The sequence below is a fragment of the Streptomyces sp. NPDC058371 genome (assembly GCF_042723265.1).
Classification (GTDB): Bacteria; Actinomycetota; Actinomycetes; order Streptomycetales; family Streptomycetaceae; genus Streptomyces.
In genome coordinates this window covers 272,663-317,582 of the sequence record NZ_JBHXJC010000010.1, presented here as the reverse complement: position 1 = coordinate 317,582, position 44,920 = coordinate 272,663, and the positions used below count along the sequence as shown (strand labels likewise).

The window sequence follows — 44,920 nt, the reverse complement described above, 5'->3', positions numbered from 1 at the left end:
GGACCCTGTGGGAGAGTAGGACGCCGCCGAACAAATTTTGAAGAAAACCCCCGTACCGGGATTCCTGGTACGGGGGTTTTCTGCATTTCCGGGGGCCTCTTGAGAAGAGGTCCCCTTTTTCTTTGCGCTTATAGGTTTCTTGCAGGTTCCTACAGGCGGCCCGCGGCCTTCAGGGCCAGATATGCGTCAGCCAGAGCGGGTGCGAGTTCGTCCGGGGTGGCGTCGACGACGGTGACTCCGTGCCGGCGCAGTTGTTCTGCCGTGCGATGACGTTCCGTCTGGGCCTGGGCCGCGGCTGCCGCCTCGTACACCGCCTCTGCTCGTCCGCGGGCGGTTGCCATGCGGGCGATGTACGGATCGGCCACCGAGGCCACCAGGACCGTATGGCGCTGGGTGAGGCCTGGCAGCACGGGGAGCAGGCCCTCCTCGATGGGGGCCGCGTCGAGGCTGGTCAGCAGGACGATCAGGGAGCGGCGCGGGGCCGTACGGAGTGCTGTTGCGGTGAGGCCACGTGCGTCGGTTTCGATGAGCTCCGGCTCCAGTGTGGCCATGGCGTTGACCAGGGACGGGAGGACATCGCCTGCGGCTCGGCCCTGGACCAGGGCGCGGACCCGGCGGTCGTAGGCGAGGAGGTCCACGCGGTCGCCGGCCCGGGAGGCGAGGGCGGCCAGGAGCAGGGCCGCGTCCATGGAGGCGTCGAGGCGGGGGGCGTCACCGACGCGTCCGGCCGATGTGCGGCCCGTGTCGAGCACCAGGAGGATGTGGCGGTCGCGTTCGGGCCGCCAGGTGCGGACGGCCACCGTGGCCCGGCGGGCCGTCGCGCGCCAGTCGATGGAGCGGGTGTCGTCTCCGGGGACGTACTCGCGGAGGCTGTCGAACTCGGTGCCCTCGCCGCGGGTCAGCACGCTGGTGCGGCCGTCGAGTTCGCGCAGGCGGGCCAGTTTCGACGGGAGGTGCTTGCGGCTGGTGAAGGGCGGCAGGACGCGGACCGTCCACGGGACTCTGTGGCTGCCCTGGCGGGAGAACAGGCCGAGGGGGCCGTACGAGCGGAGCGTGACGAGGTCGGCCTGGCGGTCGCCGCGGCGGGTGGGGCGCAGCCGGGTGGTGAGACGTCGGCGCTCGCCGGCGGGGACGGTCAGGCGGTGACGGGATGCGGCGACCTCGGTACCCGGTTCCCAGCTGCTCGGGGGCCAGGCGTCGCGGAGGCGGGCGCGCAGGGGGCGGCCGGACGGGTTGGTGACCGTCAGGGTGACCTCCGCGGTCTCGCCGAGGCGTACCGAGGTGTCGCCGGAGCGGGTCAGGCCCAGCCGGCGTACGGGGGCTGCCAGAGCGACGTCGCAGGCGCAGGCCAGGGCCAGGGGGGCGTTCACCGCGAGGATGCCCGTCCAGCTCGGCTCCCAGATGCCTACGGGGAGGGAGCCGAGGGCCGCCAGGAGGGCGGCGCGTCCGGTGAGCGCCATCAGCGGGGGACGGGGACGTGGGCGAGGATCGCGTTGATGACCGAGTCGGCCGTGACGCCTTCCATTTCGGCTTCCGGGCGGAGCTGGATCCGGTGGCGGAGGGTGGGAAGGGCGAGGGCCTTCACGTCGTCCGGGATGACGTAGTCGCGGCCGGTCAGCCAGGCCCAGGCGCGGGCGGTGGCGAGGAGCGCGGTCGCACCGCGCGGGGAGACGCCGAGGTTGAGGGACGGCGATTCGCGGGTGGCACGGCAGATGTCGACTACGTAGCCGGTGATTTCGGGGGAGACGGCCGTCTTGGCGACGGCTGTGCGGGCGGCTTCGAGGTCGGCGGGGCCGGCCACCGGTCGGATGCCCGCGGCGCGGAGGTCGCGCGGGTTGAAGCCCTCGGTGTGGCGCGTGAGGACGTTGATCTCGTCCTCGCGGGATGGCAGAGGGATCGTCAGTTTGAGGAGGAAGCGGTCCAGTTGGGCCTCGGGGAGGGGGTACGTGCCCTCGTACTCGACCGGGTTCTGGGTCGCGGCGACCAGGAACGGCTCGGGGAGGGGGCGAGGGGTGCCGTCCACCGTGACCTGGCGTTCCTCCATGGCTTCGAGGAGGGACGACTGGGTCTTGGGCGGGGTGCGGTTGATCTCGTCGGCCAGGAGCAGGTTCGTGAAGACCGGGCCCGGCTGGAAGGAGAACTCGGCGGTGCGCGAGTCGAAGACGAGGGATCCGGTCACGTCGCTGGGCATCAGGTCCGGGGTGAACTGGATGCGCTTGGTGTCGAGTTCGAGCGCGGATGCGAGGGCGCGGACGAGCAACGTCTTGGCCACTCCGGGGACGCCTTCGAGGAGAACGTGTCCGCGGCAGAGGAGGGCGACGACAAGACCGGTCACGGCGGGGTCCTGGCCGACCACGGCTTTGGCGATCTCGGTGCGCAGGGACTCCAGGGAGGAGCGGGCGGTGCCCGGATCCCCGGCGTACCCGGCGTTGTCAGTGGTCGGGTCCATCATGAACGGCGTACCTCTCTTTCGAGGGCGTCGAGTTGGTCGGCAAGTGCGATGAGGGCCGCGTCGTCGCTGGGCGGCGGGCCGAAGAGGAGTGAGCGCAGGGTCTGTCCGTCGCCCTGGAGGTGGGCGGACAGGGCAGGGAGCAGGGCCTCGGGCGCGTGCGCCTGGGCGGGGGCCACGCCGACGAGGGGGGCGAGGCGGGTGCGGGTGGTGGAGCGCAGGGCGTTGGCCGCGCGGTCGCGGGCGTCGGCCTTGCGGTAGAGGCGGGCGCGGCCTTCGACGGTCTCGGAGGCGCGGATCGCCACGGGGAGACGTTCGAGTACGAGGGGGCCGAGTCGGCGTGCCCGCCAGAGGGCGGCGAGGGCTGCCGCGATGAAGAGCTGCAGCGTGCCCCAGAGCCAGCCCGAGGGGAGCAGGTCGAAGAGGCTCCGGTCGCCCGTGTCGGTGGCGGAGGTGTCGGAGAGCGAGGGGAGGTACCAGACCAAATGGGGGCGGGAACCGAGCAGTTGAAGGGCGAGCGACGCGTTGCCCTGCTCGTCGAGACGGTCGTTGAAGAGGATGTCGGGGGCGCCGAGCAGGACCGTGTCGCCGTCCCCGGAGGCGGCCGGGACGCGCAGCAGGGTCGGCAGGCCGTCGCTGGGGTAGCAGGCGTCGGCCCCGGGGTCCGCGGTGGAGTAGCGGATGCCGCCGGTGTCCGCCGTGCCCGCGCGCCGGGCGGCCGGCAGCTCGCAGTCGGGGGACAGCGTCGAGTCGAAGCCGGTCGCGAGATCGGCGGTGACTCCAGGGGCGAGGGTGCCGACGGAGGCCGACTCGGGGGCGATCAGGATCGTACGGCCGGCGGAGTTCTCGGTCGCCGTGTGCAGAAGGGACTGCTGACGCGGGGTCAGCAGTTCGGGGGCGGCGATCAGGAGTGTGGTGTCGGGGCCGGCCGCGGCGCGGGCGTCTTCCGCGGTGGTGACCACGCGCGTGGACACCCCCCGGTCGTCGAGGAGTTCGGCGACGGCGCGGCTGCCGTAGGGGTCGGCGGAGCGCGGGTCGAGCAGGCCGTGCCGGGAGCTGGAGCGGACGGCGGCGATCGCGATGCCGGCCGCCAGGAGGATCACGAACGCGAGAAGGACGCCCCGCGAGCGGGTCCACACGTGGCGGGCGGTGGGCGAGGCCGTGGTGGACGGAAGCGTGGCCTCGGTGGTCATTCGGCGGCTCCCTGGCCGGCGTTGTGGGCCGTGCTGTGGGCGCTGCTCGCGAGGACCGGCTTGCTGCGCTCCAGGTCGCGGTCGAGTGCTGTGAGCCCGCGGTACGTTGCTTCGCCGGCTGATCGTCCGCCGTATGTCACGTCGTCGAAGTCCCGGGCCGCGGCGCGCAGTCGGTCCGCGTGGGCGGGCAGGGTGCGGCCCGCTTCGGCGGCCGCCTCGTCGGCGGTGCGGCCCGGCCGGGGGTCGAGGAGGGCGCGTTCCTCCAGGGAACGGACGACGGCACGCATGCGTTCCTGGACGGCTTGGTTCCAGTGGCCTTGGGCGGCGTGTGCCTCGGCGGCCGCACGGTGTTCGGCGGCGCTGCGGGGGCGGTCGTCGAAGAGCGCGGCGGACGACACGGGGGCGCGGCGCGGGGTGCCGAGGCGCCACCACAGCGCCCCGACGACGGCCAGCACCGCGAGCACGATGACCACCAGGCCGAGCAGGCCTCCGGGGGTGCCGGTGGAGGCGGCGCCGAGGAGCCTGTCGACCCAGTCCCAGAAGGCGTTGAGGGCGCGCTCGAACAGGCTTCGGTCGTTCTCGTGGTACATCCGCTTGGACAGCTCGCGCCGGGCGGCCTCCCGCGCGGGGTCGCGCGGGGTCGTCACCGGTGGTGCGTCGCCGGAGCGTGCCAGTGACAGGGCTCCTGAGAGCCCGGTGTGCGACAGCGCGAGTACGGCTGTGTCGGCCGAGCGCGACAGCCACTGCGCCGTCGTTTCGCCGGCCTGTGGCAGCACCGCCGCCGCTGTTGTGAGAACTCCCCCCGAGGGACTCACCGCATCAGCTCCCCGGGGTGGTGCCTGGGCCGGCGGTGCCGTAGCCCTGGAGGCCGGCGGCGCGGGCCAGGTCGAGGTCGAGGGCCTCGCGGCGGATGCGCTGGTCGATGTAGAGCAGCACGGTGACGCCGGCGTTGATCGGGAAGGTGAGCATGGACCCGATCACCGAGCCGATCCCGCTGATGATGAGGAACGTCCAGCCGAGGCCGCCGGTGCCGTTGACGAATCCGGACACGCCGTCGCCGCTGAACAGTCCGGCGAGCACGGCGAACGGGATCACGATGATCATCGCGATGATGTTGGCGATGACGGTGGCCAGGAGCTGGATTCCGAAGATGCGCCACCAGGAGCCGCGGACCAGCTTCACGGAGCGGCTCAGGGACTTCGGGATGCTCTGCTTCTCCAGCATCAGGGCGGGCGAGGCGAGCGAGAAGCGGATCATCAGCCAGATCGCGACTACGCTCGCCCCGAGGCCGCCCAGGACCGCCAGGGCGGCACCCGCGCCGGCCGAGCCGGCGACGGCGACCAGGATGCCGGGCACGACACCCACGGCGACGATCACGACGCCGATGAGCAGCAGCAGGAAAATCAGGCCGAACAGCCGCGGCAGCCGGGGACGGGCGTCGCGCCAGGCCTCGGCGGTGGTCACGGACTTGCCGAGCACCGCACGGCTGGTCACGGTCGTGAGCAGGGCCGTGGCGAAGACGGTGCCGACCAGGGTGACCAGGGCGACGACCCCGGACTCGATCATGGAGTCGCCCAGGGCGCGGCCGAGTTCGGAGGCGCTGGCGCTCGGGTCGTTGAGGACGTTCGCACTGCCTGTGTTGTCCAGGACCAGGCCCCGGAGCAGCACGACGATGATCTCCGTGACGACGGCGACGGTCAGCGAGATGCCGAGGACCGTGCGCCAGTACGTGCGCATGGTGGAGACCGCGCCGTCGAGGATCTCGCCGACGCCGAGCGGACGGAGTGGGATGACACCGGGCTTGGCCGCGGGCGGCGGGCCTCCCCAGCCGCCGGGGGCGCGGTATCCACCCGGCGCTCCGGAGCCGGGAGGGCCGTAGCCAGGGCCTCCGTGGCCGCCGGGGCCCGCGGGGGAACGACCGCCCCAGCCGGGGCCGGGGGGCGGCGGTGCCGGGGCCTGTGGGGGGCTCTGGGGCGTGGGCGCCGTCCACTGGCCGGCCGGGGGTTGTTCCTTGGACCACTTCGACGTGGAGTCGCTCGGGTCCGTGCCGCTCTGGTCCGTGGGCTGTGCAGGGCCGGTGGTGTCCGGCTCCTGCCCGTCGGAGGGGGCAGATCCGGGCGAGGCCCAGCCCGGAGTGTCGTTCATCGTCGCTCCTTCACGGTGCCCGTCCGCGGGCGCGGCGGCAGGTTGGCAGCCATCGTGCCACGGTGCGTGCGGCGGGGGACCAGGGTCGTGTGGGCTGCACACCTTCAATTGTCTGCCTGGTAAGGGGCAGACTGGGCGGATGGCTGATCAGTACGCGCAATCCGGCGAAGACAACCGGCCGACGGAGATACCGGCGATCCGCTGGGAGGAACCACCAGAGGGCCCCGTCGTGGTCCTTCTCGACCAGACGAGGTTGCCGGCCGAGGAAGTCGAGCTGGTGTGCACGGACGCTCCCGCGCTGGTGGAGGCGATCCGCTCGCTGGCGGTGCGCGGGGCACCGCTGCTCGGCATCGCCGGGGCGTACGGCGTCGCGCTCGCCGCCGTACGCGGCTTCGACGTGGACGAGGCGGCCCAGGCACTGGCCGGTGCCCGGCCCACCGCCGTGAATCTCGGCGTGGGGGTGGGCAGGGCCCGGGCCGCGTACCGGTCCGCGCTCGCCGGCGGCGGTGATCAGCGCCGGGCCGCGGGGGCCGCGCTCACCGCGGCGCGGGCGCTGCATCGGGAGGACGCCGAGGCCAGCGCGCGGATGGCCGGGCACGGTCTGGCGCTGCTCGACGAGCTGGTGCCGGGCGGCGGGCACCGGATCCTGACCCACTGCAACACCGGAGCGCTGGTGTCCGGCGGGGAGGGCACGGCGTTCGCGGTGGCCCTTGCCGCGCACCGGTTGGGACAGCTGCGCAGGCTCTGGGTGGACGAGACGCGGCCGCTGCTGCAGGGTGCGAGGCTGACCGCGTATGAGGCGGCGCGCAACGGAATGGCGTACACCTTGCTCACGGACAACGCGGCGGGTTCGCTGTTCGCGGCCGGCGAGGTGGACGCGGTGCTGATCGGGGCCGACCGGATCGCGGCTGACGGTTCGGTGGCGAACAAGGTGGGGAGCTATCCGCTCGCCGTGCTGGCCCGGTATCACCATGTGCCGTTCATCGTGGTGGCGCCGCTGACGACGGTGGACCTGGACACCCCGGACGGGGCGTCCATCGAGGTCGAGCAGCGCAGTGGACATGAAGTGACAGAGATCACAGCACCCCAGGTGCCGGTGGCGGGAGCGGAAGCGGGAGGCGGGATACCGGTGGCACCCCTGGGGACCCAGGCGTACAACCCGGCGTTCGATGTGACGCCGCCCGAGTTGGTGACGGCGATCGTCACCGAAGAGGGCGCCGTGTCGCCCGTCACGGCCCAGGCGCTAGCCGAGCTGTGTGCCAGGTCACGCCAGGTAACGATTAGCTAATGGGATGATGTCGTTTATGAAGGGACGAGTCCTTGTCGTCGATGACGACACCGCACTGGCCGAGATGCTCGGCATTGTGTTGCGTGGTGAAGGTTTTGAGCCGTCTTTCGTAGCCGACGGCGACAAGGCGCTGGCCGCTTTCCGTGAGGCCAAGCCCGATCTGGTGCTCCTGGACCTGATGCTGCCCGGACGGGACGGCATCGAGGTGTGCCGCCTGATCAGGGCGGAGTCCGGGGTGCCGATCGTGATGCTCACGGCGAAGAGCGACACCGTCGATGTCGTGGTCGGCCTCGAGTCGGGCGCCGATGACTACATCGTGAAGCCGTTCAAGCCAAAGGAGCTGGTGGCACGGATCAGGGCGCGGCTGCGCCGTTCGGAGGAGCCGGCGCCGGAGCAGCTCACCATCGGTGACCTGGTCATCGACGTGGCCGGTCACTCTGTGAAGCGGGAAGGGCAGTCGATCGCCCTGACGCCGCTGGAGTTCGACCTGCTGGTGGCGCTGGCCCGCAAGCCGTGGCAGGTGTTCACGCGTGAGGTGCTCCTGGAGCAGGTCTGGGGCTACCGGCACGCGGCGGACACCCGCCTTGTCAATGTCCATGTCCAGAGGCTGCGCTCCAAGGTCGAGAAGGACCCGGAGCGGCCGGAGATCGTGGTGACCGTCCGTGGTGTCGGTTACAAGGCCGGACCGAGCTGACATGTCCAGGGACAGTGCCGCTTCGGCGCCCGGACAGCCGGGGCCCCGTGCGGGGCGGCCTGTCGGGCAGAAGGTGACGGACTCCCTCTGGGCGAGGTTCGTCCAGGGCGGGCTGCCCCGGGGCGGAGTCCAGGGAAGCCCGGTCTTCCGGCTGTTCATGCGCTGGGTGCGCCGTCCGCTGCTGCCGATGATGCGGCTGTGGCGGCGCAACATCCAGCTCAAGATCGTCGTCACGACACTGCTGATGTCGCTCGGAGTGGTGCTGCTGCTGGGCTTCGTCGTCATCGGGCAGGTGCGCAACGGCCTGCTGGACGCCAAGGTGAAGGCGTCGCAGAGCCAGGCGACCGGTGGGTTCTCGGTGGCCAAGCAGAAGGCGGACACGGCCGCGGCCTCGAGCGGCGACGGCGGGTCCGGCGAGGGGGGCCGTTCCTCGCAGAACGTCAGCCCCCAGTGGATGAGCGACCTCGTGGAGTCGCTGTCCAGCGGTGGGCAGGGTGCCTTCGACGTGGTGACCCTCAGTGCCTCCGCCGCGGTGGGTGACGAGAGCGGCGGGCGCGGCCCGCGGTCCTCGGGCAACGTCGACCCGGCGGCGAGCGTGCCGGAGGATCTGCGGCGTCGCGTCGACACCAGCATGGTCGCGGCCCAGAGCTATACGCGTGTCGTCTACACGGACGAGAAGGAGTCCCAGCCGGCGCTGGTCATCGGCAAGCAGGTCAACGACCCCAAGGGAAACCCGTACCAGCTGTACTACCTCTTCCCGCTCACGCAGGAGGAGAAGTCGCTGAGCCTGGTCAAGGGGACGCTCGCCACGGCGGGGCTGTTCGTCGTGGTGCTGCTCGGGGCGATCGCCTGGCTCGTGGTGCGCCAGGTGGTCACGCCGGTGCGGATGGCCGCGGGGGTTGCCGAGCGACTGTCCGCCGGGCGCCTCCAGGAACGTATGAAGGTCACCGGCGAGGACGACATCGCGCGGCTCGGCGAGGCCTTCAACAAGATGGCGCAGAACCTGCAGTTGAAGATCCAGCAGCTGGAGGACCTGTCGCGGATGCAGCGGCGGTTCGTGTCCGACGTGTCGCACGAGCTGCGTACGCCGCTGACGACCGTCCGGATGGCCGCCGACGTCATCCATGACGCGCGCGTGGACTTCGATCCGGTGACCGCGCGGTCGGCGGAGCTGCTCGCCGACCAGCTGGACCGGTTCGAGTCGCTGCTCGCGGACCTGCTGGAGATCAGCAGGTTCGACGCGGGTGCGGCGGCGCTGGAGGCGGAGCCGATAGACCTGCGTGAGGTCGTACGGCGAGTGGTCAGCGGGGCGGAGCCCCTCGCGGAGCGGAAGGGCACGCACATACGTGTCGTCGGCGACCAGCAGCCGGTGGTCGCCGAGGCGGACCCCCGGCGAGTGGAGCGGGTGCTGCGCAATCTCGTCGTCAACGCCGTGGAGCACGGCGACGGCAAGGACGTGGTGGTCAAGCTCGCCTCGGCGGGCGGAGCGGTCGCCATTGCCGTACGCGACTTCGGTGTGGGGCTCAAGCCCGGCGAGGCGACCCGGGTGTTCAGCCGCTTCTGGCGGGCGGACCCGGCACGCGCGCGTACCACCGGTGGTACGGGACTCGGGCTGTCCATCGCCCTGGAGGATGCGCGGCTGCACGGCGGCTGGCTCCAGGCGTGGGGCGAGCCGGGCGGTGGTTCGCAGTTCCGGCTGACGCTGCCGCGGACGGCCGACGAGCCGCTGCGGGGCTCGCCGATACCCCTGGAGCCCAGGGACTCACGGCGTAATCGTGGACTTAATGCCGCCGGTCTGCCGCCGGGCGGCGGCGGCAAGCTCGCCACCGTGCCCGTGCAGTCGCAGGTCGACACCGGGTCGCCGATGGCGAACCGGACGACCGGCGTGACTCCCACGGCAGACCCGACAGCACTGCCCGGCAACGGCGCGCGCGTGGTACCGCGCCCCGCGCAGGCCGCCCGGCGACAGGAGAACAGGCCGGCCGCCGCGAGCGGAGGGCAGAGCGCCCAGGGGCCGCCCCTGAGCGGCAGCGGGCCGGACGAGGTCAAGGAAGGGAAGGCATTTCGTGGGCGCTGAGGGGGGTCGCCGCCGGCGCCCGCTGCGCATCGGCGTGTACGTCGGCTGCGGGGCCGTACTGCTGGCCGGATGCGCCTCGATGCCGGACAGCGGGGATCTGCGCGGCGTCGAGTCCACGCCGCGCCAGGACGCTCAGGTGCGGGTCTTCGCGATGCCGCCGCGGGACAACGCGCGGCCCGAGGAGATCGTGCAGGGCTTCCTGGAGGCGCTGACCAGTGACGACCCGCAGTACGAGACGGCGCGCAAGTACCTGACCGAGGACGCCGGACAGAAGTGGAAGCCGTCGTCCTCCACGACCGTGCTCGCCGACGGGCCGAGCACCGTGGCGGACCGCACCGGCGCCCGGGAGGGCAGCGACGACTACGCGTACACGCTGACCGGCGCCAAGGTCGCCACCGTGGACGCGCAGCACGCGTACGCGCCCGACAGCGGGAGGTACACCAAGACGGTGTACCTCACGCAGCAGAAGGACCGGCAGTGGCGCATCGACGGGCTGCCGCAGGGCGTCGTGATGGGCAAGTCCGACTTCCAGCGCAACTACCTGTCCGTCAACAAGTACTACTTCGCCTCGACCGTGCCCACGGGCTCGGGCGGCCGGCCGGGAGCCGTCGCCGATCCGATCTACGTGCGCAAGGAGGTCGACCCGATGACCGAGACGGTCCAGGCGCTCCTCAAGGGGCCCACGCGCTGGCTCGACCCGGTGGTGAGGTCGAGCTTCCCCACGCACACGGCACTGAAGAAGGGCGTCAGTTCACTGGCGCCGGACGATCAGAACGAGCTGACGGTCCCGCTGAACGCGAAGGCCGACCACGTCGGTCAGACCCAGTGCACCAAGATGGCGGCCCAACTCCTCTTCACACTCAAGGACCTGACCCCCACCGGGGTCGACGAGGTGAAACTGCAGCGGTCCGACGGCTCGCAGCTGTGCGTGCTCGGCGAGGACCAGGCGGAGAGCGTCGCCTCGCGCGGCACCGGGAAACGGCCCGAGTCCCAGTACTTCCTCGACGGCAAGCACCGGCTCGTACGGCTGCCCTCCGCCGGCAGCGGCAAGGCCCCCGAGCCGGTGCCCGGTGCGCTGGGCGAGGGCGACAAGGCGCTGCGGGCCGCCGCGGTCTCGCGCGACGAGGCCGGCGCGGCCGGGGTCTCCCTCGACGGGCGTTCGCTGTACGTGGGGTCGCTGGTGTCGGGCGGTTCGCTCGGCGAAGCGGTGCTGCACAGCGACGGCAGGACGGAGGACGACCGCCTGACGACACCCAGTTGGGACGGGTCGGGCGACCTGTGGGTGGCCGACCGCAACCCGAAGGACCCGCGGCTGCTCCTGCTGGAGAAGGGCGCCGGCGAGCCGGTCGTGGTGAGGACACCGCAGCTCGACGGACGCGTACAGGCGGTGCGGGTGGCCGCCGACGGGGTGCGGGTCGCGCTGGTCGTGGAGAAGGGCGGTAAGACGTCCCTGCAGGTCGGACGCATCGAGCGCGAGGACAAGGGTGGTGAGCGGACCGGCGTCTCCGTCCTCGAACTGCGCTCGGTGACCCCGCAGCTGGAGGAGGTCACGGCCATGTCGTGGGCCGCGGACAGCCAGCTCGTGGTCGTCGGACGCGAATCCGGCGGGGTGCAGCAGATGCGGTACGTCCAGGTCGACGGCTCCACTCCGCTGCGTACACCGCCCTCGGCGCTGACGGGTGTGAAGGACATCGCCGCGTCGGAGGACGAGCGGCTGCCGCTGGTGGCGTACTCGGTGGACGGGATTGTGCGGCTGTCGTCGGGATCGCAGTGGCAGAAGGTGGTCAAGGACGGGACGGCGCCGGTCTATCCCGGATAGGCCGGTCCGGGCAGGACCGAGGACCGGGACGGCTTCTGCGAATGCCGTGCCGGTCCTTCGGTGTGTGGTGCCGGTCCTTCGGTGTGCGGTGGCGGTCCTGCGTATGTCGGGCGGCTCGTTTCGGAATCGCGTGCCGTGCCGGCTCCGTTCGGATTCCCTGTGTGTCTCGCTTCGGAATCCGGTGCCGGCTCGCTTCGGCGTGCGGTCGAAACTCCGGTGACAGCGCGGGGAGTTGTCCACAGGGAGTTATCCACAGGGGTGGTCGGGGCGGCGCCGGTCTTGGCACAGTGGTGGTCATGCGGGGGTGGTGGCAGGACCTCACCGACCTGGTGCTCCCGGCTGAGTGCGGAGGCTGCGGGAGGCCTCGTACGGTGCTCTGTCCCGAGTGCCGTGCGGCTCTTCACGGGTCCGCGCCGTGCCGGGTGCGGCCGGAGCCGGAGCCGGCGGGACTGCCGGTGGTGCACGCGGCGGCTCCGTACGAGGACGAGGTACGGGCGGTGCTCCTCGCCCACAAGGAGCGGGGCGCGCTGGCGCTGACGGGCCCACTCGGAGCGGCTCTGGCAGGAGCCGTACGGGCGGGGCTTGCAGGATCTGTACAGGCGGGGACGGCAGGACCCGTATGGGCAGGGCCGGACGAGCGGCCGGAGTGCCGGGCTGCCGGGCCTGTGGGTGCGCTGGAGGGCGTCGCGCGGGCTTCGCGGGGCCCTGTGGCCGCTGGGCCTTCCGGGGCCGCCAGAGGGCCTGTGGTGCTCGTTCCCGTGCCGTCCGCGCGGGGGGCGGTGCGGGCCCGTGGGCATGATCCCGCGCGGCGGATCGCGCTCGCGGCGGCGGGGGAGCTGCGGCGCACCGGGACCGCGGCCCGGGTGCTCGGCGCGCTGCGGCAGCGGCGGGCGGTGGCCGATCAGTCGGGGCTCAATTCCCGGCAGCGGATGGCGAATCTCGCCGGCGCGCTGGAGGTGGCCGCCGGGGGAGCGGGGCTGCTGGCCGGCGCCGGTCGGGTCGTGCTCGTCGACGACCTGATGACCACGGGTGCCTCGCTGGCCGAGGCGGCGCGTGCGGTGCGGGCGGCCTTGACGGAAGCCGCGGAAGCCGTGGAAGGCGCGGAAGCCGCGGTGGGCGCACGCGTGTACGGCTCAGGAACACGGGAAGCAACGGGAGTACGGATCGGAGAGGCGGCGGCGGGGGTGGCGGACATGGCGGCGGACCGAACACACGCGGACCGGCGTGCGACCGATGCGGTCACCGCCCGAGTCGGGATCTGCGCGGCTGTGGTCGCGGCGTCACCTGACGCTTTCGAAATAAACCGGAACTGACAGGAAACTTGCATCGTTGCAGGTAATGAGACGGTCAATTCACCTGAACGGAGGTACGCCGCAGTAGAGGGTGACGACATCCGTCCGGGCGAGATATGTTCGGTTGTGAGGCAATGGCGCAGGCCGCACCTCGCAGATCCGAATGCCATGTCGCGGGTTTTCTGCAATCACCCGCGACGGTTGGGGTGGAGATCTTGCCCGCGGGGGAGGAGGAGGTGACAGTCACCGAGTCCGAGGTTCCGGGGCTCACCGGAGCCTGGTGCAAAAGGGAGACGCTCCGCGGTTGAGCGGAGCGATCCGGGAACGGAGTTCTGCGTGGACATCGTCGTCAAGGGCCGCAAGACCGAGGTGCCCGAGCGGTTCCGCAAGCACGTGGCCGAGAAGCTGAAGCTGGAGAAGATCCAGAAGCTCGATGGCAAGGTGATCAGCCTCGACGTCGAGGTGTCCAAGGAGCCCAACCCCCGGCAGGCCGACCGTTGTGACCGAGTGGAGATCACCCTCCGCTCCCGCGGTCCGGTGATCCGGGCGGAGGCAGCGGCAAGCGATCCGTATGCGGCACTCGACCTGGCGGCGGACAAGCTCGAAGCCCGGCTGCGCAAGCAGCACGACAAGCGTCACACCCGCCGTGGCGCCGGCCGGCTCTCGGCGGCCGAGGTCGCCGACAGCGTCCCGGACGCAGCGACGCTGAACAGCAACGGCAGTGTCGTCCACGAGGACCAGTCGGACGGCGTGCCGACCAAGAAGATCGGTTCGCTCGAGGTGGTGGGCGAAGGCCCCCTCGTCGTCCGCGAGAAGACCCACGTGGCTGCCCCGATGACGCTCGACCAGGCTCTCTACGAGATGGAGCTGGTCGGGCACGACTTCTATCTTTTCGTCGACTCCGAGACCAAGGAACCGAGTGTCGTCTACCGGCGGCACGCGTACGACTACGGCGTCATCCACCTCAACACGGACCCCATGGTCGCCCAGGCAGCGTCGGCCGCGCCGGGCGGTGCGCTCGGCGGCTGACCTCCGCCGGTGACAGCTGAATCGGTGCCCCTGGTGTGCGCGTGCGCCCCCAGGGGCACCGGTGTGCGACCGCTTAGGACCCCGCTCTGTCACCGCACTGTCGTCCAGGCATGAAATCATGGCCGCAACGGCCCCAACCGGGAGGCCGTTGCCTTGGGTTGGCGATGGCACAGGAACGCAGGCCACGGCCTTCAGGGGGAGGAACGATGGCGGACAGCTTCGGACCGATGCGTGATGACGATGCCGACGACGGCGTCGCCGGCATGGGCCCGGACGCGGCCCCTCCACGCAAGGAGCCCATCCGGGTCCTCGTCGTGGACGACCACGCCCTCTTCCGCCGCGGCCTGGAGATCGTGCTCGCGGCCGAGGAGGACATCCAGGTCGTCGGTGAGGCGGGTGACGGCGCCGAGGCGGTCGACAAGGCCGCCGACCTGCTGCCCGACATCGTGCTGATGGACGTCCGGATGCCCAAGCGCGGTGGCATCGAGGCGTGCACCTCCATCAAGGAGGTGGCGCCCAGCGCGAAGATCATCATGCTGACGATCAGCGACGAGGAGGCCGACCTCTACGACGCGATCAAGGCGGGTGCGACCGGCTATCTCCTCAAGGAGATCTCGACGGACGAGGTGGCCACCGCCATTCGCGCGGTGGCGGACGGCCAGTCGCAGATCAGCCCCTCCATGGCGTCGAAGCTGCTCACCGAGTTCAAGTCGATGATCCAGCGCACGGACGAGCGCCGGCTGGTGCCCGCGCCCCGGCTCACGGAGCGCGAGCTCGAGGTCCTCAAGCTCGTCGCCACGGGGATGAACAACCGGGACATCGCCAAGGAGCTGTTCATCTCCGAGAACACCGTGAAGAACCACGTGCGCAACATCCTGGAGAAGCTGCAGCTGCACTCCAGGATGGAAGCGGTCGTGTACGCGATGCGGGAGAAGATTCTCGAGATCCGCTAGGCGGCGGATCGGCTCGCACTTTCGGCGAGGAGTGCGTCGTCCGCGCCGGGGTCACGCCAGGGCGCGGGTCAGCTCTCTGGCGAGCGGGTCGCGCAGCTCCGGGGAGTCCACCCGCTCCACACGCACGTTCGTGCAGTCCACCCAGCTCGCGGCCTCCAACAGGGCCTGGGCGACCGCGGGGACGGACTTGGGGCCGTCCAGGGTGACCTGCTTGGCGACCAGGGTGCGGCCCTCGCGAGCGGGGTCCACCCGGCCGACGAGCCGGCCGCCGGCGAGGACCGGCATCGCGAAGTAGCCGTACACCCGCTTCGGCTTGGGCGTGTACGCCTCCAGGCGGTGGGTGAAACCGAAGATCCGCTCCGTGCGCGCCCGTTCCCAGATGAGGGAGTCGAACGGCGACAGCAGTGTCGTACGGTGCCGGCCGCGCGGAGCCGTCGCCAGCGCCGCCGGGTCGGCCCAGGCGGGCTTGGCCCAGCCCTCCACGGCCACCGGGACCAGGCCCGAGTCCGCGATCACCGCGTCGACCTGCTCGCCCTTGAGGCGGTGGTAGTCGGCGATGTCCGCGCGCGTGCCGACGCCCAGGGACTGGCCCGCGAGGCGGACCAGGCGGCGCAGGCACTCGGTGTCGTCCAGCTCGTCGTGGAGCAGGTGCTGGGGGAGGGCGCGTTCGGCGAGGTCGTACACCCGCTTCCAGCCGCGGCGCTCCGTGCACACCACCTCGCCGTACATCAGGGCGCGCTCCACGGCGACCTTCGTGCCCGACCAGTCCCACCACTCGCTGGTCTTCTTCGCGCCGCCCAACTCCGTGGCCGTGAGCGGGCCTTCGGTGCGGAGCTGCTTGATGACCTGGTCGTACGTGCCGTCCGGCAGGGCGTGGTTCCAGTGCGGGCGGGCGCGGTAGGCGCGGCGGCGGAAGGCGAAGTGGGGCCACTCCTCGACGGGGAGGATGCAGGCCGCGTGCGACCAGTACTCGAAGGCGTGGGGTGCGCCGTCCGCACCTGGCGTCCAGTACGCCTGGTCCACCGTCTTGCGGCCCACCGCGCCCAGGCGGGCGTACGGGATGAGCTCGTGGGAGCGGGCCAGGACCGAGATGGTGTCGAGCTGGACCGCGCCCAGGTGCCGCAGGACGCCTCGTACTCCGCCCTTGCGGTCGGGAGCACCCAGGAATCCCTGGGCTCGCAGGGCGATGCGGCGGGCCTCGTCGGTGGTGAGGTCTGCGGTGGGACGCGGGGGACTCGTCATGCCCGCACGATAGGCGGTGCCACTGACACAGGGGGTTGACCTGGGGGTACGTCTGCTTTCGGAGCCCGGAGCCCGGAGCCCGGAGCCCGGAGCCCGGAGCCCGGAGCCCGGAGCCCGGAGCCCGGAGCCCGCAGGCCCGGAGCCCGCAGGCCCGGAGCCCGCAGGCCCGGAGGCCCGGGGCCTGGTCCCGGGGCCCTCCGGAGGCGCACCCCGCTTCCGGGGCCCGGCGTTGGTGCCGGCGTGGTGGGTTTCGCCCCCTCCGCCCCTGCCCGTCCCGTACCTGGGGGCTCCGCCCCCAGACCCCCGTATCGCGCTGGCGCGCTCGTCCTCAAACGCCGGCCGGGCTGAGACTTGCCCCCGCTGCCCCGTTGGCGCGCTCGTCCTCAAGCGCCCGACGCGCTGAGATCGCTCATCCGCCCGACGGGCTGGGAGTCGGGCCCGGTAGGTATGGGGACGTTGACGGCAAACCGAGGTCGGATGGGAGCAAGGAGGCGATCCAGGAGTCGCGGCGTACGCCCTTGTTGTTGAGGGCGGAGCGGAGGGTGCCTTCGAGGGTGAAGCCGGCGCGTTCGGCTACCGCGCGGGAGCCTGTGTTGCCGACCTCGGCGCGCCATTCGACGCGGTCGATGCCGCGGTCGGTGAAGGCCCAGCGGGAGGCGGCGAGTACGGCTTCGGTGATGTAGCCGTGGCCCCGGTGTTCCTTGGTCGCCCAGAAGCCCACCTCGGCGACGCCCAGGGAACGCATCATGAGGCTGAGCATGCCGACGAGCTCTCCGGAGGGGACGAAGACGCCGAAGGTGAACAGCGAACCGTCGGCCCAGCCGTCCGGTGCCAGCTGCCCGACGAACCCCTCGGCGTGCTCCCGCAGATAGGGCGACGGGATCGTCGTCCAGCGCTGGATGTCGGGGTCCTGGGCGGCGTCGTAGACGGCGCCGGCGTCGCGCGGGCCCACGGCGCGCAGGAGGAGACGGTCGGTGGTGAGCGTGACGGGTTGCATCGGCCGATTCTGCTCGGGCCCGGGTGAAGGTGCCACGATTTTCGGCCCGAGCCCGGTCGAGGGGTCCGCGAGGCCCACGAAAATCCGAACTGTGCGTGAGGCTGCGATCACAGTTCGCTTATTTCGTGGCCCGACGCGGCACCATCCGCCACCCCCGCCCGTTGTCCTGGTAGCTGTCACGAGAGCAGGCCTCCCGGCGCGGTGGGGTCCTCGCATACGATGGCCGTTGCTCAGTTGCATCAAGGAAAACCGACCGTCCTAGGCCCGACCGGCAAGGAGACAAACCCCCGTGTCCGTCCTCTCGAAGATCATGCGTGCAGGCGAAGGCAAGATCCTGCGCAAGCTGCACCGCATTGCGGACCAGGTCGCCTCCATCGAAGAGGACTTCGCCGACCTCTCCGACGCCGAGCTGCGGGCCCTCACCGATGAGTACAAGCAGCGGTACACCGACGGCGAAAGCCTCGACGACCTGCTGCCCGAAGCGTTCGCCACCGTCCGTGAGGCCGCCAAGCGCGTCCTTGGCCAGCGCCACTACGACGTGCAGATGATGGGCGGCGCCGCGCTCCACCTCGGCTACGTAGCCGAGATGAAGACGGGTGAGGGCAAGACGCTCGTCGGCACCCTGCCCGCGTATCTGAACGCCCTCTCCGGAGGCGGCGTTCACCTCATCACGGTCAACGACTACCTGGCCGAGCGCGACTCCGAGATGATGGGCCGCGTCCACAAGTTCCTGGGTCTGAGCGTCGGCTGCATCCTCGCCAACATGACGCCGGCCCAGCGCCGCGAGCAGTACGCGTGCGACATCACCTACGGCACGAACAACGAGTTCGGCTTCGACTACCTGCGCGACAACATGGCGTGGGCGCAGGACGAACTGGTGCAGCGCGGCCACAACTACGCGATCGTCGACGAGGTCGACTCGATCCTCGTCGACGAGGCCCGTACGCCGCTGATCATCTCCGGCCCGGCCGACCAGGCCACCAAGTGGTACGGCGACTTCGCCAAGCTGGTCACCCGCCTGAAGAAGGGCGAGGCGGGCAACTCCCTCAAGGGCATCGAGGAGACCGGGGACTACGAGGTCGACGAGAAGAAGCGCACCGTCGCCATCCACGAGCCCGGTGTCTCCAAGGTCGAGGACTGGCTGGGCATCGACAACCTCTACGAGTCGGTCAACACCCCTCTGGTGGGCTACCTGAACAACGCCATCAAGGCGAAGGAGCTCTTCAAGAAGGACAAGGACTACGTCGTCATCGACGGCGAAGTCATGATCGTCGACGAGCACACCGGCCGTATCCTCGCCGGCCGCCGGTACAACGAGGGCATGCACCAGGCGATCGAGGCGAAGGAAGGGGTGGACATCAAGGACGAGAACCAGACGCTCGCGACGATCACCCTGCAGAACTTCTTCCGCCTCTACAAGCGCCACGACCAGGACGGCAAGGAACTGCCCGGCCTCTCCGGCATGACCGGTACGGCGATGACCGAGGCCGCCGAGTTCCACCAGATCTACAAGCTCGGCGTGGTCCCGATCCCGACCAACCGGCCGATGGTCCGCAAGGACCAGTCCGACCTGATCTACCGCACCGAGGTCGCGAAGTTCGAGGCGGTCGTCGACGACATCGCCGAGAAGCACGAGAAGGGCCAGCCGATCCTGGTCGGCACCACCTCGGTCGAGAAGTCCGAGTACCTCTCGCAGCAGCTCAGCAAGCGCGGCATCCAGCACGAGGTGCTGAACGCCAAGCAGCACGACCGTGAGGCGCCGATCATCGCCCAGGCCGGCCGCAAGGGCGCAGTGACCGTCGCCACGAACATGGCCGGCCGCGGTACGGACATCAAGCTCGGCGGCAACCCCGACGATCTCGCCGAGGCGGACCTGCGTCAGCGCGGCCTCGACCCCGAGGAGCACATCGAGGAGTGGGCCGCCGCGCTGCCCGCCGCCCTGGAGCGGGCCGAGAAGGCGGTCAAGTCCGAGTTCGAGGAGGTCAAGGACCTCGGCGGGCTCTACGTCCTCGGCACCGAGCGGCACGAGTCGCGCCGTATCGACAACCAGCTGCGCGGCCGCAGCGGCCGTCAGGGCGACCCGGGCGAGTCCCGTTTCTACCTCTCCCTCGGCGACGACCTGATGCGCCTCTTCAAGGCACAGATGGTCGAGCGCGTCATGTCGATGGCGAACGTCCCCGACGACGTGCCGATCGAGAACAAGATGGTCACGCGCGCGATCGCGTCCGCCCAGTCGCAGGTCGAGCAGCAGAACTTCGAGACGCGTAAGAACGTCCTGAAGTACGACGAGGTCCTCAACCGGCAGCGTGAGGTCATCTACGGCGAGCGCCGCCGCGTCCTGGAGGGCGAGGACCTGCAGGAGCAGATCCAGCACTTCATGGACGACACGATCGACGCCTACATCGAGGCCGAGACCGCCGAGGGCTTCGCCGAGGAGTGGGACCTGGACCGGCTGTGGGGCGCCTTCAAGCAGCTCTACCCGGTGAAGGTCACCGTCGAGGAGCTGGAGGAGGCGGCCGGCGACCGTGCCGGTCTGACCGCCGAGTTCATCTCCGAGTCCATCAAGGACGACATCCACGACCAGTACGCGTCGCGTGAGGAGCAGCTCGGCTCCGAGATCATGCGTGAGCTGGAGCGCCGGGTCGTGCTGTCCGTCCTGGACCGCAAGTGGCGTGAGCACCTCTACGAGATGGACTATCTCCAGGAGGGCATCGGCCTGCGCGCCATGGCGCAGAAGGACCCGCTGGTCGAGTACCAGCGCGAGGGCTTCGACATGTTCACCGCCATGATGGACGGCATCAAGGAGGAGTCCGTCGGCTACCTGTTCAACCTGGAGGTCCAGGTCGAGCAGCAGGTCGAGGAGGTTCCGGTCGAGGACGCCGCGCCGTCGCTGCAGAAGGAGGACGCGGTGCCCGCGGGTGCGCGTCCGGAGATCCGCGCCAAGGGCCTCGAAGCCCCGCAGCGGCCGGACCGGCTGCACTTCTCCGCGCCCACCGTGGACGGCGAGGGCGGCATCGTCGAGGGCGACTTCGTCGACGACGACGGCGACGAGCCGGTGCGCTCCGAGGCCGACGGCCTCACGCGCGCGGAGCGCCGCAAGCAGCAGAAGGGCAGCCGGCGCCGCAAGAAGTAACGGCGGTCGCAGGAAGTAGCCTGCCGCGCGAGCGCCGGCAGTCGGCTGAGGGCCGGGCACCTGAGGGTGTCCGGCCCTTTGCGCTGCCTCGCCGGCCTTTGCGCTGCCTCTGTGTGCTGTCCGGACCTATGTGTTGTCCAGACCTATGTGTTGTCCGCCCGTGCGCTGTCCGCGGGCGGTGAGCCGGCGATCGCGGATGCCCGGCGGGACTCAGTCGTCGTCCGTCTGCGGCATGCGGGGGCCGCCCAGTTCCACGGCCGTGCAGCGCCAGCGCAGGTCGGGGCCCTGTTCCAGACGGAAGGCCATCGCCCGGAGCTGTTCGCCGGCGCCGATGCGGGCGAAGGCCTCGATGGCGCCCGGACGCGGGACGTAGTACCCGATGTCGCGGACGACCGGCCGGGTCCCGCGGGTGCGCAGCGGCCCGCGCTCGGCGAGCCAGGCGAGTTCGTCGTAGGCGCGGCCGGCGGTGTGGCGCAGCATGCAGTGGACGGGCCGCCGGCCGCTGAGCACCGCGAGCAGCCGGTCGGCGAAGAGGTCGGTGGGCCGGGGCTGGGCGACAGGGCTGAGTGGGCCTGGGGTGGCTGCGGTGCGGGACGCGTCGCCGACCGGTGCCGTACCCGGTGTGCTCGTCGCGGTACGGGAGTGGCCCGGGGAGGAGTGCGCGGAGGCTCCGGCTGCCGTCCTGGGCGGGACGGAAGCCGTCGGAGCGGGCGGAGTGGTGGCCGGGGCCGTGGGCGCCGACAGGAGTCCGGCGCGGGGCGTGGTGCGCGGGGTGCCGCCGCCCGGGGTGCGGGGCGGGGCGCTGCCGGGGCGGCGGGTGTCCTGGCGGCCCGGCGGACGGCCGCCCGAGCGCTTGGTCCTGGTCATCACCTTGTTCATACGGCGTCCCCGTTCCGTGGGCCCGGGCTGAATACCGGGCGGTAACTTCTTGTTGGTGATCTTGTACGGGGCGGGAGGAGGTGGCGGCAAGGACCGAGGAGCCGCGTCGGAGGCGGCCGGGGCGTTCACCTATCAGGGTGGCCGGCGACGTACGAAGGCAGGCCGGAGCGGGGGTGCACGGGGTGAAGTGCGGGAGCGGGGTGGACGGCGCCGGGCGCACGACCCGGGCCTCGAAAGGGGACGCCCGCACGTATCCTGAAGGCCCTCCCGGAGATGCGTGAACGCCTTTCCGGGGACAGGGGAGTGCCCTCCCGGAGGCGCGGGAATGCCCTTCCGGGACTCGGGAATGTCCTCCCGGAGGCGCGGGAATGCCCCTCCCGAGGCAAGGAAATATCCTCCAAGAGGAGAGCGGTAACGCACTCCTCCGAGCCCTCCGACCAACGAAAGCGGCCACCATGCGCGTCTACGTCCCCCTGACCCTCTCCGGGCTCGCCGAGGCGTACAAGACGGGGGAGTTGGGGGCGGGGCGGTTCGTCGCGTACGCCGTCACTCCCGCGCTGCGCGAGTGGTATCTCTCCGACGACATCGAGGAGCTCGAGTACGCGGCGCTGAACCGCGCGGCGCTGGCCTCGTTGCGGCTGGTCGCGGTCGATCCCGGGGCCGCCCGGCGGCGGGTCGTGGTCGCGGTCGACGTGGCCGACGGAGCGGCGTCGGCCGACCCCGATCGGGGACTGGACCCGGGGGCGCTCGGCGAGGTGCGGGTCACCGGGCCCGTACCGCTGGCCAAGGCGGCCGCCGTGCACGCGGACGCGGACGACGCCGAGGCGGACGTCACCGCGGCTGCCGAGGCGCTGGGCGGGGCGGATCTCGGGGACGACGACGCCCAGTTCGTCGTCGACGGCGCCGAGGACCACGAGCTGCTCTGGTTCGCGACGCAGGAGATCCCCGGCCTGGTCGGGCTCGGCGACTGACTTCTCCGGAGACCGGACCATCCCGCGGGTCCGTTGTCGGTGGGGCCGGGTACGTTTTGGATATGGGGAAGCACAAAGCAGCGCACATTGTGTGGGACTGGAACGGGACGCTGTTCCACGACAACGCCGCCATCATCGGGGCGACGAACGCGGCGTTCGTCGAGCTCGGCATCGAGCCGATCACGCTGGAGCAGTACCGGGCGTTGTACTGCGTCCCGGTGCCGAAGTTCTACGAGCGGCTGATCGGGCGGTTGCCGACCGACGCCGAGTGGCAGGTCATGGACGAGACCTTCCACCGGTACTACGCGGAGCACCGGGCGGCCTGCGGCCTCACCGAAGGGGTGCCGGCGCTGCTCGCCGGCTGGCGGTCCGCGGGGCGCAGCCAGTCCCTCCTGAGCATGTACGGGCATGAGGAGCTGGTTCCCCTGGTGCGCGGGTTCGGGATCGACTCGCACTTCATACGGGTCGACGGGCGGACCGGGCCCTCGGGCGGCAGCAAGGCCGAGCACATGGTGCGGCACATCGGCGCGCTCGCCCAGGTGGATCCGGCGCGCACCGTCGTCATCGGGGACGCCGCCGACGACGCGGTCGCCGCGCTGCACGTGGGCGCACAGGCGGTCCTGTACACCGGGGGTTCCCACAGCAGGGCCAGCCTGGAGCAGGTGGGCGTGCCCGTGGTGGACACCCTGGCGGAGGCAGTGGAGGAGGCCGAGCGGCTGGCGGCCTGACGCGGACGCCCTCGTCCCTCGCTGTCACCCCCTCGCTCTCGCCCCCTCCGCGGGCCGTGCGGTCAGTTCACCGGCGCCTTCGCCCGCAGGACCGTGAGGAACTCCCGCATCCAGGCGGAGTGGTCCGGCCAGGCGCGGGAGGAGACGAGCGTGCCGTCGACCACCGCCTCCGCGTCCTGGAAGGTGGCGCCGGCGGCCTGCATGTCCAGCTCCAGCGCCGGGTACGCCGTGACGCGCCGGCCTCGCAGGCCGTCCACCGCGGCCGTCAGCAGCGGACCGTGGCAGATCTGGGCGACGGGCTTGTCCGCGTCGAAGAAGGACTTGAGGATCTTGCGGAGTTCGGGGTCGTTGCGGAGGTACTCCGGAGCGCGGCCGCCCGGGATGACGAGGGCGGCGTACTGGCCGGGGTCGACATCGGCGAACGCGAGGTCCGCGGGCCAGGTGTAGCCGGGCTTCTCCGTGTAGGTGTCGAAGCCGGGCACGAAGTCGTGGACCACGAACTGCAGCTGCTTGCGGGTGGGAGCCGCGATGTGCACGTCGTAGCCCTCCTCGCGCAGGCGCTGGTACGGGTAGAGGACTTCCAGCGACTCCGCTGCGTCGCCGGTGACGATGAGGATCTTCGTTGCCATGTCGCTGCCGCTCCTGTCAGCCGTGCCTGTGCCGCCGTGGGCCGTCCTGGGCCAACGTGCCTCCGTCGGGAGGTCTTGCCAAGGGGGCCCGCTCGGCGCGAACACCCGCATGCGTGCCGGCGCCGGGGCGAGGCGTGCATCCGACGCCGTACGGGTGCGTCATTGCGACCCGCGCTGCCCTCTGGCGCCCGCCGCCACCGGCGGCACCGGTGAGCGCCTGCGCCGCCGCCCGCGGCACCGGTGAGCCCCTGCGCCGCCGCCCGCGGCACCGGTAACGCCTGCGCCGCCAAGGCCACCCGCGCCACCCGTGACGCCTCCGGCACCCGTAACGCCTGCGCACCGCTGCTGCCACCTGCGGCACCCGTAACGCCCGCGGCACCCGCGGCACCCGTGACGCCTGCGCCGCCAAGGCCACCCGTGCCACCCGTGACGCCTCCGGCACCCGTGACGCCTGCGCCGCCAAGGCCACCCGCGGTACCCGTGCGGCCCCAGCGGCACGCGTACCCGTGGCCCACTGCCAAGACTGCTACGACAGTGGCGGTACTGCATGTCCTCGCCCGTTTCGTCCCTGTGCATACTGTCAAAGTTCGACCCCCGGTTTTGTACACATACGGCTCATGACGGGTCCCGGGTAGGGGGCGATAGCCTGGTGGCGTGATCAGCGCGATATCTCGCGGGGGCATCGTCGCCCCTGCCCCGCGCCCGGAGAGCACGGACGACATCCGTGACCGGGCGGCAATCGCTGATCTTCGCGGGCGGGCCGGGGTGGCGGCGAGCGCACTCCGTAGGCCGGGAGCACCCCTGGAGCGGACGGTGCCGAGAGCAGCGTCACACTCCCCGCGGGTGCCGAAAATGGCTGATAACCCCCCGCTCATCTCTCCACGCGGCATAGCGTCGAACCAGACCGGACACCCCGCGTCTCGGCGTTTCGTCGGAGAAGAGACCGTACTTCTTTCTACGTCACGCAATGGCGCGCGACAGGAGCCAGAGGACAATGCAGACCAAGCTGGACGAAGCCAAGGCCGAGCTGCTCGAACGGGCCGCCCGGGTAGCTGAGAACAGCCCGGTCGGGGGGCACCTACCGACTGGGACGACGGGCGAGGGCACCCCTGACCGGGACACCGTGCTCACGTTCCTCCAGCGCTACTACCTGCACACCGCCCCGGAGGACCTCGCCGACCGCGACCCGGTCGACATCTTCGGAGCCGCTTTCTCCCACTACCGGCTGGCCGAGAACCGTCCTCAGGGCACGGCCAACGTGCGGGTCCACACCCCGACCGTCGAGGAGAACGGCTGGACCTGCAGCCACTCCGTCGTCGAGGTCGTCACCGATGACATGCCCTTTCTCGTCGACTCGGTCACCAATGAGCTCTCGCGGCAGGGACGCGGCATCCATGTCGTCATCCACCCGCAGTTCGTCGTACGGCGTGATCTGACCGGCAGGCTGAGCGAGGTGCTGCCGGGGCGGCCGACCGGCGAGCTCCCGCACGACGCCTCCGTCGAGTCCTGGATCCACGTCGAGATCGACCGCGAGACCGACCGCGCGGACCTGAAGCAGATCACCGCCGACCTGCTGCGCGTGCTGTCCGACGTCCGTGAGTCCGTCGAGGACTGGGAGAAGATGCGCGACTCCGCGCTGCGGATCGCGGAGGAGCTGCCCAAGGAGCCGACCGCGGACGACCTGCGCGACCAGGAGGTCGAGGAGGCCCGTGAGCTGCTGCGCTGGCTCGCGGACGACCACTTCACCTTCCTCGGCTACCGCGAGTACGAGCTGCGGGACGACGACTCGCTGGCCGCGGTGCCCGGCACCGGCCTCGGCATTCTGCGCTCCGACCCGCAGCACGGCGGCGACGACAGCCACCCGGTCAGCCCGTCCTTCGAGCGGCTCCCTGCCGACGCCCGCGCCAAGGCCCGCGAGCACAAGCTGCTGGTGCTGACCAAGGCCAACAGCCGCGCCACCGTCCACCGGCCCTCGTACCTCGACTACGTGGGCGTGAAGAAGTTCGACGCGCACGGGAACGTCGTCGGCGAGCGGCGCTTCCTCGGACTCTTCTCCTCGGCCGCGTACACCGAGTCCGTGCGCCGCGTGCCGGTCATCCGCCGCAAGGTCCAGGAAGTCCTGCGCGGCGCCGGCTTCTCGCCCAACAGCCACGACGGGCGCGACCTGCTCCAGATCCTGGAGACGTACCCGCGCGACGAGCTCTTCCAGACCCCGGTCGACGAGCTGCGGACCATCGTCACCAGCGTCCTGTACCTCCAGGAGCGGCGGCGGCTGCGGCTGTACCTGCGCCAGGACGAGTACGGGCGCTACTACTCCGCGCTGGTCTACCTCCCGCGCGACCGCTACACCACCGGCGTGCGCCTGCGGATCATCGACATCCTCAAGGAGGAACTCGGCGGCAACAGCGTCGACTTCACGGCCTGGAACACCGAGTCGATCCTCTCCCGGCTGCACTTCGTGGTGCGGGTCCCGCAGGGCACCGAGCTGCCGCAGCTGTCCGACGCCGACAAGGAGCGCATCGAGGCGCGCCTGGTCGAGGCCGCCCGGTCCTGGGCCGACGGCTTCGGGGAGGCGCTGACCGCCGAGTTCGGTGAGGAGCGCGCCGCCGAGCTGCTGCGCCGGTACAACAACGCCTTCCCCGAGGGCTACAAGGCCGACCACTCCCCGCGTGCGGCCGTCGCCGACCTGGTCCACCTGGAGCACCTCAGCCACGCCCAGCGCGAGGGCATCAAGGACTTCGCGCTCAGCCTGTACGAGCCGGTGGGAGCCGCGCCCGGTGAGCGCCGCTTCAAGATCTACCGCACCGGCGCGCAGGTCTCGCTCTCCGCGGTCCTGCCGGCCCTCAACCGCATGGGCGTCGAGGTCACCGACGAGCGTCCCTACGAGCTGCGCTGCTCGGACCGTACGACGGCCTGGATCTACGACTTCGGGCTGCGCCTGCCCAAGACGCAGAACGGCAACGGGGACTACCTCGGCGACGACGGCCGCCAGCGCTTCCAGGAGGCCTTCGCCGCCACCTGGACCGGCCAGGCCGAGAACGACGGCTTCAACGCCCTCGTCCTGAGCGCCGGGCTGAACTGGCGCCAGGCCATGGTGCTGCGCGCGTACGCCAAGTACCTGCGCCAGGCCGGCTCGACCTTCAGCCAGGACTACATGGAGGACACCCTCCGCAACAACGTCCACACCACCCGGCTGCTGGTCTCGCTCTTCGAGGCGCGGATGTCGCCGGACCGGCAGCGGGCCGGTGTCGAGCTGACGGACGCCCTGCTGGAGGAGCTGGACGCGGCGCTCGACCAGGTCGCGTCGCTCGACGAGGACCGGATCCTGCGGTCCTTCCTGCACCTCATCAAGGCCACGCTGCGGACGAACTTCTTCCAGGAGGCGGCCGGCGGCAAGCCGCACGACTACGTCTCCATGAAGTTCGACCCGCAGGCCATCCCGGATCTTCCGGCGCCGCGTCCGGCGTACGAGATCTGGGTGTACTCACCGCGCGTCGAGGGCGTCCACCTGCGGTTCGGCAAGGTCGCGCGCGGCGGTCTGCGCTGGTCCGACCGGCGTGAGGACTTCCGTACCGAGATCCTCGGCCTGGTCAAGGCGCAGATGGTGAAGAACACCGTCATCGTGCCTGTGGGCGCCAAGGGCGGCTTCGTCGCCAAGCAGCTGCCGGACCCGGCCGCGGACCGTGACGCCTGGCTGGCCGAGGGCATCCGGAGCTACAAGACCTTCATCTCGGCGCTGCTCGACATCACCGACAACATGGTGGCCGGCGAGGTCGTGCCGCCCGCCGACGTCGTCCGGCACGACGGGGACGACACCTACCTCGTGGTCGCCGCCGACAAGGGCACGGCGACGTTCTCGGACATCGCCAACGAGGTCGCGCAGTCGTACAACTTCTGGCTCGGCGACGCGTTCGCCTCCGGCGGTTCCGCCGGCTACGACCACAAGGGCATGGGCATCACCGCCCGCGGTGCCTGGGAGTCCGTCAAGCGCCACTTCCGGGAGCTGGGTGTGAACACCCAGACCGAGGACTTCACCGTGGTCGGCGTCGGCGACATGTCCGGCGACGTGTTCGGCAACGGCATGCTGCTGTCCGAGCACATCCGCCTGGTCGCCGCCTTCGACCACCGGCACATCTTCATCGACCCGAACCCGGACGCGGCGACCTCGTACGCGGAGCGCCGGCGCCTCTTCGACCTGCCGCGCTCGTCGTGGGCCGACTACGACACCGGGCTGATCTCGGCCGGTGGCGGCGTCTTCCCGCGTACGGCCAAGGCGATCCAGGTCAACGCGCACATCCGTGAGGCCCTCGGCATCGAGGCGGGCGTCGGCAAGATGACCCCGGCCGACCTGATGAAGGCGATCCTCAAGGCGCCGGTCGACCTGCTGTGGAACGGCGGCATCGGCACGTACGTGAAGTCGTCCGCCGAGTCGCACGCCGAGGTCGGCGACAAGGCCAACGACGCGATCCGGGTGGACGGCGCCGACCTGCGGGTCAAGGTCGTCGGCGAGGGCGGCAACCTGGGTCTGACCCAGCTCGGCCGGATCGAGTTCGCCCAGCAGGGCGGCAGGATCAACACCGACGCCATCGACAACAGCGCGGGTGTGGACACCTCCGACCACGAGGTGAACATCAAGATCCTGCTCAACTCGGTGGTGACGAACGGCGATCTGACTGTCAAGCAGCGCAACAAGCTGCTCGCCGCGATGACCGACGAGGTCGGCCACCTGGTCCTGCGCAACAACTACGCGCAGAACGTGGCGATCGCCAACGCGCTCGCCCAGTCCCCGAGCATGCTCCACGCCCAGCAGCGGTTCATCCGCCATCTGGTGCGCGAGGGCCACCTCGACCGGGCGCTGGAGTTCCTGCCCACCGAGCGGCAGATCCGTGAGCGGCTGAACGGCGGCCAGGGGCTCACCGGCCCGGAGACGGCCGTCCTCCTCGCGTACACGAAGATCACGGTGTCCGACGAGCTGCTCGCCACCTCGCTGCCCGACGACCCGTATCTGCAGAGCCTGGCGCACGCGTACTTCCCGACGGCGCTGCGCGACAAGTTCCGCGAGCAGATCGACGCGCACGCGCTGCGCCGCGAGATCGTCACGACGGTGCTGGTCAACGACACCGTCAACACGGGTGGTACGAGCTTCCTGCACCGGCTGCGCGAGGAGACCGGTGCCTCGCTGGAGGAGATCGTCCGGGCGCAGACCGCGGCCCGCGCGATCTTCGACTCCAGCGCGGTGTGGGACGCCGTCGAGTCGCTCGACAATGTCGTCGACGCGGGCGTGCAGACCCGGATCCGGCTGCACTCGCGCCGTCTCGTCGAGCGCGGTACGCGCTGGCTGCTCAACAACCGGCCGCAGCCGCTGCAGCTCGCCGAGACGATCTCGTTCTTCCGCGAGGGCGTCAAGCAGGTCTGGGACGAGCTGCCCAAGCTGCTGCGTGGCCCGGATCTCGAGTGGTACCAGCAGATCTGCGACGAGCTGACGGCGGCCGGGGTCCCGGACGAGCTCGCCAGCCGGGTGGCCGGCTTCTCGTCCGCCTTCCCGACGCTGGACATCGTCGCGGTGGCCGACCGCATGGGCAAGGACCCGATGGACGTCGCCGAGGTCTACTACGACCTCGCCGACCGGCTGTCGATCACCCAGCTCATGGACCGGATCATCGAGCTCCCGCGTGCCGACCGCTGGCAGTCCATGGCCCGCGCCTCGATCCGCGAGGACCTGTACGCGGCCCACGCGGCGCTCACGGCGGACGTTCTCGCCGTCGGCAACGGCACCTCCACCCCGGAGCAGCGCTTCAAGGCGTGGGAGGAGAAGAACGCCGCGATCCTCGGCCGGGCCCGCACGACCCTGGAGGAGATCCGGAGCTCGGACTCCTTCGACCTGGCGAACCTGTCGGTGGCGATGCGGACCATGCGCACGCTGCTGCGGACGCATTCGTAGTCCGTACGTCGATGGGGGCGCCCCGGGCCGATTCGGCTCGGGGCGCCCCCGTTTTCGTCTGCTGTCGTGAGCCGCGTCCGCGCCGCCAGGACCGGCGCGCTCTCTTGCCCGGCTCTTGCCGCGCCCTTGACATGCTCTCGGAGAATCCAGACCTCGAACTTACCTTTTACTGCTAAAAGGTACATTCGACTGACGTTGGCCTGATGGTCGGGCGGCAACCCCCGCGCCCCGATCGCCGTCTACCTGGTCGGTACACAAGTGGACCAGCCCACCTAGGTCGGCCCATCGGGAATGTCTAGGATAAATAGGATGAATGTGGATCAGCGCCGCCCGCCCGCCGTCTCCGTGGTCGTGATCGTCTACAACGACGCGGAGAGGCTGCCCACGGCGGTGCGCTCCGTCCTGGACCAGACGCTGCACGACGTCGAGGTCGTCGTCGTGGACGACCGGAGCACGGACGGTTCGCACGAGGTGGCCCGGCTGCTGGCGGCCGAGTACCCCGACCGGGTCCGCGCCTTCCGGCTCCCCGAGAACAGCGGCGGCTGCGGCGCCCCCCGCAACCACGGCATCGAGCAGGCCCGCGGCGACTACGTCCTCTTCCTCGACAGCGACGACGTCCTGGAGCGCAACGCCTGCCGGAACATGCTGGAGGCCGCCGAGGCCACCGGCGCCGACCTTGTCTCGGGCCTGTGCGTCCGCGTCCACGTCGACTCGCGCACTGGCAAGGAGGTCAAGTGGTACCCCTGGCTCTATGAGCGCACCCGCACCCTGGAGTCGGTCTCCGAGCTGCCCGACCTGCTGGTCTTCGACACCCTGTCGACCAACAAGTGCTACCGCCGGCAGTTCCTGCTCGACCAGGGACTGCGCTTCCCGGTCGGCATCCACTACGAGGACCTGCTCTTCTCCGCCCAGGCGTATGTGGCCGCCCGCCGCATCACGCTCATCCCCAACCGGGTCTACGACTGGCGGGTCGTGGAGAAACCGGCGGCGACGAAGTCGATCAGCAACCGGCGTGACGAGATCGCCAACTTCACGCACCGCATGGAGATCCACCGACGGGTCGACCAACTCCTCGCGGACAACGGCCTGCTGGAGCTGAAGTTCGCCAAGGACGTCAAGTGGCTCAAGCACGATCTGGTGCTGCATCTGCGGGAACTGCCCTTCCGGGACGCGGCCTACCGCGAGGCGTTCGCCGGAATCGCCCGGCAGTACCTGGAGTCGATCGACCGCGCCGCCTTCGACGAGACCGAGCCCATCCACGCCATCTGCGCCTACCTCCTGCAGAAGAGCGACTGGGCCAACCTGCTGCCCGCCGTGGACACCCTGTCCAACCGCGACAAGATCTCCTCCCCGCTCGTCGAACGCGACGGACGCGTCTACTGGTGTGCCGAGCACCTCGACGACGACTTCGGCCGGCACGTCCTGGACGTCACCGAGCTCGGCTACCACACCAAGCCCGTCGAGCGGATGTTCCTGCGCAACGCCCTGACCTCGTACACGAAGGCGGGTGGCAGCGCCCTGCTGGCCGGGCGGATCACCAACCCCCTCGGTGTCATCCCGCCGGGTGCCCGTCTCGCCGGGGAGCTGGAGTTCTACGCCCGCCGCCCGGGGGTGCGCTTCCAGACCTTCCGCTTCCCCGTGACGACCGTGCGGCACGAGGGCGAGACCATCGCCTGGGAGGCCTCGGCCGACCTCGCCACCGTCCGGCCACTGGGCATCGTGGACGCCGTGTGGGACGTACGGCTCCATCTGGACGTCGACGGCGTCCGCACCTCGACCCGGCTGACGGCCGCCGAACCCGGCCTGGCCGCCGGCTCCCTGCCCGTGCGGCCCCGGCTCACCCGGCTGGTCGCCGACCGCATCGAACCGGTGGTCTCCTCGCGCGGCCACCTCTCCTTCCGGCTCGTCCCGGACAAGAAGGCGAACGAACTCGTCCAGCGGGGCGTGCACGGCCCGACCGGACGGCTCGCCAAGTCCGGCTACCGCAAGGCCAAGGCCCTGCGCAAGAAGCTGACCTCCGGGGACACCAGACTCCGCCTGTACCACGAGGTGTTCACCCGCCTCCCGGTCAAGAAGGGCCTCGTCGTCTTCGAGAGCCACCTGGGCCGGCAGTACAGCGACAGCCCCCGGGCCATCTACGAGGAGATGCGCCGCCAGGGTCTCGACTTCGAGGCGGTGTGGTCGTACGCGGGCAGTCCTGACGGCTTTCCGGCCGATGCCACCCTGGTGCGCCGCTGGTCGCTGCCGTACCTCAAGGCGCTCGCCCGGGCCGAGTTCTGGGTCGACAACCAGAGCTACCCGCTGAAGCTCACCAAGCGGCCGGAGACGACGTACCTGCAGACCTGGCACGGTTCGGCGCTGAAGCGGATGGGGTTCGACGAGCCCGAGTGGAAGCTCAGAACCCGGACCGAGCAGGACGAGCAGCAGCGCACCCTGGACCGCTTCGACCGTTTCCTGATCCGCTCCGAGCACGATGTGCGCACCCTGGCACGGGCGTTCCGGCTCCAGGAGAAGACGCTGCTGCGGGTGGGGTATCCGCGCAACGACGCCCTCGTACAGGCCAAGGAGCGCGAGGAGAGGTCCGGGCGCCGTGAACGCGGGCCGCTCGCCGCCGAGTTGGGCATCCCGGAGGACAGGACGGTGCTGCTCTACGCGCCGACCTTCCGGCAACGCGGGGGCAGGCAGCGGCGGTTCGAGCTGCCCTTCGACGTGCAGCGGTTCGCCGACACATACGGCGACCGGTACGTCCTTCTCGTGCGCTCGCACTACCTCAACCACGTCGTGCTGCCACCGTCCGTGCGGGGCCGCGTCATCGACGTCACCGCGCACCACGACATGACACCGCTGCTCGCGCTCGCCGACGGGCTGATCACCGACTACTCCTCGGTGATGTTCGACTACGCCCTCCTCGACCGGCCGATGTTCTTCTTCGTGTACGACTACGAGGAGTACGTGCACGAGGGCCGCGGAACGTACTTCGACCTGCTGGAGCGGGCGCCCGGACCCGTCGTGCGCACCGAGGACGAGCTGCACGCCGCCCTCGGCTCCCTCGACGAACAGATCGTGAAGTACGCGGCGGCGCGGGAGCGGTTCGTCGCCGACTTCGGCGAGTACGACAAGGGCACCGCCGCCCGGGGCATCGTCGACCAGTTCTTTTCCCAGGGGAGGCGCGCGTGAGCGGGTACAGCGAGCGGGACGAGCGGAAACGCGACATCTTCTTCGTCTCCAACAGCGTCGACGAGCTGGGCGGAGTGACCAGTTGGTCGCACCAGATGGCCCGCCTCTTCACCGAGCGCGGCCACCGCGTCCAGGTCATCGGCATCACCGAGCCCGCCGTCGTCCAGGAACTGGGCGATCTCCCTTACCCCACCACGACGTTGTACGACGTCCACCCGCCGCGGGTCGCGGCGCCGAGCGGGCTAAGGGGGCGGCTCAGTGTGGCCGAGCGGCGGCTGCGTGCCGCCCGCGCGGCGGGCATGCGCGAGCAGGCCGCCAAGCTGACCGCGCTGTTCCGGGCCGCCCGGACGGGCGCCGTCGTGATCGTCACGCAGGTGTGGGCGATGGAGTGGGTGGAGCTCGCCGACACCACGGGACTGACCGTCATCGGCATGAGCCACGAGTCGTTCCTCTTCTCGAAGTCGACCTCGCGCTTCCCGCGGGTGCTGCTGCACTACCGGGACGTCGACCGCATGCTGGCGCTCACCCGTGAGGACGCCGACCTGTGGATCGGACAGGGCATGAACAACGCCTCGTTCATGCCGAACCCGCTCCCGTTCATGCCCGAGGTGCCGTCCCCGCGCACCGAGAAGGCCGTGGTCAGCGTGGGCAGGCTGACCGACCAGAAGGGCATCGACATGCTCCTCGACACCTGGGCCGAGGTCGCGCCGCGCCATCCCGGCTGGACGCTGCGGATCTACGGCTCCGGCGAGGACGAGGAGATCCTGAGGAAGCAGTGCACGTCCCTCGGCCTCGACGACTCCGTGGAGTGGAAGGGCCGTACCGGCGACGTCCCGGCGGCCCTGCGCAGCGGGTCCGTGTTCGTGCTGTCCTCACGTGGCGAGGGCTTCCCGCTCGCCCTCATGGAGGCGATGGCGTCTGGCCTGGCGTGCGCCGCCTTCGACTGTGCGCCGGGCGTCCGCGAGATCGTCCACGACGGCGAGGACGGGCTGCTGGCCGGCCTCGGCAACACCGGTGAACTCGCCCGGCGACTCGACACGTTGATGTCCGACAAGGAACTGCGGGACGCGATGGGCGAGGCGGCCCGGGTGAACATCCAGCGCTACACGACGGAGGAGGTCGTACGGCGCTGGGAGGAGCTGTTCCTCTTCCTGGAGAGGTGAGCGCGCGCCCAGTGAGCGGGCGCCCACTGAGCGCGCGCCCACTGAGCGTGCGCCCAGTGAGCGTGCGCCCGGCGAGCGCGCGCCCAGTGCGGGCGCGCGCCGTGCGGGGCGCGCCCCGCTACTTCCCCGTGAACTTCTCGTACTCCTTGATGACCTCGTCCGTGGGCCCGTCCAGGCGCAGTTCGCCGCGCTCCAGCCACAGCACCCGGTCGCAGGTGTCCCGGATCGACTTGTTGTTGTGGCTGACAAGGAACACCGTGCCGGCGGTCTTGCGCAGCTCGCGGATGCGCGCCTCGGAGCGCTTCTGGAAGGAGCGGTCCCCGGTGGCCAGGGCCTCATCGATCATCAGGACGTCGTGGTCCTTGGCCGCGGCGATGGAGAAGCGGAGCCGGGCCGCCATGCCGGAGGAGTACGTGCGCATGGGCAGCGTGATGAAGTCGCCCTTCTCGTTGATGCCGGAGAAGTCGACGATCTCCTGGTAGCGCTCCTTGACCTGCTCGCGGGACATGCCCATCGCCAGGCCGCCGAGAAGGACGTTGCGCTCACCCGTGAGGTCGTTCATCAGGGCGGCGTTGACGCCGAGGAGCGAGGGCTGGCCGTCCGTGTAGATCCTGCCGTTCTCCACGGGGAGGAGGCCGGCGACCGCCTTGAGCAGGGTGGACTTGCCCGAGCCGTTGGTGCCGATCAGGCCGATCGCCTCGCCGCGGTACGCCGTGAAGGACACGTTCTTCACCGCGTGCACCTTGCGGACGCCGGCCGCCTGTTCGGTCTGCCGGCGGCGCAGCATGCGGTTGAGGGCGGCGGTGGCGGTGCCCCGGCCGGCACCGGTGCCGTTGACGCGGTAGACGATGTCGACGCCGGTGGCGATCACGGTGGGGACGGGCGCGGAGCCGCTGTCGGCACCGGTCCGGCTCCGGGGTCCGGCGTCCTTCGTCAAGATGTCAGCCACGGCCGTAGGTCTCCTCAGCCTTCCAGAAGTAGATGAAGCCGCCGACGCCGGCGACCAGCGCCCAGCCCACGGCCAGCGCCCACACGTGGGGCGGCAGTTGATCGTGGTGGAAGCTGTCGATCAGCGAGAACCGCATGAGGTCGATGTACACGGCGGCCGGGTTGCACTGCAGGGCCACCAGTACGGCGTGCGGCAGGTCCTGGTGGCTGAGCACCTTGTCGATGCTCCACATCACGCCGGAGACGTACATCCAGGTGCGCAGCAGGAACGGCATCAGCTGCGCGATGTCGGGCGTCTTGGCGCCCATCCGGGCCATGACCATCGCCACGCCCGCGTTGAAGACGAACTGGAGCGTGAGCGCGGGGAGGGCGAGCAGCCAGGACGCGCTCACCGGGACGCCGAAGCAGAGCAGGATGACGACCAGCGCGCCCATCGAGAACAGCAGCTGCTGAAGCTGCTGGAGGCAGTACGACACCGGCAGGGCGGCCCGCGGGAAGTGCAGGGCCCGTACGAGGCCGAGGCTGCCGGAGATCGCGCGGGTGCCCGCCATGATCGAGCTCTGCGTGAACGTCCACACGAAGACGCCGGTGACCAGGAACGGGATGTAGTCGGCCACGCCTCGGCTGGTGCCCATGAGGACGCCGAAGATGAAGTAGTAGACCGCCGCGTTCAGCAGCGGGGTCGCCACCTGCCAGACCTGGCCGAGCTTCGCCTGGCTGTACTGGGCGGTGAGCTTGGCGGTGGCGAAGGCGGTGATGAAGTGACGCCGCGCCCACAGCTCGCGGACGTACTGGGTCAGGGTCGGGCGGGCGCCGCTGACGGTGAGGCCGTAGCGGGCGGCGAGCTCCGCGGCATCGTCGGAAGGGGTGACCGACGTCGGGGGCGGTGTGTGGAGGACCTGGCTCACATCCGCTGCTTTCGCTCGGGGGGTGGGGTGCGGGTGCTGTCCTTGGACGTTTGCTTACGCCGTCTTTGCCGTTCGATTACGTCGGGACGGGACCGTATCGTCGCAACGTGAGCGTAGGCCGATCTGACGTCGGAACGCAACCGTATCGTCGTAACGGCCTATGCTGGACGGCATGACGAACGCCGACGCCCCCGGGACCCCTGCAGGCAAGGCCGCCGACGTCTCCGAGACGGACGCGGGCAAGGCTGCCGATGTGACGGAGGCCGGCGCGGGCAAGGGCGCCGTCGCGACGGAGGCCGGTGCGGGCAAGGGCGCCGATGGGACGGCGACGGACGCCGGCAAGGCGCCGCGGCGCCGGGCTCCTGCCGGGGCGGCCGTGCTCCGGGAGGACGTGACCGAGGCCATCCGTGCCGCCGTCTTCGGGGAACTCGCGGCCGTGGGCTACGCGCGGATGTCCATCGAGGGCATCGCCCGCCGGGCCGGCGTCGGCAAGACGGCCGTCTACCGCCGCTGGCGCTCGAAGCTGCACCTCGTCCTGGACCTGGTCTCGGCCGTCGCCGTCCAGGGTCTGCCCGCGCCCGACACGGGCTCCCTGGAGGGCGACCTGCGGCTCCTGTACGAGGTCACGTCGCGTGCCCTGCGCCACCCCGTCGCCGGCCAGATCATCCCCGACCTCCAGGCCGAGGCGGCCCGCAACCCGGACATCGCCGAGGCCATGCAGCAGGCGCTCCGCCAGGGTCAGCAGGGGGTCGCCGCCGGAATCGTGACGGCGGCCGCCGCCCGCGGCGAGATCCGCGAGGGTGTCAACGAGGACCTCGCCCTGGACCTGATGTCCGGCCCCCTGTACTGGCGCGCGGTGGTGGTCCGCGGCCCCAAGCTCCCCAAGGACTACCTCGCCAGCCTGGCCCGCGCGACGGCGGCGGCCCTCAAGGCGCTGTAACGACGCCCCGCTCCACCGGTCCCCGGCCGGGGTGGGCCCCCGTACGCTGCCCGGATGACTCCCGACCGCGATCTGCGCGCCCTCGGCGCCGCCCTCGGCGCCGTCCTCGGCTCCGCGGTCGGCGACGCCCTCGGCGCCCCTTTCGAGTTCGGCCCCGAAGGCGCCTTCTCGGCCCGCTTCCCCGTTCCGGGACAGGGCGGAGAAATGTGCGGCGGCGGTGGCTGGGATCCGGGCGAGGCCACCGACGACACGCAGATGGCCGTACTGGTCGGCGAGTCACTGCTGGAGCACGGCGGACTCGAACTCCCGGACGTCTTCCGCCGGTTCCAGCGGTGGGCGGCCGCCGAGCCCAAGGACATCGGCCTGCAGACCGAGGCCGTCCTCGGCAGCGGGGACTCCTGGGACCTCGCGGCCGCGCTGCACTTCCAGGTCAGCCAACGGGCCGCGGGCAACGGGGCGTTGATGCGCGCCGCCCCGTCCGCCGTGTACTTCGCGCGGTGCGGGCAGGAGGCGACCATGGCCGCCGCCCGCCGGATCGCCGCCCTCACCCACGGCGACCGGGCGGCCTGGGAGGGCACCGCCGTGTTCCACGCACTCGTCCGGGCCGCCCTCGACGGCCGGGACCCGCTCGCCGCCCTGCCGGAGATCCTGCGTGCCGTCCACCCGGACCACCGGGCGCGCTACGGCACGGTCCTCGACCCCGGCTGGCACCCCGACCTGGCCACCGAGTTCAACGGTGCGGTCTGGCCCTGTCTCGGTTCCGCGGTGTGGGCGCTGCGGACCACGGAGTCGTACGAGGGTGCCGTGCGTGCGGCGGTCGACCTCGGTGGCGACACCGACACGGTGGCGGCCGTGACGGGAGGCCTGGCGGGGGCGGTGTACGGGGCGGACGCCGTCCCGGAGCGGTGGACCCGGGCACTGCACGTGCCCCTGCCGGGGTTCGGCGGACGAGTGCTGCGGGCCGGGGAGCCGGCCGGTCTCGCCGAGGGGCTGGCGGCCGCGGGCGGATCAGGCGTGTGACCCAGGTCCGGCGCGAGCGGGGTCCGGTGCCTGACCCGGATCGGGTGCGTGACTGCGGTTCGGCGTGTGAGCGGGGTCCGGTGCCTGACGGGGGTCCGGTGCCTGGCCCGGATCGGGTGCGTGGCCGGGTCAGGTGCGGGCCGCTCCCGGGTGGTGGCGGATCCAGCCGTCCCAGGCGGACGTGATCATGTCCTGGACGTCGTACTTGGCCTTCCAGCCCAGTTCGACGGCGATCCGGTCGGCGGAGGCGACCACGCGGGCCGGGTCCCCGGGGCGGCGCGGAGTGACGGTCGGCGGGGAGTCGTAACCGGTGATCGCGTTGATGCGGTCGACCATCTCGCGGACCGAAACGCCCTCCCCGCGGCCGATGTTGAGGGTCAGGTCGCCGCCGGGCGACGCCTCCAGCGCGCGGGCCGCGGCGACATGGGCCTCCGCGAGGTCCACCACGTGGATGTAGTCGCGCACGCACGTGCCGTCGGGCGTCGGATAGTCGTCACCGAAGATCCGCGGCGGCGCACCGTCCGTCAGCCGCTCGAACACCATCGGGACGAGGTTGAAGACGCCGACGTCGGCCAGCTCGGGCGTGGCCGCCCCCGCCACGTTGAAGTAGCGCAGCGACGCCGTGGACAGCCCGGTGGCCCGGCCGGTCGCGCGGACCAGCCACTCACCCGCCAGTTTCGTCTCGCCGTACGGGCTCATCGGCACGCACGGGGTTTCCTCCGTCACCAGGTCCACGTCCGGCATGCCGTACACCGCGGCCGAGGAGGAGAAGACGAAGGACGCGACGGACGCGGCCGTGACCGCCTCCAGCAGCACGCGCAGACCCTCGACGTTCTCGCGGTAGTAGTGCAGCGGGAGGTCCACCGACTCGCCGACCTGCTTTTTCGCCGCGAGATGGACGACTCCGGTGACCCGGTGCTCCGTGATCGTCCCGGCCAGCAACTCGGCGTCCAGGGTGGAGCCGACGACCAGCGGGACGCTCGCGGGCACGCGCTCCGCGATGCCCGTGGACAGGTCGTCGTAGACCACGGCCTGTTCGCCCGCTTCGGTCATCGCGCGGACCACGTGCGCCCCGATGTAGCCGGCGCCGCCGGTGATCAGCCAGGTCATGGTCGGCCATCCCTCGTCAGTGAGCCCGTAGGCGGGAGTGAGTCAAAAAACAGTCGGTGCGGGTCGGTGGTCGGTCGCGTATCAGTGAAGCAGGCGGCCGAGCCTGCGGCGGACGACACCGGTCATTCCTCGCCATCCGGGCGCGATGCGCAGCGCCAGCGCCCCCGCGTGGGTGGCGTACGGCTGGACGAGCAGGATGCCGTGGCGCCGGCTCGGGACGACCGCGCGCCGCAGCAGACCGGGCCCCGTGACCGCGTGGGCCGTGGTGTCGCGGCTCGTGCCGTCGTGGAAGTGGAGACGAAGGCGCAGGTCCCAGGCGCCGGAGTCGAGCGCCGACAGTTCCACGGGCACCTCGGCGGACCAGGTGTCGTCGTCGGGGTCGGGCACGAGGCCGGCCGTACGGCGCAGGCCCGCCCGCCCGCTCTCCCGGTGCACGAACTCGACGTCCACCGACCGGGGCCCCGCGTCCGCCATCCGGCCGTACAGCTCGTGCAGGCGCAGCCGCAGTCGTGCGGCACGCGCGCGGGGACGCAGTTCCGCGTCGACGGCAGCCGGGAGCAGATGCATGGGACGTTCCAGGAGGTGGTCCAGCTCCACCTGGGGCAGGTCCGCCGACCAGACGGGCGTGCCGTCGGCGGCCCGGGGGTACGGCGGCCGCAGTCGTGCCGGGCGGGCCGCGATCTCCTTGAGGCGGGACAGATCACGGGGTTCGGCGGCGGCGAGGACGACGCGCGCGACGACCCGCCCGGGCGCGGGCGCCAGCGCGAAGTCGGCCGCGTCGAAGGACGCGAGGTACGCGCGCGTGAGGGTCCACCACTCGCGCCGGTACGCGGGCCCGCGCAGATCGAGCTCCCGCGTGTACATCCGCAGCTCGTGGTCGAGGAACTTGGCGCGCACCGCCCGCGCGAGCCGCTTCTCGCCCGCACCGAGGAGGATCTCGTAGGCGGCGCGGTTCGCTTCCGTCCGGGCCCGCCAGTTGTCGATGTCCGCGCGGTCGAGCGAGATCGACAGACGCTCGGCCGATCTGCGGACATGCCAGACGTACACCGTGTCGGGCACGAGCGCGATGCGCGGCCCCGCGGCCAGCACGCGCGCGCTGAACACGAAGTCCTCGTAGGTGTAGCGGCCCTCCGGGAAGCGGATGCCGTGCTCGCGCAGGAAGTCGGTGCGGTAGAGCTTGTTCACGCAGAGCGTGTCGTGGACCAGGCGGGCGCGCCGCGCGGGGCGGGGGACGACGGCCGCCTTCGCGTACAGCTCGGGCTGCCAGCGGACCTCGCGGCCCGAGGGCAGCTCGCGCCGCACGCACAGGCCCGCCGCGACCTGTGCGCCGCGTCCGAGGGCCGCCGCGAGCAGCGCGTCCACCGCGCCGGGCGGCAGCACGTCGTCGCTGTCGAGGAACATCACGTACGGGGCGGTCGCCGCGTCGATCCCGTTGTTGCGGGGGCTGCCGCAGCCGCCGCTGTTGACCGGGCGGCGCACCACCCGCACCCGCGGATCCGCGGCGGCCAGGGTGTCGAGGAGGTCGGCGCTGCCGTCCGTCGAGCAGTCGTCGACGGCGATCACCTCGCGGACGGCAGGGCCCTGCGCGAGTGCCGAGCGCACGGCGTCCGTCACGTGAGCGGCGTCGTTGTAGCCGATGACGACGACAGTGACCTGTGCGGGATGAGGATCCATGAATTCCACGAGCCGGAACGGTAGGAGTTGTGAGTAATTTTCCGTTAAGAGTTGCTTAGTGTCTTGTGCGGAAGACGGCAGGAATTGGGTGTGGGTTCCATGTACGCGTGCCGGATTCGGTCCGGTCCGGCAGGGAAAGTCCCGATCTCCACAGGCGGCGGAAGGACAGCGCGGCCGCCGCGGCCAGCAGTCCGTTGCGCACGAGCATCAGCAGACAGCCCGTCCAGGTGCCGGCGATGACCTCGCCGTACATGGCGGGGTACACCACGGAGCTCACGGCGCTCGCCGCCACGATCAGCGCGGCCACCGGGCGCTGGGTGGTGTGCCGCGCGGTCAGGCACACCGCGGACAGGCCCAGCAGCCACACCATGTACTGCGGACTGATCACCCGGCTCGTGACCGTGAACAGCAGGACGGCGCAGAGGGCCGCGTCGTACGGCGTCGCCGGCGTCCAGCGCCGGGCGCGCATCCGCCAGAGCAGCAGCAGGCCGAGCGCGGCGACGGTGAGTGCGAGCGAGGCGGCGGCGACGAGGGGGACGTGGGGGCCGACGAACTCCATCGCGCCGTACTGGTAGCGGGCCCGGCCCGGCCAGCCGGCGTGGCGCGCGACGCCGAGGACCGTGCCGCCGAGTGACTCGATCTGGACCCCCCGGCCACCCTGTTGGCGCAGGAAGTCGAACGGGTTGTCGAAGAGGACGACGAGTGCGGCCAGCAGGACGGTCGCCGTGATCACGGCCGCCGTCCAGGCCTCCCGGGTCGTCCGGCCCCGGGGGGTGCCGATGAGCGCCAGGGCGGGCCAGACCTTCACCAGTGCCCCCATGGCGGCGAACGCGCCGCACACGCGCGTGGAGCGCGACAACGTCAACAGGGAGATGACGGCGAAGGCGGTGACCTGCACGTCGTACCGGGCGAGCGGGATGTGCAGGAGCAGCGGAAGGGCCGCCGTCCACAGCCACGCGCCGCGCAGGCTGCGGCCCGGACGCGTGCCCGCGCGGGCGAGCGTCGCCGTGATCACGGCGTCCGTGACGAGCGTGAGGGTCACGAAGGCCTGGAAGTAGCTCAGCGTCGGCAGCAGGCCGGGGGACAGCAGGACCGGGCCCGCACCGGGCGGGTACTGCCACAGATGGTCGCCCGACGGATAGGAGCCGTGCGACAGGACGCCGTACCAGCGGAAGTACAGCCGCTCCACCTCGCGCGAGACCCCGCCCCTGCCGAGCAGGCGGAGGTCGTCGTGGGTGAGCAGCCACAGCATCAGACCGCGGGCGGCCAGCCAGGCGGCGGCGAGCGGGAGCAGGGGGCGGAGTTTCGTCAAGGCGCTCATCAAGGGTGGATCGTAAGCCGCACGGATGGGGAATAGCGGTCGATACACCGTCAATACGCAACAGAGGTTAGCTAATAGCACAAAATCGGCCCCATGCTGAGCAAGCGCGTGAGCCGGTGGCAGGTCAGGCGTACGGAGCCCACGGCCGCCCTCGGGACGGCGTCCACGCCCCTGCTCGTGCCGGTGCTGGTGCCCGCGCTCGCCATGCTCGCGATCGGGCTGTGGGGCCTCGACCGCGGTGGCATGTGGCGCGACGAGGCGGTCAGCTTCCAGGTCGCCCGGCGCTCGGTGCCGCAGATCTGGCAGCTGCTGCACAGCGTGGACGCGGTGCACGGCCTGTACTACCTGCTCATGCACCCGGTGCTCGCCGTGTACCCCGGCGAAGTGCCGCTGCGGCTGCCGTCGGTCTGCGCCGCCGTCGTGACGGCGGGCCTCGTCGGCGCCCTCGGCGCCCGCCTGTGCCGCCCGCGCGTGGGCCTCTGGGCGGGCCTGCTGTATGCCGTCAACCCCATGGTCGGCCACTACGCACAGGAGGGACGCTCGTACGCCATGGTCGCCGCGGGTGCGGCCCTGGCGACGCTGCTGCTGGTACGCGCGGTGACGGCACGCGCGCGGGGGGAGGGCGGAGTGAGGGCACGCGCGCGCGTGGGGGACTGGTTCGGGTACGGCGTGGTCGTCGCCGTGACCTGTCTGCTCCACGAGCTGGCGGTGCTGCTGCCACTGGCGCACGCGGTGACGCTGGCGCTCGCACGGATGCCCTGGCGGGTCTGGCGGGGGTGGCTGTGCGCCACGGGTGCGGCGCTGGTGGTGCTGCTGCCGCTGGTGCTGGTCTCCCACGGGCAGGCCGCGCAGGTCGCGTGGCTCGCACCGCCCAACGGCCACAGCGTGGAGCGGCTGGCCGGGGACTTCGCCGGCCCGGCCGACGGCGTTCTCGTCCCGTACCTGGTGCTCGTCGTCCTCGCCCTGCGCCCGCCGTCGGGCCGCCGCGGCGAACTGTCGCTCCCCGCGGTCGCCCTCCCGCTCATGCTGCTGCCGCCAACCCTCCTGATGACCGTCTCCCAGGCCATGCCGCTCTACGACGAGCGGTACGTGCTCTACGCCCTGGCCGGAGCACCACTGCTCGCCGCGGCGGGGGCGGAACGGCTGGTGGCAGCGGGTCGGTTCGTGGCGACGGGAGCCGGGTGGCTGACGCCGGACGTGCGCCGGTCGGGGGAGGAGCGGGCGCCGGCTGCCCAGCAGCCGGCGGCGGGGGCCGAGAACTTGGTGGGCGCAGGGGCGCTGACCGTGGCGACGGGAACGTCCCCCGGAGCTCGGGGGGAGCCTCACGTGATGGGGGGCACGTCGGCGTTGGTCCGGCCGGTTCGCGCCAAGACCCCGTTCGCCCGGCCGGTTCGCGCCAAGACCCCGTCCGCCCGTCGGCGAGCGGTCACCCGCACGGGCGGGCCGGCCCTCGCGCCCAGGCGAGCCGTCACCCTCGCCGGCGTACTGACCGTCGCCCTCGTCTTCGTCGGTCAGTTCCCCCTGCTTGAGCAGGACCGCCGCCCCGAGAACCGTCCCGACGACCTCGCCGCGATCGCCGACGTGGCCGCGCGGAAACTGCGGCCCGGGGACCCGGTGCTGTTCCTGCCGGGCCTCGGGCGACGGTCGGCGCTGGCCTATCCGCGGGGGTTCCGCGGCACACGGGACATCGCGCTCCGGGAGTCGGCGTCCGCATCCGGGACGCTGTACGGGCAGGAGACCGGCCCGGCGGAGCTGCGGCGACGGCTGCTCGGCCTCACTCACGTGTGGGTGGTCGCCGAGCCCTTCGCGCGGCAACCGTCCTGGTATCCGCAGGACCCGACCGAGCGGGTCAAACTGGCCGTCGTGGACGAGGAGTTCGTACCGCGCGAGCAGTACGTGCGCCGGGGCGCGACCCTGCGTTTGTACGTACGCCGCCCACCGGCCCAGCCCCTCGACCTGTCGATGACGTAGCCGGGCCCGCCCCCTCAGCCGACCCGGGGCATGCCTACTCGCAGCCCGGCGGCTCCTCCAGCGCCGCCGCGTCGAGCGCCGACGTGAGCCGGTCGAGCCGCGTCCGCAGCTCGCGGATCTCGTCGAGTTCGAAGCCCGTCGCGGCGGCGATCCGGCGCGGCACCAGCAGCGCGCGCTCCCGCAGGGCCGTGCCCTGGTCCGTGAGGTGGACCCGCACGGACCGCTCGTCGCGGGCGCTGCGCTCACGCCGTACGAGACCGGCCGTCTCCAGCCGCTTGAGCAGCGGGGACAGCGTCCCGGAGTCGAGGCGCAGATGCTCGCCGACCTTCTTGACGGGCAGCTCGCCGTGCTCCCACAGCACCAGCATCACCAGGTACTGGGGATAGGTGAGCCCGAGGTCCTTCAGCAGGACGCGGTAGACGCCGCCGAAGGCACGCGAGGCGGCGTTCAGGGAGAAGCAGATCTGCTGCTCCAGACGGAGGTAGTCCCCGTCGGGCGGTGCCTGGGGGCTCGGGGTCGGCGTGGCGGTCATGAATCCAGAGTAGCGCTTGTTCGCCATTAAGTTGTGCACAATTGAATTGCGTGCTCTACTGGAGAACGTGAGGCGGTCGGACCGGCCGCCCGGGCAAGACCTTGACCTGAGAGGGATGGTCCCCATGAACGCGCTCTACACCGCTGTCGCCACCGCCACCCACGGCCGCGAGGGCCGCGCCGTCAGCTCCGACGGCCGCCTGGACCTCCAGCTGGCCGTCCCGGTGCAGATGGGCGGCAACGGCGAGGGCACCAACCCGGAGCAGCTCTTCGCCGCCGGTTACGCGGCCTGCTTCGCCAGCGCGCTGGGCCTCGTCGGCCGGCAGGCGAAGGTCGACGTCACCGACGCCGCCGTGACCGGCGAGGTGGGCATCGGCAAGCAGGGCGAGGGCTTCGGCCTGGCCGTCACGCTGCGCGTGGAGCTGCCCGCGTCCGTCGACGCCGCGACGGGCCGCAAGCTCGTCGAGCAGGCCCACCAGGTCTGCCCCTACTCCAACGCGACCCGCGGCAACATTCCGGTCGAGATCGTCGTCGAGTAGGGCGAGCACCCCGAACCACCCGGGTGAGGCGTCTTCGGCCTTGTCCCGGAACAGCGGGGCCAACGAGCCACACACCCCGGGGGGGGGATCCGTTGGTTCCCCCGACACCCCTCCCCCCCTCTCCCCCTCCCCCCCCACCACCACCCCCCCCAGCACCCC

32 protein-coding genes are annotated in these 44,920 nt (G+C 71.3%); 17 read left to right on the top strand and 15 right to left on the bottom strand.

The genetic code is table 11. From position 1 onward, the window contains the following. Window positions 1–149: 149 nt before the first annotated feature. The 5 genes from ACFWM2_RS27555 to ACFWM2_RS27535 are packed head-to-tail and all read right to left on the bottom strand — an operon-like array spanning window position 150 to window position 5,787. Window positions 150–1,460, bottom strand: coding sequence for a DUF58 domain-containing protein (locus tag ACFWM2_RS27555; protein ID WP_383285338.1), 1,311 nt, complete (start codon window positions 1,458–1,460; stop codon window positions 150–152). Next, window positions 1,460–2,452 (bottom strand): AAA family ATPase, encoded by a 993-nt coding sequence (locus ACFWM2_RS27550; protein ID WP_383285335.1) that lies wholly within the window; start codon window positions 2,450–2,452, stop codon window positions 1,460–1,462. The genes ACFWM2_RS27555 and ACFWM2_RS27550 overlap by 1 nt, the downstream gene beginning before the upstream one ends. Beyond that, the gene (locus tag ACFWM2_RS27545) at window positions 2,449–3,642 is read right to left on the bottom strand and encodes a DUF4350 domain-containing protein (protein ID WP_383285332.1); all 1,194 of its coding nucleotides are present in this window, start codon (window positions 3,640–3,642) and stop codon (window positions 2,449–2,451) included. The genes ACFWM2_RS27550 and ACFWM2_RS27545 overlap by 4 nt, the downstream gene beginning before the upstream one ends. Continuing rightward, entirely contained in the window at window positions 3,639–4,457 is an 819-nt protein-coding gene (locus ACFWM2_RS27540; protein ID WP_383285329.1) for a DUF4129 domain-containing protein, read from the bottom strand. Before ACFWM2_RS27540 ends, ACFWM2_RS27545 begins: the two co-directional genes overlap by 4 nt. 4 nt (window positions 4,458–4,461) lie before the next feature. After that, window positions 4,462–5,787 (bottom strand): hypothetical protein, encoded by a 1,326-nt coding sequence (locus ACFWM2_RS27535; protein WP_383285325.1) that lies wholly within the window; start codon window positions 5,785–5,787, stop codon window positions 4,462–4,464. Between the two features lie 139 nt (window positions 5,788–5,926). On the opposite strand from ACFWM2_RS27535, the gene mtnA reads away from it, so the two are divergent. The 7 genes from mtnA to ACFWM2_RS27500 all read left to right on the top strand — a co-directional run bounded on the left by mtnA (window position 5,927) and on the right by ACFWM2_RS27500 (window position 14,939). Continuing rightward, window positions 5,927–7,075, top strand: a complete 1,149-nt coding sequence (gene mtnA, locus ACFWM2_RS27530) for an S-methyl-5-thioribose-1-phosphate isomerase (RefSeq protein WP_383285322.1) — start codon at window positions 5,927–5,929, stop codon at window positions 7,073–7,075. 4 nt (window positions 7,076–7,079) lie between these two features. Beyond that, window positions 7,080–7,769, top strand: coding sequence for a two-component system response regulator MtrA (gene mtrA, locus ACFWM2_RS27525; protein ID WP_187282414.1), 690 nt, complete (start codon window positions 7,080–7,082; stop codon window positions 7,767–7,769). A gap of 1 nt (window position 7,770) precedes the next feature. Next, the gene (gene mtrB, locus ACFWM2_RS27520) at window positions 7,771–9,846 is read left to right on the top strand and encodes an MtrAB system histidine kinase MtrB (RefSeq protein WP_383285318.1); all 2,076 of its coding nucleotides are present in this window, start codon (window positions 7,771–7,773) and stop codon (window positions 9,844–9,846) included. After that, the gene (locus tag ACFWM2_RS27515; RefSeq protein ID WP_383285316.1) at window positions 9,836–11,665 is read left to right on the top strand and encodes an LpqB family beta-propeller domain-containing protein; all 1,830 of its coding nucleotides are present in this window, start codon (window positions 9,836–9,838) and stop codon (window positions 11,663–11,665) included. Before mtrB ends, ACFWM2_RS27515 begins: the two co-directional genes overlap by 11 nt. A 296-nt stretch (window positions 11,666–11,961) precedes the next feature. Next, the gene (locus tag ACFWM2_RS27510) at window positions 11,962–12,978 is read left to right on the top strand and encodes a ComF family protein (protein ID WP_383285313.1); all 1,017 of its coding nucleotides are present in this window, start codon (window positions 11,962–11,964) and stop codon (window positions 12,976–12,978) included. Between the two features lie 315 nt (window positions 12,979–13,293). Then, window positions 13,294–13,986 (top strand): ribosome hibernation-promoting factor, HPF/YfiA family, encoded by a 693-nt coding sequence (gene hpf / locus ACFWM2_RS27505; protein WP_383285310.1) that lies wholly within the window; start codon window positions 13,294–13,296, stop codon window positions 13,984–13,986. A gap of 206 nt (window positions 13,987–14,192) precedes the next feature. Further along, window positions 14,193–14,939 carry a response regulator gene (locus ACFWM2_RS27500; RefSeq protein ID WP_383285307.1) on the top strand — a complete coding sequence of 249 codons (747 nt, stop codon included), beginning with the start codon at window positions 14,193–14,195 and terminating at the stop codon, window positions 14,937–14,939. 51 nt (window positions 14,940–14,990) lie between these two features. Here the strand turns inward: ACFWM2_RS27500 and ACFWM2_RS27495 are convergent, their stop codons facing one another. Next, window positions 14,991–16,181 carry a winged helix-turn-helix domain-containing protein gene (locus ACFWM2_RS27495; RefSeq protein ID WP_383285304.1) on the bottom strand — a complete coding sequence of 397 codons (1,191 nt, stop codon included), beginning with the start codon at window positions 16,179–16,181 and terminating at the stop codon, window positions 14,991–14,993. 409 nt (window positions 16,182–16,590) lie between these two features. Further along, window positions 16,591–17,178, bottom strand: coding sequence for a GNAT family N-acetyltransferase (locus ACFWM2_RS27490; protein WP_383285301.1), 588 nt, complete (start codon window positions 17,176–17,178; stop codon window positions 16,591–16,593). Window positions 17,179–17,467: 289 nt separating this feature from the next. Between ACFWM2_RS27490 and secA the strand changes: the two genes are divergently transcribed. Continuing rightward, on the top strand, window positions 17,468–20,311 hold the full coding sequence (gene secA, locus ACFWM2_RS27485) for a preprotein translocase subunit SecA (protein ID WP_383285298.1): 2,844 nt from the start codon (window positions 17,468–17,470) through the stop codon (window positions 20,309–20,311). Window positions 20,312–20,521: 210 nt separating this feature from the next. Here secA and ACFWM2_RS27480 read toward each other — a convergent pair whose 3' ends face one another. Then, complete coding sequence (locus tag ACFWM2_RS27480) at window positions 20,522–21,190, bottom strand: Rv3235 family protein (protein ID WP_383285295.1); 669 nt, start codon at window positions 21,188–21,190, stop codon at window positions 20,522–20,524. A 455-nt stretch (window positions 21,191–21,645) separates the two neighbouring features. On the opposite strand from ACFWM2_RS27480, the gene ACFWM2_RS27475 reads away from it, so the two are divergent. Then, window positions 21,646–22,161 (top strand): DUF6912 family protein, encoded by a 516-nt coding sequence (locus ACFWM2_RS27475; protein WP_383285292.1) that lies wholly within the window; start codon window positions 21,646–21,648, stop codon window positions 22,159–22,161. 62 nt (window positions 22,162–22,223) lie between these two features. Then, complete coding sequence (locus tag ACFWM2_RS27470) at window positions 22,224–22,889, top strand: HAD family hydrolase (protein ID WP_383285289.1); 666 nt, start codon at window positions 22,224–22,226, stop codon at window positions 22,887–22,889. Between the two features lie 62 nt (window positions 22,890–22,951). On the opposite strand, the gene ACFWM2_RS27465 is transcribed toward ACFWM2_RS27470, so the two are convergent. Then, entirely contained in the window at window positions 22,952–23,518 is a 567-nt protein-coding gene (locus ACFWM2_RS27465; RefSeq protein ID WP_383285286.1) for a DJ-1/PfpI family protein, read from the bottom strand. Between the two features lie 994 nt (window positions 23,519–24,512). Here ACFWM2_RS27465 and ACFWM2_RS27460 point away from each other — a divergent pair. The 3 genes from ACFWM2_RS27460 (at window position 24,513) to ACFWM2_RS27450 (ending at window position 33,799) form a co-directional block, all read left to right on the top strand. Next, window positions 24,513–29,459 (top strand): NAD-glutamate dehydrogenase, encoded by a 4,947-nt coding sequence (locus tag ACFWM2_RS27460; protein WP_383285283.1) that lies wholly within the window; start codon window positions 24,513–24,515, stop codon window positions 29,457–29,459. A gap of 309 nt (window positions 29,460–29,768) precedes the next feature. Further along, window positions 29,769–32,636, top strand: a complete 2,868-nt coding sequence (locus tag ACFWM2_RS27455) for a CDP-glycerol glycerophosphotransferase family protein (protein ID WP_383285280.1) — start codon at window positions 29,769–29,771, stop codon at window positions 32,634–32,636. Continuing rightward, window positions 32,633–33,799: a glycosyltransferase gene (locus ACFWM2_RS27450; RefSeq protein ID WP_383285277.1), complete on the top strand. Its 1,167-nt coding sequence runs from the start codon at window positions 32,633–32,635 to the stop codon at window positions 33,797–33,799. Before ACFWM2_RS27455 ends, ACFWM2_RS27450 begins: the two co-directional genes overlap by 4 nt. A 118-nt stretch (window positions 33,800–33,917) precedes the next feature. Here ACFWM2_RS27450 and ACFWM2_RS27445 read toward each other — a convergent pair whose 3' ends face one another. Together ACFWM2_RS27445 and ACFWM2_RS27440 are read right to left on the bottom strand one after the other, a co-directional pair. Further along, complete coding sequence (locus tag ACFWM2_RS27445) at window positions 33,918–34,739, bottom strand: ABC transporter ATP-binding protein (protein WP_383285379.1); 822 nt, start codon at window positions 34,737–34,739, stop codon at window positions 33,918–33,920. Between the two features lies 1 nt (window position 34,740). Then, the gene (locus ACFWM2_RS27440; RefSeq protein WP_383285275.1) at window positions 34,741–35,655 is read right to left on the bottom strand and encodes an ABC transporter permease; all 915 of its coding nucleotides are present in this window, start codon (window positions 35,653–35,655) and stop codon (window positions 34,741–34,743) included. Window positions 35,656–35,827: 172 nt separating this feature from the next. Here ACFWM2_RS27440 and ACFWM2_RS27435 point away from each other — a divergent pair, with 172 nt between their 5' ends. Next, complete coding sequence (locus ACFWM2_RS27435) at window positions 35,828–36,595, top strand: TetR/AcrR family transcriptional regulator (RefSeq protein ID WP_383285272.1); 768 nt, start codon at window positions 35,828–35,830, stop codon at window positions 36,593–36,595. Window positions 36,596–36,649: 54 nt separating this feature from the next. After that, window positions 36,650–37,615, top strand: coding sequence for an ADP-ribosylglycohydrolase family protein (locus tag ACFWM2_RS27430; protein ID WP_383285269.1), 966 nt, complete (start codon window positions 36,650–36,652; stop codon window positions 37,613–37,615). A gap of 129 nt (window positions 37,616–37,744) precedes the next feature. Here ACFWM2_RS27430 and galE read toward each other — a convergent pair whose 3' ends face one another. From galE to ACFWM2_RS27415, 3 genes are all read right to left on the bottom strand, one after another. Next, window positions 37,745–38,725 carry a UDP-glucose 4-epimerase GalE gene (gene galE, locus ACFWM2_RS27425; RefSeq protein ID WP_383285266.1) on the bottom strand — a complete coding sequence of 327 codons (981 nt, stop codon included), beginning with the start codon at window positions 38,723–38,725 and terminating at the stop codon, window positions 37,745–37,747. An 81-nt stretch (window positions 38,726–38,806) separates the two neighbouring features. Then, window positions 38,807–40,399 carry a glycosyltransferase family 2 protein gene (locus ACFWM2_RS27420; RefSeq protein ID WP_383285376.1) on the bottom strand — a complete coding sequence of 531 codons (1,593 nt, stop codon included), beginning with the start codon at window positions 40,397–40,399 and terminating at the stop codon, window positions 38,807–38,809. 55 nt (window positions 40,400–40,454) lie between these two features. Next, window positions 40,455–41,720, bottom strand: a complete 1,266-nt coding sequence (locus ACFWM2_RS27415; protein ID WP_383285263.1) for a glycosyltransferase 87 family protein — start codon at window positions 41,718–41,720, stop codon at window positions 40,455–40,457. A 204-nt stretch (window positions 41,721–41,924) separates the two neighbouring features. Here ACFWM2_RS27415 and ACFWM2_RS27410 point away from each other — a divergent pair, with 204 nt between their 5' ends. Further along, complete coding sequence (locus ACFWM2_RS27410; RefSeq protein ID WP_383285373.1) at window positions 41,925–43,691, top strand: glycosyltransferase family 39 protein; 1,767 nt, start codon at window positions 41,925–41,927, stop codon at window positions 43,689–43,691. 34 nt (window positions 43,692–43,725) lie between these two features. Here the strand turns inward: ACFWM2_RS27410 and ACFWM2_RS27405 are convergent, their stop codons facing one another. Continuing rightward, window positions 43,726–44,223, bottom strand: coding sequence for a MarR family winged helix-turn-helix transcriptional regulator (locus ACFWM2_RS27405; RefSeq protein WP_383285260.1), 498 nt, complete (start codon window positions 44,221–44,223; stop codon window positions 43,726–43,728). 124 nt (window positions 44,224–44,347) lie between these two features. On the opposite strand from ACFWM2_RS27405, the gene ACFWM2_RS27400 reads away from it, so the two are divergent. Next, window positions 44,348–44,761 carry an organic hydroperoxide resistance protein gene (locus ACFWM2_RS27400; protein ID WP_383285257.1) on the top strand — a complete coding sequence of 138 codons (414 nt, stop codon included), beginning with the start codon at window positions 44,348–44,350 and terminating at the stop codon, window positions 44,759–44,761. Window positions 44,762–44,920 lie beyond the last annotated feature (159 nt).

Bases quoted from the DNA above. Each gene is read 5' to 3' on its own strand.
- ACFWM2_RS27555 (WP_383285338.1), bottom strand. From the start codon at position 1,460: ATGGCGCTCACCGGACGCGCCGCCCTCCTGGCGGCCCTCGGCTCCCTC.
- ACFWM2_RS27550 (WP_383285335.1), bottom strand. From the start codon at position 2,452: ATGATGGACCCGACCACTGACAACGCCGGGTACGCCGGGGATCCGGGC.
- ACFWM2_RS27545 (WP_383285332.1), bottom strand. From the start codon at position 3,642: ATGACCACCGAGGCCACGCTTCCGTCCACCACGGCCTCGCCCACCGCC.
- ACFWM2_RS27535 (WP_383285325.1), bottom strand. From the start codon at position 5,787: ATGAACGACACTCCGGGCTGGGCCTCGCCCGGATCTGCCCCCTCCGAC.
- mtnA (WP_383285322.1), top strand. From the start codon at position 5,927: ATGGCTGATCAGTACGCGCAATCCGGCGAAGACAACCGGCCGACGGAG.
- mtrA (WP_187282414.1), top strand. From the start codon at position 7,080: ATGATGTCGTTTATGAAGGGACGAGTCCTTGTCGTCGATGACGACACC.
- mtrB (WP_383285318.1), top strand. From the start codon at position 7,771: ATGTCCAGGGACAGTGCCGCTTCGGCGCCCGGACAGCCGGGGCCCCGT.
- ACFWM2_RS27510 (WP_383285313.1), top strand. From the start codon at position 11,962: ATGCGGGGGTGGTGGCAGGACCTCACCGACCTGGTGCTCCCGGCTGAG.
- ACFWM2_RS27500 (WP_383285307.1), top strand. From the start codon at position 14,193: ATGGCGGACAGCTTCGGACCGATGCGTGATGACGATGCCGACGACGGC.
- ACFWM2_RS27495 (WP_383285304.1), bottom strand. From the start codon at position 16,181: ATGACGAGTCCCCCGCGTCCCACCGCAGACCTCACCACCGACGAGGCC.
- ACFWM2_RS27490 (WP_383285301.1), bottom strand. From the start codon at position 17,178: ATGCAACCCGTCACGCTCACCACCGACCGTCTCCTCCTGCGCGCCGTG.
- ACFWM2_RS27480 (WP_383285295.1), bottom strand. From the start codon at position 21,190: ATGAACAAGGTGATGACCAGGACCAAGCGCTCGGGCGGCCGTCCGCCG.
- ACFWM2_RS27475 (WP_383285292.1), top strand. From the start codon at position 21,646: ATGCGCGTCTACGTCCCCCTGACCCTCTCCGGGCTCGCCGAGGCGTAC.
- ACFWM2_RS27470 (WP_383285289.1), top strand. From the start codon at position 22,224: ATGGGGAAGCACAAAGCAGCGCACATTGTGTGGGACTGGAACGGGACG.
- ACFWM2_RS27465 (WP_383285286.1), bottom strand. From the start codon at position 23,518: ATGGCAACGAAGATCCTCATCGTCACCGGCGACGCAGCGGAGTCGCTG.
- ACFWM2_RS27460 (WP_383285283.1), top strand. From the start codon at position 24,513: ATGCAGACCAAGCTGGACGAAGCCAAGGCCGAGCTGCTCGAACGGGCC.
- ACFWM2_RS27455 (WP_383285280.1), top strand. From the start codon at position 29,769: ATGAATGTGGATCAGCGCCGCCCGCCCGCCGTCTCCGTGGTCGTGATC.
- ACFWM2_RS27435 (WP_383285272.1), top strand. From the start codon at position 35,828: ATGACGAACGCCGACGCCCCCGGGACCCCTGCAGGCAAGGCCGCCGAC.
- ACFWM2_RS27430 (WP_383285269.1), top strand. From the start codon at position 36,650: ATGACTCCCGACCGCGATCTGCGCGCCCTCGGCGCCGCCCTCGGCGCC.
- galE (WP_383285266.1), bottom strand. From the start codon at position 38,725: ATGACCTGGCTGATCACCGGCGGCGCCGGCTACATCGGGGCGCACGTG.
- ACFWM2_RS27420 (WP_383285376.1), bottom strand. From the start codon at position 40,399: ATGGATCCTCATCCCGCACAGGTCACTGTCGTCGTCATCGGCTACAAC.
- ACFWM2_RS27415 (WP_383285263.1), bottom strand. From the start codon at position 41,720: ATGAGCGCCTTGACGAAACTCCGCCCCCTGCTCCCGCTCGCCGCCGCC.
- ACFWM2_RS27410 (WP_383285373.1), top strand. From the start codon at position 41,925: ATGCTCGCGATCGGGCTGTGGGGCCTCGACCGCGGTGGCATGTGGCGC.
- ACFWM2_RS27405 (WP_383285260.1), bottom strand. From the start codon at position 44,223: ATGACCGCCACGCCGACCCCGAGCCCCCAGGCACCGCCCGACGGGGAC.
- ACFWM2_RS27400 (WP_383285257.1), top strand. From the start codon at position 44,348: ATGAACGCGCTCTACACCGCTGTCGCCACCGCCACCCACGGCCGCGAG.